Annotated in this window: 60 protein-coding genes and 1 pseudogene (2 of these 61 cut by a window edge); 36 read left to right on the top strand and 25 right to left on the bottom strand. The window is 47.9% G+C overall.

Annotated features, from left to right (window positions below; translation table 11 throughout):
- Positions 1–513, top strand: partial view of a FecCD family ABC transporter permease gene (locus KNP79_RS07345; protein ID WP_371743424.1) — the 3' portion only. 501 nt of this gene lie to the left of the window's left edge; 513 of the gene's 1,014 nt are visible here — the last part of the coding sequence; its start codon lies beyond the left edge, outside the window; it ends in the stop codon at positions 511–513.
- Complete coding sequence (locus KNP79_RS07350; RefSeq protein WP_029594756.1) at positions 510–1,541, top strand: FecCD family ABC transporter permease; 1,032 nt, start codon at positions 510–512, stop codon at positions 1,539–1,541. The genes KNP79_RS07345 and KNP79_RS07350 overlap by 4 nt, the downstream gene beginning before the upstream one ends.
- A gap of 46 nt (positions 1,542–1,587) precedes the next feature.
- On the opposite strand, the gene KNP79_RS07355 is transcribed toward KNP79_RS07350, so the two are convergent.
- Entirely contained in the window at positions 1,588–2,337 is a 750-nt protein-coding gene (locus KNP79_RS07355; protein ID WP_029594757.1) for an SDR family oxidoreductase, read from the bottom strand.
- Between the two features lie 138 nt (positions 2,338–2,475).
- Here KNP79_RS07355 and KNP79_RS07360 point away from each other — a divergent pair, with 138 nt between their 5' ends.
- On the top strand, positions 2,476–3,048 hold the full coding sequence (locus tag KNP79_RS07360) for a TetR/AcrR family transcriptional regulator (RefSeq protein WP_125318037.1): 573 nt from the start codon (positions 2,476–2,478) through the stop codon (positions 3,046–3,048).
- Here KNP79_RS07360 and KNP79_RS07365 read toward each other — a convergent pair.
- Positions 3,045–3,923, bottom strand: coding sequence for a LysR family transcriptional regulator (locus KNP79_RS07365; RefSeq protein WP_215191742.1), 879 nt, complete (start codon positions 3,921–3,923; stop codon positions 3,045–3,047). The two genes, KNP79_RS07360 and KNP79_RS07365, sit on opposite strands and share 4 nt — an antisense overlap.
- Before the next feature lie 104 nt (positions 3,924–4,027).
- Between KNP79_RS07365 and KNP79_RS07370 the strand changes: the two genes are divergently transcribed.
- From KNP79_RS07370 to KNP79_RS07385, 4 genes are all read left to right on the top strand, one after another.
- The gene (locus KNP79_RS07370; protein ID WP_131471375.1) at positions 4,028–4,759 is read left to right on the top strand and encodes an SDR family oxidoreductase; all 732 of its coding nucleotides are present in this window, start codon (positions 4,028–4,030) and stop codon (positions 4,757–4,759) included.
- A complete protein-coding gene (locus tag KNP79_RS07375) occupies positions 4,759–5,319 on the top strand; it encodes a sugar O-acetyltransferase (protein ID WP_215191852.1) in 561 nt (186 codons plus the stop codon). Before KNP79_RS07370 ends, KNP79_RS07375 begins: the two co-directional genes overlap by 1 nt.
- Entirely contained in the window at positions 5,316–5,747 is a 432-nt protein-coding gene (locus KNP79_RS07380; protein WP_215191744.1) for a cyclophilin-like fold protein, read from the top strand. Before KNP79_RS07375 ends, KNP79_RS07380 begins: the two co-directional genes overlap by 4 nt.
- A 133-nt stretch (positions 5,748–5,880) precedes the next feature.
- Positions 5,881–6,279, top strand: coding sequence for a cytidine deaminase (locus KNP79_RS07385; protein WP_021066236.1), 399 nt, complete (start codon positions 5,881–5,883; stop codon positions 6,277–6,279).
- A gap of 35 nt (positions 6,280–6,314) precedes the next feature.
- Here the strand turns inward: KNP79_RS07385 and KNP79_RS07390 are convergent, their stop codons facing one another.
- Positions 6,315–7,031 (bottom strand): polysaccharide deacetylase family protein, encoded by a 717-nt coding sequence (locus tag KNP79_RS07390; RefSeq protein ID WP_215191746.1) that lies wholly within the window; start codon positions 7,029–7,031, stop codon positions 6,315–6,317.
- Between the two features lie 129 nt (positions 7,032–7,160).
- Positions 7,161–7,919 carry an MBL fold metallo-hydrolase gene (locus tag KNP79_RS07395; RefSeq protein ID WP_029594763.1) on the bottom strand — a complete coding sequence of 253 codons (759 nt, stop codon included), beginning with the start codon at positions 7,917–7,919 and terminating at the stop codon, positions 7,161–7,163.
- Between the two features lie 118 nt (positions 7,920–8,037).
- Between KNP79_RS07395 and KNP79_RS07400 the strand changes: the two genes are divergently transcribed.
- Positions 8,038–8,445, top strand: a complete 408-nt coding sequence (locus tag KNP79_RS07400) for an Lrp/AsnC family transcriptional regulator (protein WP_029594764.1) — start codon at positions 8,038–8,040, stop codon at positions 8,443–8,445.
- 37 nt (positions 8,446–8,482) lie between these two features.
- Here KNP79_RS07400 and KNP79_RS07405 read toward each other — a convergent pair whose 3' ends face one another.
- Positions 8,483–9,202, bottom strand: coding sequence for a GntR family transcriptional regulator (locus KNP79_RS07405; protein WP_029594765.1), 720 nt, complete (start codon positions 9,200–9,202; stop codon positions 8,483–8,485).
- A 146-nt stretch (positions 9,203–9,348) separates the two neighbouring features.
- Between KNP79_RS07405 and KNP79_RS07410 the strand changes: the two genes are divergently transcribed.
- Both KNP79_RS07410 and KNP79_RS07415 read left to right on the top strand, forming a co-directional pair.
- The gene (locus tag KNP79_RS07410) at positions 9,349–10,698 is read left to right on the top strand and encodes a 6-phospho-alpha-glucosidase (protein ID WP_029594766.1); all 1,350 of its coding nucleotides are present in this window, start codon (positions 9,349–9,351) and stop codon (positions 10,696–10,698) included.
- A gap of 71 nt (positions 10,699–10,769) precedes the next feature.
- Positions 10,770–11,651 carry a PTS transporter subunit EIIC gene (locus KNP79_RS07415; RefSeq protein WP_084158362.1) on the top strand — a complete coding sequence of 294 codons (882 nt, stop codon included), beginning with the start codon at positions 10,770–10,772 and terminating at the stop codon, positions 11,649–11,651.
- Between the two features lie 117 nt (positions 11,652–11,768).
- On the opposite strand, the gene tnpB is transcribed toward KNP79_RS07415, so the two are convergent.
- Complete coding sequence (gene tnpB, locus KNP79_RS07420; protein WP_029594768.1) at positions 11,769–12,860, bottom strand: IS200/IS605 family element RNA-guided endonuclease TnpB; 1,092 nt, start codon at positions 12,858–12,860, stop codon at positions 11,769–11,771.
- A 5-nt stretch (positions 12,861–12,865) separates the two neighbouring features.
- Complete coding sequence (gene tnpA, locus KNP79_RS07425; protein WP_029594769.1) at positions 12,866–13,264, bottom strand: IS200/IS605 family transposase; 399 nt, start codon at positions 13,262–13,264, stop codon at positions 12,866–12,868.
- Positions 13,265–13,400: 136 nt separating this feature from the next.
- Between tnpA and KNP79_RS07430 the strand changes: the two genes are divergently transcribed.
- Positions 13,401–13,757, top strand: a complete 357-nt coding sequence (locus tag KNP79_RS07430) for a PTS sugar transporter subunit IIB (protein WP_029594770.1) — start codon at positions 13,401–13,403, stop codon at positions 13,755–13,757.
- 51 nt (positions 13,758–13,808) lie between these two features.
- On the opposite strand, the gene KNP79_RS07435 is transcribed toward KNP79_RS07430, so the two are convergent.
- Positions 13,809–14,078: a hypothetical protein gene (locus tag KNP79_RS07435; RefSeq protein ID WP_029594771.1), complete on the bottom strand. Its 270-nt coding sequence runs from the start codon at positions 14,076–14,078 to the stop codon at positions 13,809–13,811.
- A gap of 84 nt (positions 14,079–14,162) precedes the next feature.
- On the bottom strand, positions 14,163–15,053 hold the full coding sequence (locus KNP79_RS07440) for a helix-turn-helix transcriptional regulator (RefSeq protein ID WP_035385637.1): 891 nt from the start codon (positions 15,051–15,053) through the stop codon (positions 14,163–14,165).
- Positions 15,054–15,128: 75 nt separating this feature from the next.
- Between KNP79_RS07440 and KNP79_RS07445 the strand changes: the two genes are divergently transcribed.
- Positions 15,129–15,647, top strand: coding sequence for a dihydrofolate reductase family protein (locus tag KNP79_RS07445; RefSeq protein WP_029594774.1), 519 nt, complete (start codon positions 15,129–15,131; stop codon positions 15,645–15,647).
- Positions 15,648–15,683: 36 nt separating this feature from the next.
- Here the strand turns inward: KNP79_RS07445 and KNP79_RS07450 are convergent.
- Positions 15,684–16,025: pseudogene (locus tag KNP79_RS07450) on the bottom strand (FGGY-family carbohydrate kinase); the annotation flags it as partial.
- Between the two features lie 98 nt (positions 16,026–16,123).
- On the opposite strand from KNP79_RS07450, the gene KNP79_RS07455 reads away from it, so the two are divergent.
- The gene (locus KNP79_RS07455) at positions 16,124–17,731 is read left to right on the top strand and encodes a hypothetical protein (RefSeq protein ID WP_215191748.1); all 1,608 of its coding nucleotides are present in this window, start codon (positions 16,124–16,126) and stop codon (positions 17,729–17,731) included.
- Between the two features lie 333 nt (positions 17,732–18,064).
- On the opposite strand, the gene gntK is transcribed toward KNP79_RS07455, so the two are convergent.
- The 6 genes from gntK to KNP79_RS07485 form a co-directional block, all read right to left on the bottom strand.
- Positions 18,065–19,564, bottom strand: coding sequence for a gluconokinase (gene gntK, locus KNP79_RS07460; protein WP_371743425.1), 1,500 nt, complete (start codon positions 19,562–19,564; stop codon positions 18,065–18,067).
- 17 nt (positions 19,565–19,581) lie between these two features.
- Positions 19,582–20,925, bottom strand: a complete 1,344-nt coding sequence (locus tag KNP79_RS07465; RefSeq protein WP_214720306.1) for a GntT/GntP/DsdX family permease — start codon at positions 20,923–20,925, stop codon at positions 19,582–19,584.
- 82 nt (positions 20,926–21,007) lie between these two features.
- Positions 21,008–21,892, bottom strand: coding sequence for a phosphogluconate dehydrogenase (NAD(+)-dependent, decarboxylating) (gnd, locus tag KNP79_RS07470; RefSeq protein WP_214756167.1), 885 nt, complete (start codon positions 21,890–21,892; stop codon positions 21,008–21,010).
- A 138-nt stretch (positions 21,893–22,030) separates the two neighbouring features.
- On the bottom strand, positions 22,031–24,406 hold the full coding sequence (locus KNP79_RS07475; RefSeq protein ID WP_256443862.1) for an EAL domain-containing protein: 2,376 nt from the start codon (positions 24,404–24,406) through the stop codon (positions 22,031–22,033).
- Positions 24,407–24,691: 285 nt separating this feature from the next.
- Positions 24,692–25,285: a hypothetical protein gene (locus KNP79_RS07480; RefSeq protein WP_029594778.1), complete on the bottom strand. Its 594-nt coding sequence runs from the start codon at positions 25,283–25,285 to the stop codon at positions 24,692–24,694.
- Positions 25,272–26,045 (bottom strand): hypothetical protein, encoded by a 774-nt coding sequence (locus KNP79_RS07485; protein ID WP_215191752.1) that lies wholly within the window; start codon positions 26,043–26,045, stop codon positions 25,272–25,274. Before KNP79_RS07485 ends, KNP79_RS07480 begins: the two co-directional genes overlap by 14 nt.
- Positions 26,046–26,220: 175 nt before the next feature.
- On the opposite strand from KNP79_RS07485, the gene KNP79_RS07490 reads away from it, so the two are divergent.
- Positions 26,221–27,069, top strand: coding sequence for a MurR/RpiR family transcriptional regulator (locus KNP79_RS07490; RefSeq protein WP_214710785.1), 849 nt, complete (start codon positions 26,221–26,223; stop codon positions 27,067–27,069).
- Between the two features lie 29 nt (positions 27,070–27,098).
- On the opposite strand, the gene KNP79_RS07495 is transcribed toward KNP79_RS07490, so the two are convergent.
- Entirely contained in the window at positions 27,099–27,977 is an 879-nt protein-coding gene (locus KNP79_RS07495) for a manganese catalase (RefSeq protein WP_215191754.1), read from the bottom strand.
- A gap of 201 nt (positions 27,978–28,178) precedes the next feature.
- On the opposite strand from KNP79_RS07495, the gene KNP79_RS07500 reads away from it, so the two are divergent.
- Together KNP79_RS07500 and KNP79_RS07505 are read left to right on the top strand one after the other, a co-directional pair.
- The gene (locus KNP79_RS07500; protein WP_214764298.1) at positions 28,179–28,574 is read left to right on the top strand and encodes a hypothetical protein; all 396 of its coding nucleotides are present in this window, start codon (positions 28,179–28,181) and stop codon (positions 28,572–28,574) included.
- A gap of 92 nt (positions 28,575–28,666) precedes the next feature.
- Positions 28,667–29,983, top strand: a complete 1,317-nt coding sequence (locus KNP79_RS07505) for an NAD(P)/FAD-dependent oxidoreductase (RefSeq protein WP_215191756.1) — start codon at positions 28,667–28,669, stop codon at positions 29,981–29,983.
- 6 nt (positions 29,984–29,989) lie between these two features.
- Here the strand turns inward: KNP79_RS07505 and KNP79_RS07510 are convergent, their stop codons facing one another.
- Positions 29,990–31,189, bottom strand: a complete 1,200-nt coding sequence (locus tag KNP79_RS07510) for an MDR family MFS transporter (protein ID WP_215191758.1) — start codon at positions 31,187–31,189, stop codon at positions 29,990–29,992.
- A 214-nt stretch (positions 31,190–31,403) separates the two neighbouring features.
- A complete protein-coding gene (locus KNP79_RS07515) occupies positions 31,404–32,390 on the bottom strand; it encodes a metallophosphoesterase family protein (RefSeq protein ID WP_215191760.1) in 987 nt (328 codons plus the stop codon).
- 121 nt (positions 32,391–32,511) lie between these two features.
- Between KNP79_RS07515 and KNP79_RS07520 the strand changes: the two genes are divergently transcribed.
- The gene (locus KNP79_RS07520) at positions 32,512–33,126 is read left to right on the top strand and encodes a flavodoxin family protein (protein WP_215191762.1); all 615 of its coding nucleotides are present in this window, start codon (positions 32,512–32,514) and stop codon (positions 33,124–33,126) included.
- Positions 33,127–33,156: 30 nt separating this feature from the next.
- Here KNP79_RS07520 and KNP79_RS07525 read toward each other — a convergent pair whose 3' ends face one another.
- The 3 genes from KNP79_RS07525 to KNP79_RS07535 all read right to left on the bottom strand — a co-directional run bounded on the left by KNP79_RS07525 (position 33,157) and on the right by KNP79_RS07535 (position 35,163).
- Positions 33,157–33,690, bottom strand: coding sequence for a hypothetical protein (locus tag KNP79_RS07525; RefSeq protein WP_215191763.1), 534 nt, complete (start codon positions 33,688–33,690; stop codon positions 33,157–33,159).
- 317 nt (positions 33,691–34,007) lie between these two features.
- Entirely contained in the window at positions 34,008–34,889 is an 882-nt protein-coding gene (gene gnd / locus KNP79_RS07530) for a phosphogluconate dehydrogenase (NAD(+)-dependent, decarboxylating) (protein WP_215191765.1), read from the bottom strand.
- A 61-nt stretch (positions 34,890–34,950) separates the two neighbouring features.
- Positions 34,951–35,163, bottom strand: coding sequence for a hypothetical protein (locus KNP79_RS07535; protein ID WP_034779072.1), 213 nt, complete (start codon positions 35,161–35,163; stop codon positions 34,951–34,953).
- A 435-nt stretch (positions 35,164–35,598) separates the two neighbouring features.
- Here KNP79_RS07535 and KNP79_RS07540 point away from each other — a divergent pair, with 435 nt between their 5' ends.
- The 5 genes from KNP79_RS07540 to KNP79_RS07560 all read left to right on the top strand — a co-directional run bounded on the left by KNP79_RS07540 (position 35,599) and on the right by KNP79_RS07560 (position 40,254).
- Complete coding sequence (locus KNP79_RS07540; protein WP_215191767.1) at positions 35,599–36,552, top strand: LCP family glycopolymer transferase; 954 nt, start codon at positions 35,599–35,601, stop codon at positions 36,550–36,552.
- A 70-nt stretch (positions 36,553–36,622) separates the two neighbouring features.
- Positions 36,623–37,468: a YihY/virulence factor BrkB family protein gene (locus KNP79_RS07545; RefSeq protein ID WP_215191768.1), complete on the top strand. Its 846-nt coding sequence runs from the start codon at positions 36,623–36,625 to the stop codon at positions 37,466–37,468.
- Positions 37,469–37,571: 103 nt separating this feature from the next.
- A complete protein-coding gene (locus KNP79_RS07550) occupies positions 37,572–38,495 on the top strand; it encodes an LCP family glycopolymer transferase (RefSeq protein ID WP_215191771.1) in 924 nt (307 codons plus the stop codon).
- Between the two features lie 83 nt (positions 38,496–38,578).
- The gene (locus KNP79_RS07555; protein WP_215191773.1) at positions 38,579–39,778 is read left to right on the top strand and encodes an alpha-amylase family glycosyl hydrolase; all 1,200 of its coding nucleotides are present in this window, start codon (positions 38,579–38,581) and stop codon (positions 39,776–39,778) included.
- Positions 39,779–39,903: 125 nt separating this feature from the next.
- Positions 39,904–40,254, top strand: a complete 351-nt coding sequence (locus tag KNP79_RS07560) for a hypothetical protein (RefSeq protein ID WP_215191775.1) — start codon at positions 39,904–39,906, stop codon at positions 40,252–40,254.
- Between the two features lie 23 nt (positions 40,255–40,277).
- On the opposite strand, the gene galE is transcribed toward KNP79_RS07560, so the two are convergent.
- Both galE and KNP79_RS07570 read right to left on the bottom strand, forming a co-directional pair.
- The gene (gene galE / locus KNP79_RS07565; protein WP_215191777.1) at positions 40,278–41,294 is read right to left on the bottom strand and encodes a UDP-glucose 4-epimerase GalE; all 1,017 of its coding nucleotides are present in this window, start codon (positions 41,292–41,294) and stop codon (positions 40,278–40,280) included.
- Between the two features lie 32 nt (positions 41,295–41,326).
- The gene (locus KNP79_RS07570; RefSeq protein ID WP_215191779.1) at positions 41,327–42,559 is read right to left on the bottom strand and encodes a flagellar basal body-associated FliL family protein; all 1,233 of its coding nucleotides are present in this window, start codon (positions 42,557–42,559) and stop codon (positions 41,327–41,329) included.
- 195 nt (positions 42,560–42,754) lie between these two features.
- Here KNP79_RS07570 and KNP79_RS07575 point away from each other — a divergent pair, with 195 nt between their 5' ends.
- The 14 genes from KNP79_RS07575 (at position 42,755) to KNP79_RS07640 (ending at position 56,055) form a co-directional block, all read left to right on the top strand.
- On the top strand, positions 42,755–43,477 hold the full coding sequence (locus KNP79_RS07575; protein ID WP_215191781.1) for a YveK family protein: 723 nt from the start codon (positions 42,755–42,757) through the stop codon (positions 43,475–43,477).
- On the top strand, positions 43,470–44,186 hold the full coding sequence (locus KNP79_RS07580; RefSeq protein WP_029594802.1) for a CpsD/CapB family tyrosine-protein kinase: 717 nt from the start codon (positions 43,470–43,472) through the stop codon (positions 44,184–44,186). Before KNP79_RS07575 ends, KNP79_RS07580 begins: the two co-directional genes overlap by 8 nt.
- 14 nt (positions 44,187–44,200) lie before the next feature.
- Positions 44,201–44,968 carry a tyrosine-protein phosphatase gene (locus KNP79_RS07585; protein ID WP_215191783.1) on the top strand — a complete coding sequence of 256 codons (768 nt, stop codon included), beginning with the start codon at positions 44,201–44,203 and terminating at the stop codon, positions 44,966–44,968.
- 221 nt (positions 44,969–45,189) lie between these two features.
- The gene (galU, locus tag KNP79_RS07590; protein WP_215191785.1) at positions 45,190–46,089 is read left to right on the top strand and encodes a UTP--glucose-1-phosphate uridylyltransferase GalU; all 900 of its coding nucleotides are present in this window, start codon (positions 45,190–45,192) and stop codon (positions 46,087–46,089) included.
- The gene (locus KNP79_RS07595) at positions 46,076–46,774 is read left to right on the top strand and encodes a sugar transferase (RefSeq protein WP_251132904.1); all 699 of its coding nucleotides are present in this window, start codon (positions 46,076–46,078) and stop codon (positions 46,772–46,774) included. The genes galU and KNP79_RS07595 overlap by 14 nt, the downstream gene beginning before the upstream one ends.
- 15 nt (positions 46,775–46,789) lie before the next feature.
- Complete coding sequence (locus KNP79_RS07600; RefSeq protein WP_215191787.1) at positions 46,790–47,812, top strand: glycosyltransferase family 4 protein; 1,023 nt, start codon at positions 46,790–46,792, stop codon at positions 47,810–47,812.
- A complete protein-coding gene (locus KNP79_RS07605; protein WP_215191789.1) occupies positions 47,809–48,834 on the top strand; it encodes a glycosyltransferase family 2 protein in 1,026 nt (341 codons plus the stop codon). The genes KNP79_RS07600 and KNP79_RS07605 overlap by 4 nt, the downstream gene beginning before the upstream one ends.
- A gap of 323 nt (positions 48,835–49,157) precedes the next feature.
- Positions 49,158–50,228 carry a hypothetical protein gene (locus KNP79_RS07610; RefSeq protein WP_215191791.1) on the top strand — a complete coding sequence of 357 codons (1,071 nt, stop codon included), beginning with the start codon at positions 49,158–49,160 and terminating at the stop codon, positions 50,226–50,228.
- 17 nt (positions 50,229–50,245) lie between these two features.
- A complete protein-coding gene (locus KNP79_RS07615) occupies positions 50,246–51,388 on the top strand; it encodes a glycosyltransferase family protein (RefSeq protein WP_215191793.1) in 1,143 nt (380 codons plus the stop codon).
- 25 nt (positions 51,389–51,413) lie between these two features.
- Entirely contained in the window at positions 51,414–52,544 is a 1,131-nt protein-coding gene (locus KNP79_RS07620; protein WP_215191795.1) for a glycosyltransferase, read from the top strand.
- Complete coding sequence (locus tag KNP79_RS07625; RefSeq protein ID WP_215191797.1) at positions 52,541–53,923, top strand: lipopolysaccharide biosynthesis protein; 1,383 nt, start codon at positions 52,541–52,543, stop codon at positions 53,921–53,923. The genes KNP79_RS07620 and KNP79_RS07625 overlap by 4 nt, the downstream gene beginning before the upstream one ends.
- A complete protein-coding gene (pssD, locus tag KNP79_RS07630) occupies positions 53,916–54,389 on the top strand; it encodes a PssD/Cps14F family polysaccharide biosynthesis glycosyltransferase (protein ID WP_215191799.1) in 474 nt (157 codons plus the stop codon). The genes KNP79_RS07625 and pssD overlap by 8 nt, the downstream gene beginning before the upstream one ends.
- Entirely contained in the window at positions 54,386–54,877 is a 492-nt protein-coding gene (locus KNP79_RS07635) for a glycosyltransferase (RefSeq protein WP_215191813.1), read from the top strand. The genes pssD and KNP79_RS07635 overlap by 4 nt, the downstream gene beginning before the upstream one ends.
- 11 nt (positions 54,878–54,888) lie before the next feature.
- The gene (locus tag KNP79_RS07640) at positions 54,889–56,055 is read left to right on the top strand and encodes a nucleotide sugar dehydrogenase (RefSeq protein WP_215191815.1); all 1,167 of its coding nucleotides are present in this window, start codon (positions 54,889–54,891) and stop codon (positions 56,053–56,055) included.
- Positions 56,056–56,115: 60 nt separating this feature from the next.
- Here the strand turns inward: KNP79_RS07640 and KNP79_RS07645 are convergent, their stop codons facing one another.
- Positions 56,116–56,411 carry the end of a tyrosine-type recombinase/integrase gene (locus KNP79_RS07645; protein WP_215191817.1) on the bottom strand. The gene runs 613 nt beyond the window's last position, so only the last 296 of its 909 coding nucleotides appear in the window; its start codon lies beyond the right edge, outside the window; its stop codon occupies positions 56,116–56,118.

Here is a 56,411-nt window from a genome sequence, read left to right on the forward strand (position 1 = left end):
GTCATGGCCATCATGATTCCGCGCTCGAACGTCATGGACCAGTTCCGGTTCTGGCAGGTCGGTAGCGTCGGGGCCGGGACAATGGATTCGATTATGACGTTCCTGCCATTCTTTATCGGCGGTATCATTATCGCCATCTTGGCGGCACCGTCCCTCAACATCTTGGCGCTCGGGGAAGATCTCGCCACAGGTCTTGGTGTCCGCATCGGCACGTTGAAATTGATTGCCTCATTCGCCGGCGTCATCTTGTGCGGGGCGGCGACGGCACTGGCTGGACCAATCGGCTTTATCGGTCTCTTGGCGCCGCATCTCGTCCGCTTGGTCATCGGAGCGGATGAACGGTATATCATCCCGATGTCGGCACTCACCGGCGCGATTTTATTGACGTTCGCTGACGTGGCAGGACGTTTGCTCGGTAGTCCCGGGGAACTCGAAGTCGGGATTGTCACGGCGTTCGTTGGGGCACCAATCTTGATCGCCTTGACGATGAAAGTGAAGGTGCGTGGCGTATGACGAACCAATCGATTCAACCCATCATCCATAACAGTCGCAAGCGTCGGCAACGGACCGTCTTCGTGACGCTCGTCTTGTTCGCGCTGGCCCTTACGTTGAGCGCGACGATGCTCATGCTCGGCAACACGATTTATCCGGTCGCAGACGTCATCCGTGTCTTGTTCGGGGAACAAGTACCGGGCGCCTCGTTCGCCGTCGGCACAATTCGTCTGCCGCGCATGCTCGCCGGCGTCTTCGCCGGACTTGCGTTCGGGATCGCCGGGACGGTGTTCCAGACGATGCTCCGTAACCCGCTCGCCAACCCGAACGTCATCGGCATCACGACCGGGTCGAGTGCGGCGGCCGTGTTCGGCATCGTCGTCTTACAGGCGAGCGATACGTTCGTCTCTATCATCTCGATTATCGGCGGGCTGTTGACCGTCCTCGCCATCTACTTCTTGTCGAAAGGCGCCGCCTTCTCAATCGGCCGGCTCGTCTTAGTCGGCATCGGGATTCAAGCGATGCTGACGGCGGTCATCAATTATCTGCTGCTCATCAGCCGCCAAAACGATGTCGGGACGGCGATGCGCTGGTTGAGCGGCAGCTTAAACGGAGTGAAGATGGAGACGCTCCCGCCGCTCATGATCGCGGTCGCGCTCTGTCTGCCGGTCATCCTCCGGCTCAGTCGACAGCTCCAGATTTTAGAGCTCGGGGAGATGACGGCGACGTCGCTCGGTGTCAAGACGAACCAGACGCGCGTGCTGCTCATTGTCGCCTCGGTGCTCATGCTGGCGCTCGCGACGGCGACGACCGGACCGATCGCCTTCGTCGCGTTCTTGGCAGGACCGATTGCGAAGCGGCTCGTCGGGGACGGGCGTTCGACGATCATTCCGGCGGCACTCGTCGGGGTCATCTTGGTGCTCGCGGCCGATCTCATCGGTCAGTTCGCCTTCACGGCCCGCTACCCGGTCGGTGTCATCACCGGCATGGTCGGGGCGCCGTATTTGATTTATCTCTTGATCCGGATGAACCGGAGAGGGGAGCTATAACGAGAAATGAGCCACATCCGGCGTCGGATATGGCTCATTTTTTGGTTTAGTAGGCGGTCCAACCACCATCGATGGCGACGACTTGACCGTTGATGAAACTCGATTCGTCCGAGCCGAGGAAGAGGGCGAGTTGAGCGATCTCTTCCGGTTGTCCGATGCGTGGGTTGATGGCCATCCCGAGTTGCTGGCGACCGAACCCGGCCTGGCTCATGTTCGTCATCGTCGAGCCGATGTTCGTCGCGACCGCGCCCGGTGCGATTCCGTTACAACGGATGTTTTGATCGGCATACATGAACGCCGTGTTCTTCGTCAATCCGACGACGGCGTGTTTCGACGCCGTATAGGCCGCTCCGGCCCGAGCGCCGTACAAGCCCCCGGCCGAGATGTTGTTGACGATGACGCCGTGACCTTGCTTCGTGAACAAGTCGACGGCGATGCGCATCGATTTCATGACCGACACCGTGTTGACGGCAAAGATTTTCTCCCAACGGTCGTTCGAGATCTCACCGACCGGCTCCATCCCGTCCATGATGCCGGCGTTGTTGACGAGGATGTCGACCTGACCGAACGTCTTCACCGTCTCGTCGAACAACTGCTGCAACGCTTCTTCAGATGTGACGTCCGTCTGGATGGCGAACGCTTCGCCTGAAATCCCCTCGACGACGGCCTGTGCCCCGTCAAAATTCATATCTGAGACGACGACACGGGCTCCTTCCTTCGCATATAGTTCTGCAATGGCTTTCCCCATTCCTGATGCTGCACCTGTGACAATCGCCACTTTCCCCGATAACCGCATGACTGTCTCCTCCTTTAATTGAACATGTGTTCAATAACTATTATAATGAACGATAGAAATCGCTTACAATCATCAAAAAAGAGACGTTCTGTTGAGTAATCAACACTTTAGGCCATAACTGTTGAGAGGAATGTGCGAATCATGAAGGCGGACTTGCGCGTCATCAAAACAAAACGAGCGCTCCATGAGGCGCTCGTCGAATTATTGAAGAATCATTCGCTCGAACAAGTGACGATTTCAGCACTTTGTCGTGTGGCAAATGTCAATCGGGGCACGTTTTATTTGCACTATGCCCGGGTCGAGGACGTGTTCGAGGAGTACTTCCAAGAGATCACGGCCGACCTCGCCAAGTCGTACGAGGAGCCGTATCGTCATGTGAAGTTGCTCAATCCGCGTGAACTCGAGCCGTCGACGATCCGCATCTTTCACCACGTCCAGACGTACGTCGACTTCTATCGCATCGTCTTCTCGAAAAACGTACCGCTCGCGTACTATTACATGTTGTTCGACGAAGTGCGCAAGTTGCTCCTCCGCGACACGGCGGCGCACAAGCAAGACGAGATTGACCATGCGTTGTTCTGTTCGTATCAAGCGAACGCCATCGTCGGGATGATCATCCATTGGGCCGAACGCGACTTCGCGGCCACCCCGGACGAGATGAACGAGCAGTTGGCGCACATATTGCGCCTCGATTCCGGCCGCCGTGTTTAGGTGGCCGTTTCCCGTTCATCGAACAGCTCTAAAAATGTTGAGGCGACGTTCGACAGGCGACTCCCGCTCTTCCAAATCAAATGGACGGAAGACGTGAGCGGGGGATGGAGCGGGACGAACACCAACTCGGTCCCTTGCGTGTTGATGATCCCGTCGAGGCAGAGCGCGTGGCCGATGCCTTCCCGGACGAGGAGCGAGGCGTTATAGAGCAGGTTGTACGTCGCGACGACGTCCGTTTCAGTCAAATCGACGCCGAGCCGGGCCGACAAATGCCGGTCGACGAGCGATTGCTCTGACAAGATGAGCGGCAAGTCGAGAAGATCCCCAGTCTCGATGGCACGCTTCTGTCCGACCGGGCTGTCACGGCGCGTCAAGATGCCCCAACGGTCGACGTGGTGGAGCTCGCGCGAGGCGTACGTGGCCAGATTGATCGGCTCGATGACGACCCCGAAGTCGAGGATGCCCCGGTCCAACTTGTCGATCACATCGTCCCCGTTGCCGCTATACAGGCGTAACTTGACGTCGGGATGAAGCTGTTTCATCTGTCGGAACGTCTCGATGACCGAGGTGAGCGTCTCCGTCTCACCACCGCCGATGTACAGTTCTCCGCTGACGGGCGTCGCCGTGTTCAAATTGACCGAGATCTTATCGGCCAGACGGACCATCTCTTTGGCGTGTTCGGCCAAATAGTAGCCTCGTTCCGTCAGCGTGACGCCGCCTTGGCTCCGCTCGAACAACGGTCCGCCGAGACTGTCCTCGAGTTGATGGATTTGCCGGGACAGTGCGGGTTGCGACAGTCGTAAATGTTCGGCCGCGCGCGTGATGTTCTTTTCGCTCGCGACGGCGAGGAAGTACCGTAGTTGTTGTAGCTCCATATCATCCCTCCATGCGTTTTCGTTATGGTTCTTAATCAAATAGTAGCATTAGACATGACGCTTGTCCCTTCCTATACTGAAGTCAATCAAAGGAGGAATGGATTATGACCATCAATAAAGTTGTTATCATCATGGGGGCGTCGAGCGGGATCGGCGAAGCGACGGCCCATCTATTGGCCGAACGGGGTGCGAAACTTGTGCTCGCCGCTCGTCGTCTCGACCGGTTGGAAGCCATCCAAGCGAAGCATCCCGAGGCCGATATCGTCATCCAGCAAGCCGATGTCACGGACTACGCAGCTGTTGAGGCGGTGGTGAAGACGGCACTCGACACGTTCGGGACAATCGATGTCTTGTTCAATAACGCTGGCATCATGCCGACCGCGCCCCTCGTCGACGGGCGCCGTGACGAATGGCAGGCCATGCTCGATGTGAACGTGACCGGGGTGTTGAACGGGATTGCCGCCGTGCTTCCAATCATGGAACGTCAACAGTCGGGTCATATCATCGCGACGGATTCGGTGGCCGGCCACGTTGTCTATCCGGAGTCAGCAGTCTACTGCGGGACGAAGTTTGCGGTCCGCGCCATCATGGAAGGCTTGCGCCAAGAACAGCGGGAGAACAACGTCAAATCGACGATCATCTCACCGGGAGCCGTCCAGACCGAACTGTACAACACGATCAGTGACAAACAAGCCGCCCAGGCGCTCCATGAGGCGCAAACCGAGTGGGGATTGACGAGCGAGGACGTGGCTGAAGCGGTCGTCTACGCCATCGACACACCGGACCGGGTCTCTGTCAGCAACCTCATCATCCGTCCGACGAAACAACAGGTGTGATGATGGGTAGCGGATTGAGAGAACGCGTGTCTGGCCGAACGATCACTGCGGGAGAAGCCGTCTTTAAAGAGATTCATCATATTCAACGAGCCATCGAGCCGACACTCATGCGCCTGAATTATCAGTACTTGCCGAAAGACGAGTTCCAGCGGACGCTCTCGGAGCTGCTCGGGCAAGACGTCGCGGACTCGGTCACGGTGCTGCCACCGTTCTATACCGATTTCGGGAAACACATCACGCTCGGGACAGACATCTTCATCAACCGCGGTGTCATGTTCACCGATCTCGGCGGAATCGACATCGAGGACCATGTCTTGATCGGCCCGTTCGCCAAGTTGCTGACGGTCAACCATCCGACCGACCCGACCGAACGGCGCGGCTTGATCACGAAGCCGATTCGCGTGAAACGGAACGCCTGGATCGGGGCCGGGGCGACGATTTTGCCGGGTGTCACCATCGGCGAGAACGCCATCGTCGCGGCCAACGCGACAGTGACGAAAGACGTCCCGGACAATGTGACGGTCGCCGGGACACCGGCCCGTGTCGTTCAGACGTCATGAACGTCATCCGGCTCGGATTGGTCGCTTCCATGTTGTTTCTTGCTGGGTGTGGGGACGACACGGTGAGGAAGCCGGAGAATCAGGAAGGAGTGACGTCACAAGTGGAAACGATAACCGCTTCAGTACGTTTCGAGGACAATCCGACAGCCGAGGCGCTCCGAGCCCGTCTGCCACTCACGCTGTCGATGCAGGATTTGCATCTGAACGAGAAGTATTTCTATTTTGATGAACCGTTGCCGACGAACCCGGAACGTGTCGGCTCGATTCGGGCCGGGGATGTCATGCTGTATGGAGATGACTGTCTCGTCTTGTTTTATAAAGACGTCGAGACGAGTTATGCGTATACGCGCATCGGTCGGGTCGAGGACTTCTCCACGCTTGCACCGCTACTCGGGAGCGGGACGGTCGAGCTGACGTTTCAAAACTGATCAAACGTTGTGACCGCTTTCAAAATTTCATTGACTTCTCTGTTGTTTGAGGTGTATGCTAAAAATCCTGCCCAAAAAAGAGAGGCCGGGAACTGGCATCAGTTCATTATGAGTCAGAGAGGAACATGATCCCATGAACCAACAACAATTAGTCGAGCGTGCCCGCCAAGTGAAAGAGAACGCCTACTCGCCGTATTCAAACTTCCGCGTCGGAGCAGCGCTTCTCATGAAGGACGGTACGGTCATCGACGGCGTCAACGTCGAGAACGTCTCGTTCGGTGCGACGAACTGTGCCGAGCGTACGGCCATCTTCACAGCGGTCGCGCAAGGTTATAAAAAAGGGGATTTCGAAGCCGTCGCGGTGTCAGGTGACACGGTCGACTTCTTGCCGCCATGCAGCATCTGCCGGCAAGTGCTCGTCGAGTTCGGCGACCCAGACTTCAAAGTGTTGCTCACGAACGGCAACGCGGACGTGAAAGAAGTGACGTTGGAAGAGCTCGTCCCGCTCGCATTCACAGAGTTAGAGATGTAAACAAAAATGCTGGGTCCACAGGGACTCAGCATTTTTCATTCATTCGGTTCCCACGGATTGAAAAAGTTATACGCGGGATGCACGCCTTCTAGCGTCCGAAACTCATAGTCGCGTTCTTTCGCATAGCGGATAATCGTATCGAGCGCTTGCGGTGTCATCGAGTGATCGTGTGCCAAGATGATCGAGGCGATATTCATTTCATAGTTCGCCTCGAGCCGATTGAACACACGTTGCTCGATTGGCGCGTTGTCTTTCTTATAGATGTGATCGAGACTGCCGACGTTCCAGTCCCAAATCTCAAAACCGGCCTCGTCCATCGCTTTCCAGTGCGCAGGCGTCATCCCGGCGTCACTACCATAAATCGTGCGGGCCATGTTCGTATGGATCCCCGTCATTTCGTAGATGAGGCGTTGCACGTCCTTCATTTGACGCACGGCCGTCATCGGCGACGCATAAAACTCCTCACGCACATGTGTCATCCCATGCAAGGCGATGAGATGGCCTTCGGCGACGATGCGTCGGATGAGATGCTCATTTCCCTTGATATTTTTCCCGAGGATGAAGAAGGTCGCTTTGACCCGATGCTTTTTCAAGACGTCGAGCAACGCTCCCGTCTTCCGATTCGGCCCGTCATCGAGCGTCAAATAGATGAGACTGCGGTCGTTATAAGCTTTCGGTTTCGGGATCGCCGCCTGAGATAGGGAGCTGATTAACAAAAAGATGGACATGAGTAAAATGACGCGTTTCTTCATTCTAACAAAACTCCCTCGAGGCAAAAAACGGGTGACATGGCATCGGTATGAAGCATAGAATACCACAAACAGGAGTCAAAAATGAAGCTAAAAATGCCCCTGACGTGGAAGGTCAGGGGCATCGTATCGTTATCGTGAAATCGTCTCGCCGTCTTCTGGAACGATGAGTTGATCGGCGAAGCTGTGTGATGTCGCATAAGCACGTAAGTCAGGACGCGACAACTTCCAATGATTGACCGCTTCCATATGGACCGCGATAATCGTCGCGGCTGGAGCCGCCTCATGCACATGGCGGACGTCCTGTTCGTTCATGACGAGCGACCCGCCTTCGACGAATTGGTTGTCCCCGGCGTTGACGACGATGACTGCTGGTTGATGCGTTTGAATCGTCTTGGCGACTTCGTCATACCAAACCGTGTCCCCGGCGACATAGAGCGTCTGTTCCGAAGGATGGGTGAAGACGACACCGCACACGTAACCGGCCATTTCTAAAATCGGACCGCGACCGTGCTCTCCTGCTGTCTTCGTGAGGCTGATTCCTTCGAATGCTGTCGTGTCGCTCAACACGGTCACGTTCGTGAAGCCGTCGCCTTCGATGACAGTCAAATCGTCCTCGTTTTGCACGAAGAGCGGGATCGCTTTCGGCAGAACTTGTTTCGCGACCTCGTCGTAGTGGTCGAGATGCAAGTGGGTCAAGATGACGGCGTCGACGCCTGTCAGAATGTCGTCAATCGCGATTGGCAGGTCGGCCAATGGATTAGCGTCTTGCCGTTCCGAGTTCGGGAACGGGGGATAGGCACCCTTCTCCCCGAGGAACGGGTCGATGAGGAACGTTTTCCCGGCGTATTCGACGCGGAGTGTGGCATTACGGATCAGTTGTACGTGCATAGAAAAATCTCTCCTTTTAGCTATAATGTATGTACAGTCTACCAAGCAGCCGTCTTTTCATACATAACACGAATCAAGTGTTTGGACGGATTGGCTTGAATCGTGAAAGGAGTCACCTATGCTCGATCCAACAGATCGCCTCATCATCGAGGCGTTACAGGCGAACAGCCGGATAACGATGAAAGAGCTCGGGGCACACGTACACTTGACCGGACAGGCGACGGCGACGCGCGTCAAGAAGCTCGAAGACCTCGGCATCATTGAAGGATATACGATTCGCGTGAACGAGGACAAGCTCGGGCTACCGGTCCACGCGATGATCACCATCTTTACGTCGAGCACATTCCACGACCCGTATCTCATGTTCCTCGAGGAACACCGGCCGTACGTCCGCAATAACTACAAGGTGAGCGGGGACGGCTGTTACGTCTTGGAATGCCGATTCCCGTCGAACCAAGAGCTGAACGCCTTTTTGGACGGGCTCAGTAAGTACGTCAATTATAAGTTGTCGATTGTCATTAACTGACGAAGGACCTGTGAATCGTTTGATTCACAGGTCCTTTTTAATGTCTTCGTCCGGCGCGGATGATGAAGCGGTATTCTTCACTCTTGAAATACGTTTCTGTGAACTCAAACCGACTGCCATCCATAAGAAACGAATAGAGTTCGACTTTGAGTACGGGCGTTCGTTCACTCACTCCGAGCATCTCGGCAATCTCTTTTGTCGGGAGCACCGGGATGAACTCTTGGACGCTGTCCGCAATCTTGAACTGTTTGACTTCTTCGATATAGGCGTACTTCGATTGCGACATCACTTCGTACGTCAAGTCGGGGAACAGCTTTAGCGGCAAGTATGTGTCCTCGACGATGAGCGGTTCGCCGTCTGCGAATCGTTGGCGCCTCACGTAGAAGACGAGCTCGCCATCTTCGAGTTCGAGTGCCTCTCGCACTTTCTCACTCGGTGGCTGCAACGTGAAGGTGAGTACTTTGTTCGTCACTTCTTTCCCTTCTCGTTTCATGTCTTCCGTGAAGCTTTTTAATTCGTACATGTTGTGTTCAATCTTTTCGGACTGGACGTATGTGCCGCTGCCCTGTCGTTTCCATAAGAGACCTTCCTCTTGGAGCAATTTGACCGCCTGCCGGACAGTCACTCGACTGACGCTGAACTCTTCGACGAGTTGAGCCTCGGTCGGAATCGCCTCACCGGGCGCCCACGTGCCGGACTCGATAAACGTGCGCATTTTGTGGGCGACTTGTTGGTAGAGCGGTGATTTTGCTTTCATGACTGACCCTCCGATTTCGACCTGAATTCATACTTCTAGTATACACAAAGTAAAATGTTTTCAAAAATATTGTTGACGTTTAAAATAATATGTATTAAATTTGTATTGTAATCAATAAGATATGTATTCGAAAGGGGAACGCACACATGAAACAAGGACAACGCCTCGTCGTCGTCGGTGGCGGCAGCACGTACACAATCGGTATGATTATGAGCTTGATCGAAGAGAAGGCTCACTTCCCACTACGTTCAATCACGTTTTACGATACGGATGGTGAGCGCCAGGAGCGTGTCGCCAAAGCGACTGAAATCATCTTGCGTGAGGATTACCCAGAGCTCGAGCTGTTCGAGTATACGACGGACAAAGAATACGCCTTCCGCGACAAGGACTTCTTCTTCGTTCAAATTCGAACGGGCGGCCTGGAGATGCGCGAGAAAGATGAACAGATTCCGCTCCGTCACGGCGTGGTTGGACAAGAGACGTGTGGACCGGGTGGGATGTCGTACGGGATGCGGTCGATTGGGGACATGATTGATCTCGTCGCAGACATCCGCCAAGGCTCACCGGACGGTTGGATCTTAAATTATACGAACCCGGCCGCAATCGTCGCCGAGGCGTTGAAGCGTGCCTACCCGAATGACAAAAAGATTTTGAATATCTGTGACATGCCGGCCGCAATCATGGTGAGCTACGCGAAGATTCTCGGCAAAGAAATTTGGGATCTCGTGCCGGAATACTTCGGCCTCAACCACTTCGGTTGGTTCACAGGCATCTATGACAAAGAAGGCAACGAATTGACGGAAGACATCAAGCGCGCCATCTTAGAGGACGGGTTTATCCCAGAAGACTCAGAGATCGCAAACGACCCATCTTGGATCAAGACGTTCAAGCAAGTCGAGAAGATGCTCACCGACTTCCCGGAATACTTGCCGAATACGTACCTTCAGTATTATTTGTATCCGTCCGACATGGCGGAGAAGGAAGACGTAGAGAACACGCGGGCCCGTCAAGTCATCAACGGCCGCCAACAACGTGTCTTCTCGATGTGCGATCAAATCATCGCTGACGACTCGCTAGAGAACGTGCATCTTGAAGTCGACATCCACGGTTGCTACATGATTCGCGTCGCAGCGTCACTCGCCTACAACAATGGCGACATCTTCATCGTCATGGTGAAGAACGACGGCATCATCGCTAACTTGCCGGATGATGCGATGGTCGAAGTGCCGGCGATGCTCACGAACCGTGGACCGAAACCGTTCGCTGTCGGACACATTCCTCGCTTCTACAAAGGGATGATTGAAGGGCAGCTCGCCTACGAACAGCTCGTCGTCGACGCCTATTTCGAGAACAGCTATGAAAAGGCACTCCAGGCACTCACGCTCAACCGGACCGTCGTCGATGCGCCGGTCGCCCGTCAAATCCTTGACGATTTGATTAACGAGAACGAAAACTATTGGCCGGCCCTCAAACAACGGGAGACGGTCGCACGCTAAAGACGAAGGGGAGTCACTCCCCTTTGTTCGTTTTGAGAATTGATAACGCTTACACACGAGGAATGAATCAAATGAGTCAATGGTTCGGGGTATTTCAAAAATTCGGGAAGGCGCTCATGGTACCAGTCGCGCTCTTGCCGGCGGCCGGTATTTTACTTGGTCTCGGCGCGGCGCTAACAGGTCCGCTTGCAGAAAGTTGGACGTTTTTACAGAACGGGACGGTCGAAGCGATCAGTGCCGGGATGCTTCAAATCGGGTTGAGTATCTTCGCCAACTTGCCAATCATCTTTGCGATTGGCGTCGCGGTTGGTCTGTCCGGCGGGTCGGGAATTGCGGCACTTGCCGCACTCGTCGGCTACGTCATCATGAACACGACGATCTCGATTGCCCTTGGGATCACACCGGAAATGGCGGCTGAGAGCGGGGAGTACGGCATGTTGCTCGGTATCCCGTCACTTGAGACGGGTGTGCTCGGTGGAATCGCGGTCGGCTTGCTTGCGGTCTGGGTGTATAAAAAATTCCACACGTTCAACCCACCAGAGATGCTCGGCTTTTTCGCTGGAGATCGTTCGGTCGGTATCGTCATGGTATTCTTCTCCATCTTGCTCGGTTTCTTTATGATGCTCATTTGGCCGCCGATTCAGACCGGCCTCACAGCGATGGCGAATGTCATCGCGAGTGATGCGACGAATCCGGCTTACGTCGGGTTATACGGAATGCTCGAACGGTTATTGATTCCGACCGGATTACATCACATCTGGTACGCACCGTTCTTATGGACGTCACTTGGCGGCACGGCGACGGTTGACGGTTCGATTGTGAGCGGGGACCAATATATTTTCCTCGCCCAAATCGCCGAATGTGTTGCCAGGGACGCCGCGCTGGTGGATGAACCTCGTCGTTGGGGCCGGATTCTTCTTCGTCTATTACGGCATCTTCACGTTCGCGAGTGAACTACTCACCACTTATTCGCTTCGCAAATTGAAGTGGGAGCTTCTTGGGAAGACCGTACTTCTACTAGCCACGATTGTTTACCAAGCTCGTCGGGTGGTTCCCACCCTGAAGGTATTTCAGTCTGCCAACATCAACAGGTTGATGCTCGCATTGATGTCGCGGTCATGATGAGCGCCACACGTACACGTCCATTCGCGTACATCCACTGTTTTCTTCTCGCCTTTTTCACCGCAGGAAGAGCAGATTTGTGTCGATGCGTACCATTGGTCGGCCTTGATGAGCGTCCGTCCGTAGAACTTGCACTTGTATTCTAACTGTCGGACGAACTCGTACCAACTGACGTCTGCGATTGATTTCGCGACCTTGTGGTTCTTCATCATATTTTGCGACTTCAGCGTCTCCACGACGATGACTTGGTTCTCGTCAACGATTCGTTTCGACAGTTTGTGAAGGAAGTCTTTGCGTTGGTTTACGATTTTCTCATGTTTCTTGGCGAGGATCAGCTTGGCCTTCTCTCGATTCTTGCTTCCGGTCTTCTTACGCGACAGGGCACGCTGCGCCTTCTTGACCTTCTCTTCCGACTTACGAAGGAAGCGAGGATTGTCAATCTTCTCAGAAACCATCTCGTCATTTGTCACGATAGCAAAGTGTTCCAAACCGAGATCGATCCCGATCTTGTTCTTGGCAGGAACCCATTTTTCCTCGCCTTGATTGACAAGGATGGAGATGAAGAACTTGCCCGTCTTCGTCATCGAGACCGTCGCGGACTTGATGATCCCCTCGAAAGGACGATGTTGTTTGAACCGCACGAACCCCACCTTAGGGAGTCTCACCTTCCCGTCCTCGATCCGGACGCTCCCGTTCTGATTGTTGGTCGTGTAGGAGGCGCGGTCGCCGTGCTTCGATTTGAACTTCGGGAACCCGACAGACTTGTCGCGGAAGAAGTTGGCATACGCCTTGTTCAAGTCCATCTGGGCGTTCGCCAGGGATAGACTGTCGACCTCTTTCAAGAAAGGGAACTCGGGCTTGTACTTCGCCGGGGTCGGGAGCTTCTGCTTCGCGTCAGGGTTCAGCCTCGACTCTTCATATAACCGGATCCGTTCCTCGAGCATCTTGTTGTAGACGAAACGGACGCAACCGAACGTCTTCATGAAGTGTTCTCGTTGTGGCTTTGTCGGGTATAGTCGAAACTTGTACGCCTTCAGCAAAGTGATCACTCCTCTCCTTGTTTTTCGATGTATTGCCTGATGACGTCGATCGTCGCACCGCCGGTCGTCACGAGGCAGTAGCTTCGAGACCAGAACATTTCTTTCCATAGTCGTCTCTTGACGTGCGGAAAGTCTCGTTTGATCAGTCGGCTGCTGGCGCTCTTGTAGGCGTTCAGAAACTTCGACATCTCTGTGTTCGGGTGGGCTTTGAACAACACATGGATATGGTCGCCGTCATGATTCCATTCGGTCAGTGTGATATGGTATGACGCGCCGATCCGTTCGAACGTCTGTCTCGCGAACTCCGAGACGTCTTCGTCAATCACCTTGCGTCTATATTTGACCACCAGGACGAGGTGGTAATTCAGAAGAAAGACTGAATGTTTGTTTGTATCCATTTTCATTCATATATCAGTCCTTTTGATTGGTTACACTGATTGTATCAAGAACATACAATCTCGACAAGACGGGCGATTCATCTCCCACCTACGCTGGGCTTCGCCCCGAGACACTTAGAGGAGGGAGAATTCTCGCCTAATTTTGTTAAAAAAATGGAACTTGGCGACGCCGGGCCGAGGGGGACAAGAGACGAAACTGTTTACCCGCAAAGACTACAATGAAAAGAAATCAGGAAAGACATCAATCCAAACGACGGCACTTGCCATTCAAGAGGCGCTCGGTGGCCGTGACAACATCATCGATATCGATGCCTGTTTCACACGTCTTCGTGTCGAATTGAAAGATGTGTCCCAAATCGATGAGGACGAGTTGAAGGCACTCGGGGCAGCCGGGGTCGTGAAAGTGAAAAATAACATCCAGGCCATCTTTGGAGGACTCTCGGATTTGTACAAGAATGAGTTGCTCAAACTGCATAAAGAGATGGACCAAGCGAATTGAAAAAAGAGCTCAACCGATTTACGGTTGGGCTCTTTGTCCGAGATGAGAAGGTTAGTTCGTAACCGACGAGGCACGATAAAATTGAGCGCCTTTGATGAGTGTCGAAGCGACGAGACCGATAGCGAGCGGCAGCGTGATGACGCCAATCCCTTGCTCAATGACGATCATGTTGCCTTCCTCATAATAGCCTTTCAAGTAGAACATCCCTGAACCGATCGTCTCGTTCAGTTCGAGCGTCGAGACGTTAAGGTACACCATGATAGCGAACAATGAGATGACACTGATTGAGACGAATAATTTTGAAAACGATAGCTTGGTCATGCGAACGCTCCTTTACATGTAGCAATATGGAGTCATATTACTATATAAAGACAATTCTTACATGAGGACAAAGCATCGATTTGATTAACGATACCGGTTCCATAACCGCTCCGCCTGCTCCCGCATCATCTCCCGCAGTTCAATCGGCTCGACGACCTCGACTTCCGCTCCGGCGGCGAGTAATTGTCGGGACAAGAACGGAAGCTCGGCTTCTGGCACGTCCCACTCATTCTTCCTATCGATATCGGGTAATACGTCTTCAAGTAGACGGCGGCCGAGCGGCGTGAGCTCGAGTCGAACGGTCACCCCGATTCGTTCGTCACTTGTCTTGAGGAGCGTTGCCAAATCGTCCGCTTCGAATGTCTCATCGAGTAGACGCATCGCTTCAATCCGGTCAATCCGATATTGACGCAGTCCATAATCAGAGAGGCCATACACATACCACTTTAAATCGAGGAGCGCCATCCCGCACGGGGCGATCGTGAACGTACGTGATCCTTTCGTTGTTGCGTACGTCAGCTCGATTTTTTGTCTCTGTTCGACCGCCAGAAAAACGTCTTTCGTGAACGGGGCGGGTGGTGCGGTCTTGTTCCCGAGCCAAAGAATGTTCTTCTCGAGCCGAGCAATTTTCGTCTCAAGATCGTGCGGCAATTCGTTCACGTACCAGTCGGACAACGAGTCGCGTAACTCCCCGAACGGAACGTCCGGAATCTGTTCCATCCATTTGAGCGTCAGGTAGAGTGCGACCGCTTCTTGCTCCCGAAGTTGGAGCGGCGGGAGCAATCGGTTCGGCAACATCTCATAACCGCCACCCGTGCCGGGGACGCTCCAAATCGGATAGCCGATTTTCTCGAGCGTCAGCATGTCGCGCTGAATCGTTCGGACTGAGGCGCCTGTTTCAGCGGATAGCTCGTCTGCCGTGAACCGGCGCCCGCGATTCAACAATCGAATCAACTGTAAATGTCGTTTTTTCATATTATCCATTCCCGTCAAGTTTTGTCGTGTTTATCAAGTAAGCTGAATGTATCACGAATCAAGGAGGAATTCATCATGGCAAACGTCGTCTTATATATCGCGACAAGTTTAGATGGAAAGATTGCGCGAACGAACGACCAACTCGAGTGGTTGTTCGCGGTCGAAGGGGAAGGGGACAACGGCTACGCCGACTTCTTCCAAACGGTCGGTGCCGTCATCATGGGACGGAAGACGTACGAGGAAGTGCTCGTGCTTGAGCCGGACGGTTACCCTTACGACAACATCCCGAACTACATTTTGACACGCAGCCCGGACCGAGAAGCCGAGCACGTCACATTCACGGATGAGCCGATCGAGCAGCTCGTCGAACGATTGAAGCAAGACATTGACGGGGACATCTGGCTCGTTGGGGGAGGAGAGGTCATCAAGGCGGCGATGGAGCACGACTTGATCGACAGCTATGAGATTGCCATCGCGCCGGTCGTATTAGGCGAAGGGATTCCGCTCTTCCCGGAAGGCACGAAAGAGACGAAGTTGAAACTGACGAGCCAACGCGCGTCGGGACAGTTCGTCATGGTGACGTACGAGCGGTAAACGAAAGGCCGAGTTCACGATGAACTCGGCCTCTTCTTATACATGCTTCCGTTGGAACGCGGCAATCGCTTCATACTCTTCCGCGAGATGACGAGAGAGCCGGATATAAATCGGCAGCAGCTCCCGGTAAATCGTGGTCGCTTCATGATTTGGCGCATGCTCATGCGTCACTTGCGGCACGGCCGTGAAGTCGTCGATGTCGCCGAACGCGTACTCGCCGAGCATGACCGCACCGAGACACGAGCTCTCGTGGCTTTCCGGAACAACGACCGGCGTATCGAAAATGTCGGCCATCAACTGGTGCCACAGGCTTGACTGGGCGAACCCACCCGTCGCGTGAATCAGGTTCGGCGCGCCCTTCAATTCGTCGAGCGTCAATTTGAAATAATTACCCCTTCGTTAAAAAAACACCACCTCCCTACTAAAAAACATTATATGATGGACAATGTTGGGAATTTGTAGAAAAGAGGGTATTTATGAAGAAAATATTAGCATTTATTCTAGGGGTTTTAATGTCAATCAGTGGATTGATGCAAGTCGACGCAGCAGTGACAACACCAAATGTTAGCAAATTATCACAGGCAATCACTGACGAGTTCAAAGTGGTGGGAGACAAACTTTATGGTATTGGTGATAGAGATGGACTTGTTTTGTATGATTTAAAGACTGGAACACTGTTACGTGATTATGAAACGTATAGCTCATACTCAAAGTTGGCCGTATCTGATGACGAGTCTCATGTCGTATTGATGTGGTCATACGGTATTCGATCGTTTAATACGTTTGGTGAAGTAAAAGAGGAAATTGAAAAAATTGAATTTGGCCCGTCAATGATGGAAAGCTTTGAAGGCGGCGGAGATTTTCTTCCGAACAGTTCCGTATTGATTCTATCTGGTGATGAAAAGTTAACGGCCTACGACATGACAACAAATGAAGTAAAATGGATGCGTGGAGCCGAGTCCGGCAACGTAACGACCTCAGAGCATTACATTCTTGTTGAAAATCAAAACAGTGGTCGATTATACACGCATGAAGGCGAATTCGTCCATGAATGGACCGATGTCAATGACATCTCAATAAGTCAAAATGACAAAGTTGTCGTCGTTGGAGACAAAATGGTCAGTAGTTTCGGAGCAAATTCATATGACAAACCTATTCATTCGTTACAAGTACAAGCAACGATTGCAGATATTGAATCGAGCGGACAATTCGTCACCATCAATAACACACCCTATACGTTTGATTTAAAAAAGATTTACATGAATACAGACTTTGGAGGCAAATCAATTGATTTAACCGCGAGCGCAAAATATGTGTTAGCGACAGATTGGGACTATACATATGTGTACTTGGCAAATGGATTCATGGAACGTTCAATATCAGCTTATATTCCATCTACTCTTCAGAAATTGACAGCAGGGACTACGTATAATACGTCGCTCATGGTTAAAGTAGCATCTGGAAAAACAACTAGTGTGAAAAAAGGAGTTGTCTGGACCACGGACAAGCCTCAAATCGCTTACGTTAAAGACGGAAAAATTGTTGCAAAAAGTAAAGGAACCGTTACGTTAAAAGCCACTTACGAAGGACTAACGGCTAAACGCACGGTTACTGTGTTACCGGATCCGCGTCCATCTGATTATAGTTGGCTATTATCACAGAAAGCTCAGATGGGGAGAGGGACTTTCGTTGGAAGTCCTCATAAACTGTATGGTGATTATGCAAAGGTGAAAGGTTCAGCTGGAACGTTTGAAAGCGATTGGGGCTTTGGATATAAAGGTCGTCACCAAGGCGAGTTCATGTTCACTTCAAGTTCCAAACCTCAAAAAATTAACATTATCACCATGTCGCCGTCTCTTCAAAAACGCGATATTACGAAGTACGAGTTTCAGAAAGTGTTCGGAAAACCACGGAATTCTAATGGGGACTATTGGGAAACTTTTAAATTTACAAAAGCAGGGAAAAAATTAAGCGGATATTATATTGAAGAAGTAGCTGAATATAAAATCAACAACAAATTACCGATGTATGTATTCTATGATTCGAACTACCGTGTCCGCTACATTTCTCTTTACTCAAAATAATGCTAGTTCAATAGGTGCTAATTCGTTTTTTTTTGAACTGAAGCCTGAATGATAGACACTTGATAAAAAGTGCGCATTCAGGTTTTTTTGCGTGCAATCGAATTTATATAACGAGCCTATTTATTCAGACGGCGGAACTCATCCATGAGTAAAATCATTTTCAACGAACATCAGATTAGGCAGCTCGAGTCAAATCCGAACTTCGAGTCGGTCTAGGAGCGACTAATCCAGTACACGGGCGATTTCAAGGTACGGGCCGTCCTCGAGAATCAGGAAAGAAAGGCCACCCCTCAAATGACGAAAGACCAAGTTCGCAATGAACTTGGTCTTTTCTCATACATGCTTCCGTTGGAACGCGGCAATCGCTTCATACTCTTCCGCGAGATGACGAGAGAGCCGGATATAAATCGGCAGCAACTCCCGGTAAATCGTGGTCGCTTCATGATTCGGCGTATGTTCGTGCGTCACTTGCGGTACGGCCGTGAAGTCGTCGATGTCCCCGAACGCATACTCGCCGAGCATGACCGCACCGAGACACGAGCTCTCGTGGCTCTCCGGCACGACGACCGGCGTATCGAAAATGTCGGCCATCATCTGACGCCACAGGCTCGACTGGGCGAACCCACCCGTCGCGTGAATCCGGTTCGGCGCGCCCGTCAATTCGTCGAGCGCCAGCATGACCGTATACAAGTTGAAGATGACACCTTCTAACACCGAGCGGATGAAGTGCTCGCGCTTATGGTGGATACTCAAGCCGAAGAACGAGCCGCGTGCGTTCGAGTCCCAGAGCGGAGCCCGTTCCCCCATCAAGTACGGATGGAACAATAGACCGTCCGAGCCAGGCTTGACCGTCTCGGCGATACGCGTCAACACATCATACGCGTCCATCCCGAGCCGTTTCGCCGTCTCGACCTCGCTCGCCGCGAACTCGTCGCGGAGCCAGCGCAAGATGATGCCGCCGTTATTGACCGGCCCACCGATGACCCAATGCTTGTCGGTCAAGGCGTAACAGAAGATGCGGCCTTTCGGGTCCTCGACCGGTTCGCGGACGACTGAGCGGATGGCACCGCTCGTCCCGATCGTGACGGCGACGACGCCTTGTTCGAACGCCCCGACCCCGAGGTTGGATAACACACCGTCACTCGCCCCAATGACGAGCGGGAAGTCCCAACCGAGCGTCTCAACAACATCCGATTTAAGCGTTAAAATCTCCGTCGTCGGCACGAGCTCAGACAGTTGCTCGGGCGTGACCCCCGCGACGTCGAGCGCCTCCGCATCCCAGTCACAGTTTTTCAAATTGAACAGCCCTGTCGCCGAGGCAATCGAGTGGTCGATGACGAAGCGCCCGGTCAGGCGATAGAAGACGTACTCTTTAATGGAGACGAACTTGGCCACGTGGTTGAACACGTCCGGATGCTCGGCTTTTAACCAACGCAGCTTCGATAACGGTGCCATCGGATGGACCGGTGTGCCGGTACGCATATGGAGCGCACTCGCATCGAAGTCGCGTTTAATTTCTTGCGTATACGGGTTGGCCCGGCTGTCGGCCCACGTGATGCTGTGGGTGAGCGGGCGACCTGAAGCATCGAGCGCAATCAGGCTGTGCATCGCCGAACTGAACGAGGCGAAGCGGACCGGACCGTCGGCTTTGGCGCGGACGGCGGAAATCGCCTCGAGCACGGCCCCGTAGATGACGACCGGGTCTTGCTCGGCCGTCTCCGTGTCCGGGGTGAGAAGCGGGTACAACACGTTATGTACCGCGAGTTGTTGCTGGTTATGGAACAGGACGGCTTTCGTGCTCGTCGTCCCGATATCGACGCCAATCGTGTACACACACATCACTTCCTAACTTAAATGATAAACAAGCTGATCAAGAAGACGACCGCGAAGCCGGTCAATCCGATAATCGTTTCCATGACGGTCCACGACTTGAGCGTGTCTTTCACGTCCAACCCGAAGTAGCGGTTGACGAGCCAGAAACCTGAGTCGTTGACGTGCGAGAGTACCGTCGCACCCGAGGCGATTGAGATAACGATGAGGCCGAGCGCGGCACCGGTGATATTTTGAAGTTCGAGAAGCGGCGTGATGAGTCCTGCCGCCGTGACCATCGAGACGGTCGCCGAACCTTGGGCGACACGGACGACGGCCGCAATCAAGAAGGCGAGCACAATCGCCGGGAGTGCTGAACCGGCCATCATTTCTCCGAGCACGTCACCGACACCTGAGTCGATCAACACTTGTTTGAACACGCCACCGGCACCCGTGACAAGGATGATAATCCCGGCCGGTTCGAGTGCTTTCGTCGCAATCTCTTGCACTTCGTCACGCGTATAGCCGCGGCGTGTGCCGAGGAAGATGAACGTGAGCAGCGTCGCGAGCGTCAAGGCGACGAACGGGTGACCCATGAACGTGAAGAACGTGCGGATGCCGTTGCCTTCTTCAAGCAAGACGGCGGACAACGTGTTGGCGAGAATCAACACGAGCGGAATCGAGATGAGCGAGACAATCATCTTGAAGCTCGGCAGTTCTTTCGACGTATCAATCTCTTCGAACTCCATATAGTCCGGGATAGTGACGTGAATTTTCTTGGCGATATACTTCGCAAAGATTGGCCCGGCGAGAATTGTTGCCGGAATCCCTGCGATGACCCCGAACAAGATGACCCAGCCGAGCTCGGCACCAATCAAGTTGGCGACGGCAATCGGACCCGGCGTCGGCGGGATGAAGCTGTGCGTGACGGCGAGACCCGCGAGGAGCGGAATCCCGTAGTACAAGAGCGAGCGGCCCGTCTTTTTGGCGAGGCCATAAACGATTGGAACGAGAATGATAAAGCCGACGTCGAAGAAGACCGGGACGGCGACGATAAAGCCGGTGAGGGCAAGTGCCCATTGCGCCTTGTCTTCTCCAAACTTATTGACGAGCGTCTGGGCGAGGCGTTCCGCACCACCCGAGACTTCTAACATCTTACCGAACATAGCACCGAGACCGACGACGACGGCGACGAAGCCGAGCGTTCCGCCCATCCCGTTCTGGATCGAGGCGATGACGTCCCCGAGCGGCATACCGGCCGCGACCCCGACGAGTAGACTGACGAGGAGAAGTGAGACGAAGGCGTGAAGCTTCGTCCGCATGACTAAGAATAAGAGCAAGAAAATTCCTGCGACTGCGATTAAAATGAGTGTCGAACCCGACATATGTATTTCCCCCTTTACCGTATGTGTAACCGTTTACAAATATTTACAAAGGAAAAGGCCACCCCTGACCTTTTCCTTGCGGTTATTTCTTGACGACCGCGTGGCCCCCGAACTCGTTGCGGAGCGCGGCGACGACTTTCCCTGAGAACGTGTCGTCCTCGAGCGAGCGATAGCGCATCATGAGCGACATGGCGATGACCGGGGCCGCCGCCTGTAACTCGAGCGCCGTCTCGACCGTCCATTTTCCTTCCCCTGAGGAATGCATGACGCCGCGGATGTCGTCGAGCTTCGCGTCTTTCGAGAACGCGTTTTCCGTCAACTCCATGAGCCATGAGCGGACGACTGAACCGTGGTTCCAGACGCGGGCGACTTGCTCGTAGTCGTAATCGAACGGGCTCTTCTCCAAGATGTCGAACCCTTCGGCGATCGCCTGCATCATTCCGTACTCGATACCGTTATGAATCATCTTCAAGAAGTGGCCGCTGCCAGCCGGTCCTGTGTACAAGTAGCCATTCTCGACCGAGAGGTCCTTGAAGATCGGCTCGATCGTCGGCCAGGCGTCGGCGTCACCACCGACCATCGTGCAGGCGCCGTTGCGGGCACCTTCCGTGCCGCCGCTCGTCCCGCAGTCGAAGAAGGCGATGCCTTTGGCACTGAACTGTTCGGCGCGTACGACCGACAGCTTGTAGTTCGAGTTGCCGCCATCGATGACGATGTCACCCGGTTCGAGTTTTTCAAGCAGTTCTGCCAGTACGGCCTCAGTGATGTCACCGGCCGGCACCATCGCCCAGACGACGCGTGGCGTCTCGAGCGAGTTGACGACGTCCTCAAGCGTCGGCACGATCTCAAACTTCGATGTAGCCTCGACGTTCCCGGCGTCCGTCCCGACGACGTTGTGACCGTGGTCGCTCAAGTTGAGCGCCAAGTTGTATCCCATCTTGCCTAATCCAATCAAACCGATTTGCATATCGTCACCTCTAAATCGAATTTTTTTCCATCTCTCCACTATAATATCAAATTAAATTCGATTTACAAGTCGAATGACGGAATTTTTTTCGAATAACAAAAAAAAGCGTCCCGACCTAACGAGTAGGCGGGACGAGGGTCAGACACTTTTCTTATATGGATACAGGAACGAGTCGAGCTCTTCGGCCGGCATCGGCTTGTTGTAATAGTAGCCTTGCGCCTGGTTGCAATCCTCGGCCTTGAGGAAGGCGACTTGTGCTTTCGTCTCGACCCCTTCGGCGATGACGTTCAGACCGAGCTCGTGCGCCATCCGGATAATCGTCTTGACGAGGGCGGCGTCCTTCGAATCGGTCTCGATGTTCTTCGTGAAGTGTTGGTCGATTTTCAGCGTGTCGATCGGGAACAGCTTCAAGTAGCTGAGAGACGAGTAGCCGGTGCCGAAGTCGTCGATCGACAAGTGGACGCCGAGGGCGACGAGTTCCTCCATCGTCTCGATGGCACTTTGCGCGCTCTGGATGACGGTCTCGGTCAACTCGAGCTCGAGGTATTCCGGTGCGAGCCCGCTCGCCTCGAGCGCCTGGCTGACAATGTCCGGCAAATCTTTTTGCGCGAACTGGAGCGCCGAGATGTTGACGGCGACGCGAAACGGTTCGACGCCCGCATCCTGCCACGCCTTGTTCTGTCGGCAAGCCTCGTTCAAGACGTACTCGCCGAGACGATGAATGCTGCCGGTCTCCTCGGCGATCGGGATGAACTCGGCCGGGGAAATCATGCCGAGCTCGGGGTGTGTCCAACGCACGAGTGCCTCGACACCGATGAGCACCTCGGTCTCGAGGTGCACTTGCGGCTGATAATGAATCGAGAACTCGCCGCGGCCGATGCCTTTCCGGAGCGCCATCGCGAGCTGTGACTTGCGCGCGACAGACTCGTTCATGTCTTTCGTGAAGAACTGGAAGCCGTTCTTGCCGTCCTCTTTCGCCCGATACATGGCGATGTCGGCGTTCTTCAACAAGTCATCGGCCGTCCGCCCGTCGGACGGATAGAGGCTGATGCCAATCGATAGGCTCGTGAACACGTCCTCACTTTCGAGCAAGAACGGTTGGTTCAACGCGTTCGTAATCTGTTGGGCGCGGTGGGCGGCTAAGTTGCTGCCGGTGTTCGGCGACAGGATGACGAACTCGTCCCCGCCGAGACGGGCGAGCGTGTCGCTCTTATTGATCGTCGTCAACAGCCGGTCCGTCACTTGGCGCAAGAAGACGTCGCCTGATGAGTGGCCGAATCGATCGTTGATGACCTTGAAGTTGTCGAGGTCAATGTAAAACAACGAGAATGTCGACTCGCTGCCTTGGGAAAGCAAGGCGTCGAGCCGGTCGTTGAACAGGCGTCGGTTCGGTAGGCCGGTCAGCGTGTCCAAATAGACGAGGTCGTTAATTTGTTCTTCGATTTGCTTCCGTTCACTAATATCTCGGATGATGCTGCTAAAGAAGAGACCCGCCTCTGTCTCCCACGTCCCGAGCGACATCTCGAACGGGAACTCGGTCCCGTCTTTTCGCAAGCCGACGAGCTCGACCGTACGGCCGATGACGTTTGCTTCGCGCGTCTCGCGATAGCGTTTCATGCCTTGTTCGTGTGCGACTTTAAAGCGCTCGGGCATGATGAGCGTGATCGATTCCTCGAGCACCTCGCTTGCAGCATATCCGAATAGGCGCTCAGCCCCGTGGTTCCATTGCACGATGCGACGTTCGGCATCTGCGACGATGATGGCATCGTTCGCCGACTCGATGACGGACTGGAACTTCGTTTCGAGTTCGATGGACTGACGCTCAAGCTGCTTCTCATTGCGAAGCGAAATCAGCATCAGCACGAACAGCGTCGTGACACTGCCGCCGATCCAGAAGGCGAGGAGCGTGCTGTCCATCGAGAAGCCGGTCAACGCTTGTGGCTTCGCGAGCGGGGTGAATTCGGCCGCGCCCATGCCGATGTAGTGCATCCCCGAGACGGCGAGCCCGATCAAGAGCGAGCAGACGAGTCTCCGCCAATGGAACCGTGACACGTCCGGGAGTGAGAACAAGAGGTACAGTCCGACGAGCGAGGCAATGAACGCGACGACGGCCGATAACAGCCACATGACCGGGTCGTACGTCAATACAGCGTTCATCTGCATCGCTTCCATGCCGACGTAATGCATCGACACGATGCCGATGCTGATGAAGACGGCGCTGACGACGAGGTCGCGCGGTTGCGCCGTCTGCAGGCTGACGATATAGAAGGCGAACCCGGACGAGACGATGGCTGGAATAATCGAGGCGATGACGATACCGATATGGTAGGATACGTCGGCCTCTAAATGGAATGCCAACATCCCGATGAAATGCATCGCCCAAATGCCGAGCCCGAGACTGAGGGCACCGGCGCTCACCCAACGGAGGCGCGAGACCCGTTCGGCATACTTGAGCCGACTGCTAATATCGAGCGAGACGAAGGCCGAGAAGACGGCGACGGCGATGGATAACAAGACGAGGGGAAGACTGTATGTACTATGGAGATGGTGTTCGATGGGGACCAAACCTTTCTTTAATAATATCGGGACAAATGGACGAAAACGGACAGTCTCTCAAAAATGAGCTTTCCTAGCATAGCATATTTGTCTTGACGTGAAGGGAATATTTTCCCCGGTGGGTCAATAGTTTGGCACATTAGAAAGATAAACCTATTATCAGCAGACATTGAAATCATATAAACGAAAAACCGTCCCGCTTCATGATTGAGAGGGACGGTCAAACATATGAAAAACGGGGGGTTAAAGGGAATCGAACGTCTTGAATATTTTGTCCACGACATTATCAGCCGTGACATCCATCAAAGGGATTTGTTTACTGACGATATGTTGCACGCCCCAGTAATGACGATCGCTACTTTCTTGATTAATGGGAGTGATACGAGAATAACCATTGTCCAACTCAATGTTCATCAAATCAGCATTGCGTAATGGATAATAGAATCTCCAATGGTTTGATGGAGAGCACCCTTTCCCCCAGCCCTGCATCGTTTCATTGTCATATACAAATTTGGACAATCGAATACAAGGAAGCTGACTTTCTTTCAACTCTAATTCCTCATCATACAACTCAATCTCCATGACATATAACGGTCCGTCCCGCCATTCATTTTCGAACTCATTGTGGTCTTTGTTTTGAAAGATAAGAATGAAATCACCGATGAACCAACCAGCAAAATCATTGTCTGATTTGTAGCGTAGAAACTTATCGACGACACTGACGTAATGACTTTTCTCCGGGGCAATAGTTTTCGTGTAGTCCATTAATTTATGTATGTTCTCGTATGTGTTATAAACGACATGGAAGGCGTTTCTTACGTTCTCAGTTGAATTCATAATATAGCTCCTTGTTGATTAGGGTATCGTTTTTAAAATCGATTGTTACTTTATTGGTTGAAATGTTGAAGTTGAATAATTGGTCTGAATGGATGAATGGTGCTCCGTTGATGTCCATATTGATAAAGTCCTCAAACCCTTTTCTCGTCAACAACTCGATTAAATCTTGGATGATAATCTGTTGAAACTGATCTAATCCATTTAATTGTTTTAATTCATGCAAAAAATCTTGCCAAGAAATGAACCCTAATTCGACTCCGTTTTCAATTAACTTTCTATTGGACTCTTTGGAATCTCCAATATCATCTTTTACAGCCTTACACATTTGTCGATCCGCAATGAAGAGAAGCACCTTCTCCTTGTTAGTGCCTTTACGTGCAACAATCCGAGATTCCCTTGCGAGTTGGTGTTTACTTAATGTATACGAGCCATCGTCAGCATCATCCACTGAAGAGAGGCCGCTAATAAATTTCACCTCAATTCCGATAATGGTGTCATCAAAAGTGAGTAGAGCATCTAGCTCACCTTCTTGGTCATATGGCCAAAATTCAATCTTATTTGCCCAAAAGTCGTCAGTGACTTCTTTAATGATTGATTCGACGTTCGATGATTGAACTGAATTCGCTAATACTTTTCCAAGTCCGTCTGAAAAGGGAAGATAGCGTAGAGCACCGAAGACATTGCCTGTTAAATTGTCTTCTAAGCGTTCTGATAAGTTTGAACCGGTACGACTGACTTTTCCTTTAATCTCAGCTAACACAAATCGACCTCCTGATTCTTGAATTATGTAAGAATACATACAGTTATTCGTTAGAAATAATTTTTTCCCTTTTCAAATCAACATCAATACTTCTTTGAAAATAAAATTGAAGGTCAGTCTTTGATTGCGGAATTTTTTTCGAAACGGTATCGTAAAAAGAAAAAGGGTGAGACACATGGAATCGATGAACGGCCTGGCCCGCATCCGTGGGGCCTATACGACACTGAGCAAGAAAGAGCAACGCATCGCCGACTATATCTTGAAACAGCCCGAACGCATCATCCACCATACGATCAACCAAGTCGCTGACGACCTCGACGTCGCCGAGTCGACCGTGTTCCGTTTCTGTCAGCGCGTCGGCTTCAAAGGCTATCAGGCGCTGAAGATCGCGCTCGCCACCGACGTCGTCGCGCCGCTCCAAGACATCCATGAAGACATCTCGAACGAAGACACGCCACATGAGATCGCCGAGAAAATTTTCACCTCGAACGTAAAGACGCTCGAGGCGACACGGCAAATCTTGGACGCAGCCTCGCTCGACAAATCGGTCGCCCTGCTGCTGTCGGCGAAGCGCATCGAGTTCTTCGGGAGCGGGGGCTCGGCCGTCATCGCGCTCGACGCCTATCATAAGTTCGTCCGGAGCGGTCTGTTCGTCACGGCGAACCTCGAGTCGCACATGCAGCTCATGTCGGCATCTCAGCTGACGGAAGATGACGTCGCCGTCCTCATCTCACACTCGGGTGCCTCGAAAGATACGCTCGACGTGGCGAAAGTGTTGAACGAGCGCGGGGTGCCGACGATCGCCATCACGAACTATGCGAAGTCACCGCTGTCGAAGCTGTGTGACGTCGCCCTCTATACGGTGTCGCAAGAGACAGAATTCCGTTCTGAGGCGCTCGCCTCGCGAATCGCCGAGCTCAGTCTGATCGACGCCTTGTTCACCGTCGTCATGATGCGGCGCGGGGAAGAGGGGAGAGAATCGCTCCAGAAGATGCGTGAAGCCATCTCGCTCCGGCGCATGTGAAAAGGCTGACCCTCGGGCCAGCCTTTTTCTTATTTGCCTTTGATTTGGTCTGTCACTTTTTTGACGATTTTCTCGACACTGCCCGGATCGTCCAAATCGTGATGCAGCGTCTTGTCCGGGATGTCCATGACCGGCTTCTGGCCTTGCGGGGCCGGGTCGCTCAAATAGACGAAATCGCCGGCACCGTCCGGCGCGCTGCCCGTCGCCCATTTGCCTTGGCTCGACTCATTGCCTTCCGACAAGTCCCAGAACTCGAGGCCATGTTTCTCTGCTTCTTTCTCGTCTTTCGCTGGGAAACTTGCTGGCACGATGACGCCGTTCTTCTCTTCGAGCTCATCGATGGCCGCCATCCATTGGTACTGGTGGTAGCGGTCACGGGCGAGCATCTTGCGGAACAATTTCCGGACGCCTTCGTCTTTCGTCATATGATACAGACGGGCGACTTGGAGCCGGCCTTGCGTCTCGGCGTGTAAGTTCGAGCGCATGTCGGCGAGCAAGTTCCCGCTCGCGACGATATACGATCCGTTCCACGGCACCCCATTCGAGTTCGTCGGCAGTCCGCCGAGCTCGCTGACAATCAAATGCTGGGGGTTCATCCCGCCAAGGATGGCTGCCGTCGCCGGGTCTTTCGCCGCATCGGCCTGGTCGTCCGGTGACGCCCCGTCGAGCAGTTGCGAGATGAGGGCACAGAGCATCTCGACGTGGCCAATTTCCTCGGTCCCGATGTCCATGAGCATGTCCTTATACTTTTCTTCTCCGCGGCAGTTGAAGCCTTGGAACAAGTACTGCATCATGACGGTCATTTCCCCGAACTGACCGCCGAGCACCTCTTGGATTTGCCGGGCGAGCTGTGGGTCGGGACGATCGACTTTCACTTCGAACTGCAATTCCTTCTGATGACGAAACATGGAACTCATCCTTTTTTGAACAACTGGTGAATGAACGACAAAGATATAGTTCCACTATCAAAATAAATAAAAACCTAAAATTTTGAAAAGATTTGGCAGATACAGGTGGGGTATAAACATTGTCAGAGGATTATAAAGTGTAAAAGGGTGGAATTAGTATAAACAGATTGATTTTCGCTTACACAGAGAGGAACGACAGACATGAATAACCTTAACTTCTTGACGACCGAGCACTACGACGTGTTCAAACAGTTGGCCCAGCGCCTCATTAATCCCGGAGACGTCAAGAAAGAGTATTTCTCCGCCCTTTACGTGATCGCCGGGAATGAGCGGGTGCGGAATCTATTGTTGCCGTATATGGATCTTGAGCAAGGTAAAATCAGTACGGCCAATATTATCGACGACAACACGTTCGAGAAACAGGATTTCATTCTCGTCAAACTCGTCATCCATCTGTACAACAACAAGGAGTGGGTGCTCCCGACCGAGCTGATCACATTGCCGGAAGTGGACTACCAGCTTGCGATGCAGGCCATCACCCTTTGCCGTGACCAACAGTTCGATGAGATTGTCATCCCGAGCGACCAAGAGACCTGAGCCAGGTCTCTTTTTTTGTTTCTCGTTCTCGAATGAAGGGTAATTCATCCATGCATTCGAAACAGTTGGATTTTCTTGGAGGAGGGACACGTATGTTACAAGATTTTCCGAAATCGTTTTGGCGCGACGTCGAGGTAAAGACGCTGAAACCGCTCAACGAAGACGTCAAGACAGAGGTTGCCGTGGTCGGGGCTGGCATCGTCGGCGTACTCGCCGCATTGCAGTTGGCCGAACGAGGGAAGCAAGTCGTCTTGGTCGAAGCGGCCCGTTTCGCGACGGGCACGACTGGTTACACGACGGCCAAAGTCTCGGCCCAGCACGGCGTCGTTTATACGGAGCTCGTCAAATCGCTCGGGGAGGACAAGGCGCGGCTCTATTATGAGGCTAATATGGACGCGCTCCGTTTCCTCGAGGAGCAAGTCGACACACTGAACATCGACTGTGACCTCGAGCGCCAGCACGCCTATATGTATTCTCTCTCCTCGTCGAGCTCGGCGAAACTGCTCGAGAAAGAAGAAGAGGCGTATGAACAACTCGGGATCGACGGCGGTGACGCCACGGACGAAGTGAACGGTCTGTTGCCATACGACGTCAAGAAGGCGACCGTCATGCGCGACCAGCTCCAACTCCATCCGGTCAAATACTTACAAGGGCTGATGGACCGGTTCCTCGAGCTCGGTGGGACATTCTATGAGATGACCCGGGTGACCGGCATCGAATATGGGACGCCGAACCGACTTGATACAATCACGGGCCACACGATCGAGGCACATGACGTCGTCGTCGCGACCCACTTCCCGTTCAACGACTTCAAAGGCCTCTATTTCGCGAAGATGGAAGTCGAGCGTTCATACGTCGTCTCGGCCGAGGTCGACATGTTCCCGGAAGGCATGTTCATCAGCGTCGACAAGCCGAGCCGTTCGCTCCGGCACGTCAAACTCGACAATGGCACGAAGATGGCCATGTTCGGGGGCGAGAACCATTTGACGGGCCATAAGGAAGAGACGTTGGCCTGTTACGAGAAGCTCGGCGAGTTCGGGACACGGCATTTCGGTACCGAGACGTTCACCCATCATTGGTCGGCCCAAGATTTGATCACGCTCGACAAAGTGCCATACATCGGGCGGATGACGAACGATACGCCGCATGTGTTTGTCGCGACCGGCTTCTCGAAATGGGGGATGAGCCAAGGCATCGTGGCGGCCCGTCTCATCGTCGATTTGATTTTGAACCAGCCGAACCGCTACGAGGACCTATATGACCCGACTCGGTCGAAATGGAAGCTAGCGGACGCGGCCGGCCTCGATACGCCGACGAAGCTGTCGCTCGAGCATGTCGCTTACAAGTATCCCGACGGTCGGGTGAAGCGGGGCGAGGAATTATTCGATGGACAGGCGAAAGACGGATGACCGCGGTCATCCGTCTTGTTGCGTAAGTCGTTGGAATAATTTCGAATACAGCGCCATCCCGACGAGCGCCGACAGCAAGATGAGCGTGAACACGGCGAGCGGGGAGACGAAACCTGAGATGAGTACTGTGACTGGTGCGAGGAATTTACCGATCGTGTTTTGGAGCGTATCGGCTGCGAGGTATTGTCCGCGTGACTCGGCCGGGGCGTAGCGGCTGACGAAGCTCTGGCTGACCGGAGAGCGAATCAACTCGCCGAATGTGAACACGGTCGTGACGATGAGCAAATACCAGACGTTCGACGAGAAAGCGATGAGGAACGTCCCGAAGCCGGCGAGAAACGTCGACAACAGGAAGACGCGTCGTTCGTCCCACGCCCGGAACACGCGTGTGACGGGAATGATGAAGACGACGAACAAGAGGCCGTTATAGGCGACGAGCCAGCCGAACAGGATCGTGTTCGAGACATCGAACGTGGCCGGGGCCTGTTCGATCAAATAGACCGGTAAATACACGTCGAGCTGCATGATGGGAATCAAGGCGAATACGCCGGCAATCAAATAGAGGCGGAACAACGGATCGCGCAGAATCGTCGCATACGAACGCCCTTGAGTGCGGAATGTTTTGGCGACCGTCTTCCCGGTCGAGCCCGGCCGTGTCTCATGGGTGAGCGCCGCGAGCAGCACCCCGTATCCGAACAGGACGAAGGCACAACCGAACAGGAGCGCCTGGCGATGCTCGAAGAAGAGGACCGCCCCGAGGATTGGACCGAGCACGGCGCCGATATTGTTCGACGCCATGAACGTCGCGAACACGTCCCGTAAATGTTCGGTCGGCACGAGGTCGGCGACCATGGCCGAGCTGGCCGGTTTATAGATCGCGCCCATGAAGCCGATGCCGATATAGGTGATGTAATCGACGTAGGCGTTCGTCGACAAGGCGAAGGCGAGGAACAAGAATCCTTGCGCGAACGTCCCGACCAGCATGACGGGACGGCGTCCAATCTCGTCCGCGAGCGAACCACCGATTAAACTACCGATTAACAGGAACAGCGGCGGCACGGCCATGAGCAGACCGGCCAGCTCGACGCCGAGCGACTGGGCGAAATAGACGGTGATGAACGGAAAGTACATCCAAAACAACAGATTGAATATCCCTTCGCCGAACAAGCGGACCTTCAAGTTGAGGTCCCAGCGGTATGTTTCCATGAATGTCCTCCTTCAGTGGGCCTGTCTTCACTGTACGGATTCCAGTCGAGAAAGAATAGACTTATGTTGCGGGATTTGCTACGCTAAGAATAGAAAAAGCGAATATATACGAGCCTGTTTGCGCTGTCCCATAAAACGAACATATGTTTGTGGAATGACCCCCGATGTAATCATCGGGGGTCGTTTTTATTGGGTCGTTTTTATTGGGTCGTTTTTATTGGGTCGTCTTCGTCGCTTTGAAGCTACGGGCGAAGAATTCTTCGAATCGATTGTCATCTTCAAGCAGCAATCTTCCGGTCATCGAGAGGCGTCGTGTCGGGTAACCTTTCGATTGGCTCGGTGTGACGAAATAGTCATCGGGATAAGTGGCCAACGTGGAGCGGACAAGTTCTCGTAGCGTGGTCGGATCATCTTCGACCCATTGTTCGGAAACTCTATCGAGATTGTCGCGCGTGAGCAAGAGGCGTGAGCCGTTCCGAATGTACGGATTGAAACTGAGCCGTCGCGTCTCTGGACCTGTGAATGGTCGAAACTCGTGTGTGATCCCTGAAGGAGTGACCTCCCCGATGACATAGCCGGTCGGCCACGCCTTGCCGCATCCGTCCCACACCGAGAAGACATGACCGGGATAGACGAGGTCGGCACCGCCACGTCGAGTGACCTCATAGCGATGATGATGACCGAGAGCGTAATAGCTGAACCCGAGCCGGGCGACGACAGATGCGGGAAATCGTTGTCGATCCCCGTGACCAAGGAAGATATTCGGGTACAGGTCGTCTCGCATCGGCGTCCTTGCGACATCCTCTTTCAACCCGGTCTGGTTCGTCTCACAGCTGAGCCCATAAATCGCGGCACCGAGCGCTTCATCGAAGACATAACCGGGTCGAAGGAAACTATGCACGTGCTCAATCTTACGCCAACAGTCGTCGTAAGCGAGCCGATTGATGTCATGGTCCCCGTATACCAAATAGACGGATGCACCGAGGGCGGTCCACGTCTTCAAATACGGGACGAAATCTTCCGGGTCGCTCACTTCGATGTCACCAGCGATGAGCACCGCCTTGATGTTTTCATGTCGAATGACTTCCGCGATCTGGGCGAGCTTCTCGGCTTGGATGGCAAAACTCGTCCGTTCAGCCGTGATGGCGTTCCCGGTATGTCTCGCATGGTGTAAATCGGCAATATGAATGAAACGTGTCATTGGCAAGTCCTCCCGAAGCTGGTCTATCCTAATTTTCCCATGTGAAGGCAAGCGTGTCGACGAGATTAATCTTTCTACGGGCCGGGAACATTAAACTGTTGATTACTTAAGGAGGGATTCGATGAAAGCCTTATTCTTGAACTGTTCCTTGAAGGGCGGGGACACGACCTCGCATACGGAAGGATTGATGAAGGATATCATCCCGCACTTCGACAAGCTCGGGGTCGACTCGGAGATCGTCCGCGTCGTCGACTACAACGTCGCGTTCGGCGTGACCGAGGATGAAGGGGACGGGGATGCATGGCCCCAGATTTTTGAGAAAGTCAAAGCCGCCGACATCCTTATCATCGGGACACCGCTTTGGCTCGGCGAGAAGAGCAGCGTCGCGACGCAAGTCATCGAGCGGTTGTATGGGGGCAGCGCCTTGACGAACGACAAAGGCCAGGCCATCTACTACAACAAGGTCGGCGGTGTCGTCGTGACGGGGAATGAGGACGGGGCGAAACATGCCTGTGCCTCGATCCTGTATGGCCTGTCACATATCGGCTTCACCGTCCCCCCGAACGTCGACGCGTACTGGGTCGGCGAGGCCGGACCGGGTGACTCGTACATCGATGCCGGGCGCGACAACGCCTTCACGAAAAAGAATGGACGCGTCATGGCGTACAACTTGTACCATTTCGCGAACCTATTGAAGCAGACGCCAATCCCGGCCGAAGGCAATACAATGGAATGAGAAAGGCGGCCGAGGCCGCCTTTTTGATGCTTATTCACCGAAGAATGGACGAGTGTCGCTTGGATGCACAGGTTTTCCGTAGCGTTTGATGCGTTTCTCGATCAACGTTTTCTGCTTCATCATATAATCGATGACGTGTTCAATGAAATGCTCGTCGACTAAGCAAGGCTCGAACTGGAGGACGTGTTGATAAGTATGCGGTCCGGCGCACAAAAAGCCAGGCGGCAACCAGGCTGTTTTCAAACGACTTATGTAATCCAATACGCGAATGACAAAATAAGCCTCGTCTACTTCCTGTTGATACATCATTTGGAACGATATCTCCCCACCATCGGGGAACGTGCGTGTTAATTTGAGGATGGTCATCGGTCCATACAGCATCGTCTCTCCTTCGAATTGGAAACGATGATCTTGTTCACTGATGCGAAGCGCTTGGTCGGCGATTCGATTGAAGGTGTAATCGACATCTCGCCAATCGTTCGTCTGTTGGCGATAAAGGATTTCCCTTGTGGCTTTGTGTAGATTTTTCGAGACGTTTAACGGATATTCATGAAGTTTCAACATGTTTTTCCACTCCTTGTTCAACACAAGATATAGTGCTCCTTTCATCATAAGCTAATTTTAAAGGTTAGAATTTTACAGATTATAGTATATTTAAGAGGTTAATCGCTGTACTTTCCATTCGTAGTAACATTTTCCTTAAAATTTATAAAAGAGACATTTGTCACATTAGAAAATATCACACAAAAAAACTGAAAGATTTCAGTCGAATCGTTGACTGAGCTCTTTCTTTACAATCAGCGATTCAAACACGAAAAAGACGCTCGAAGGCGCCTTTAAAAGATTTGCTTACGATCAGAGCGAGTACTAGTTTGATCTCACTATTTTTTCTCAACCGCATGCCCACCGAACTCGTTTCGAAGGGCGGCGACGACTTTCCCGGAGAACGTGTCCTCTTCGAGCGAACGTTGCCGCATCATGAGCGACATCGCGATGACCGGAGCCGGCACGCCGTACTCGAGCGCCGTCTCGACCGTCCACTTGCCTTCCCCTGAGGCATGCATGACCCCTTTGATTTCGTCGAGCTTCGCGTCCTTATGGAACGCGCTCTCGGTCAGCTCCATTAGCCACGAGCGGACGACCGAGCCGTGGTTCCAGACGCGGGCGACTTGCTCGTGGTCGTATTCGAACGGGCTCTTCTCAAGAATCTCGAACCCTTCGGCGATTGCCTGCATCATCCCGTACTCGATGCCGTTGTGGATCATCTTCAAGAAGTGACCACTGCCACTCGGTCCGGCGTACAAGTAACCGTTGTCCGTCGACACGTCGTGGAACAACTCCTCGATTTTGCCGAACGCCTCCAAATCCCCACCGATCATCGTACAGGCGCCGTGTCGCGCCCCTTCCATGCCGCCACTCGTCCCGACGTCAAAGAAGTAGATGAGCTTGTCTTTGAACTGCTCGGCTCGCCGCATCGACTCTTTATAGTTCGAGTTCCCGCCGTCGATGACGATATCCCCCGGAGACAAGAGGGCGTGCAGGTCGTTCAAGACGTGCTCGGTCACGTCGCCCGCCGGCACCATCACCCAGATGACGCGCGGTGCCTTCAGCCCTTCGATGACTTCTTCGAGCGACTGTTTTGTCTCGAACTGGCTCGTCGACACGTTGCCCGGGTCGTAGCCGAGCACATGGTGTCCACTGTCCGTCAAGTTGAGCGCCAAGTTCAACCCCATCTTCCCAAGTCCGATCATCCCTAATTCCATATCGGTTCACCCCGTTCGTTGTATTGGTTTCCTTATAAGGGTTACCCGAAATGGATGGACTTCAAAAGAGTGGCTTCACTTCATCGATGCGGTAGGCGAGGATTGACCCGACCTTCACTTGCTTCCCGTCACTCAAGTTGACGAAGTCATTCAAAGGACTCGCGACCTTTAACGTCTTCTCGAACGTGGACGATGCCTCATGAATCGAACCTCCATACACGATAAACGAACAAAGCTCATTTTTCTCTAAAAAACACGTGACGACATAACGCATCTGCCGATTCCTCCGACCAGTTAATAGGTTTTCATTTACATTTACATTACGAATGAGTCAATTATTACAAAAAATCATCCATTTGTCCCATGAAGGTTTTTGAATATAAGGAAACAGACCTAAGAAATTACACATTCGACGTATATTCGACATAAATTCAGTAAAGTTATAACAGAAAAATGGGACCTTATACGTATGAGTGAAAAGTGAGAACGGTTTCAGCTATACCAAGGCGTGGTACTCTTACAAAGGAATATCGGCAGAAGACTAAACTATTCATGAGGGAAATCCGATACTTAAAAACGAACGAATATTTCGACATCATTCGGCAATCATTTACCTTTTTTACAAATAATTTAAAAAGTCGCAATGTTTTGCGTGCTAAACTAAAACCTGGTCTATTTCATTCAAGGGTTCGAGGAAAGGTGTTATGTCATGGAAGAGCAAAAGAAAAAGAGAGTCAAGAAACGCCGTAGAAAGAGTTCGCCCGCTAAACGCATCGCGATCATCGCGGGAATCGTAGTAGGGTTGTTCCTGCTCATCGGAGTCGGGGTAGCTACATATCTATACAATCAAGTCGATTCGACCGTCGAACGGTTGAACGAGTCGACGGGCCTCAGCCCGGAACGGATGACGACGGAAGCCATCAACGATAAGAAGCCGATCTCGGTCCTTCTTCTCGGCGTCGACCGTCGTGCCGATGAACAAGGGCGCAGCGACTCGATTATCGTCATGACGCTCAACCCGAACACAGATCAAAGCGCGATGCTCAGCATCCCGCGTGACACGAAGACGGAGATCGTCGGCAAAGAGACTTCTGATAAGATCAACCACGCTTACGCGTTCGGTGGAGCCGAAATGGCGCTCGACACGGTCGAGAACTTGCTCGACATCCCGATCGATTACGTGGCCGAAGTTGATATGAAGGGCTTCCAAGACACGGTCGACCTTCTCGGGGGCGTCAACGTGACGAACAACTTGGCCTTCACATCAGGTGAGCATACGTTCGAACCGGGTGCACTTACGCTTAACGGTTCAGAGGCGCTCGCGTATACACGCATGCGCTACGACGACCCGAGCGGGGATTTCGGTCGCCAGGAGCGCCAACGTGACGTCATCACGGCGCTCGTCAATAAAGGCAAAGACGACTTCTCCATCTCGAAGTTCAACAACATGCTCGACGTGCTCGGCAACAATGCCAAGACGAACATGACGTTCAAAGACATCCGGACGCTCTCGAGCGACTATATGGCTGCTTTCAAAAACCAGGACGTCCTTCGCCTCGAAGGAACGGGCGGGAAAGAAAGCGACGGCATCTACTACTGGAACCCGGACGCCGCTTCACTCGAAGACGTGAAGTCGTATCTCGGACAATTGATGGAACAGTGACGCTTCGCCTCATCCAACCGGATGAGGCGTTTTAATATGTGCGATAATAAGAAGAAAAGGAGTGACTCGAGTGCTCGACCGCCTGATCCGTCTCGTCATCGACGTCCGCCATCGGTTCAAGGACCATCATATTAACGACTATAGCGCGACGCTCGCGTTCTTTTGGTTTCTTGCCATCTTCCCGACGTTCGTCCTCTTGTTCGCCGTCATGGCGTGGTTCGGCATCGACGACGCCTTGTTGATCGAACAGATTGAGATTCTCATCCCGGGTTCGAGCGTGCGCGACATGCTGTCGATCGTCTATGACGTCAGCGGCAACATCAATGCCGGCCTCGTCTCCATCGGGGCCATCATCGCCGTCTGGTCGGCATCGAACGGGACGGCACGCCTCGTCAAGCTGACCGTGTTCGCGTACGGGGAGACGGAGGCCCGGAGCTATGTCGTCCGTCGTTTGATTGGTTTGCTCACGCTCATCGCCTTCAGCGTCGGTGCCGTCATCTTGATTGTGTTCCATATCTTTGGCCGCGAGTTCGTCGAGCTCATGTACACGTGGTTCCCAAGGCTCGAGGACTTCGACAGATTGGCGACTTTAGCGCGCTATACGTTGTCGACGATCATTCTCATCTTTGCGTTCTCCATGTTCTATAAGATTGCCCCGCAGCAACACGTCCGTTTCATCGAGACGCTTCCAGGTGCCATCTTCGCTGTCATCTCCTGGCAGATGCTGTCGACGGGCTATAGCGTCTACGTCGACCAATTCTCGATGTTTGGTGATACGTACGGGACAATCGGTATCGTCATCTTGCTGCAAATCTGGCTCTACTTGACGGCAGCGACGATGCTGCTTGGGGCCGAAATCAACGCGGCCTGGCCCGACCATATGCGGCGTACCCGCTATAAGACACATTTTCCATAAAAATTGAAAAGATATGGTTAGCATTTTTTGACAACGTGCTATAATACAACACGTGAAGCGGGAATTATATCCATATCTAACGATTTTGAAAGCAGGTGCACGCATGGCGAGACATAAGAAGAAATCACGCTGGAAAAAGGTGTTGGCGATCACGCTAGGCGTCTTGACGATTTTCCTCGTCGCTGGTGGTCTGTTCGTCTGGTCGATGTACCGAGACGTCAACGAGACGGTGACGAAAGTGAACGACAATCTCGAAATCAGTCCGGAACGGAAACAAATCGAGACGATCGAACAGAAGGAATCGGTGTCGGTGTTGTTACTTGGGATTGACCGCCGTGACGGTGAGCAAGGACGGAGTGACTCGATCATCGTCATGACGCTCAATCCGACGACGGACGAAGGGGCGATGCTCAGCATCCCGCGCGATACGAAGACTGAGATCGTTGGCAAAGGCATGAACGATAAGATCAACCATGCCTATGCGTTCGGTGGGGCCGAGATGGCGATGAACACGGTCGAAGGGTTACTCGATATTCCGATCGATTACGTCGTCGAGGCGGACATGGAGGCGTTCACCGAGGTGGTCGACGCGCTCGGCGGTATCACGGTGACGAACGACTTCGCCTTCTCCGCGGATGGTTATAACTATCCGATTGGACAGGTCGATTTGAACGGTGCCTCGGCGTTGTCATACGCCCGGATGCGTTATGACGACCCGAACGGGGACTTCGGTCGCCAAGAGCGGCAACGTGCCGTCGTCGCGGCCATCGTCGAGAAGGGGCGTTCCGATTTCTCGGTCGACAAAGTGACGAAGCTGTTAGACGTCGCCGGTAACCGGGCCAAGACGAACATCGAGTTCAATGAGCTCGTGACGTTGTCGACAGACTATATGAAGGCGTTCCGTAACGCCAGCACGCTCCGCATCGAAGGGTCGGGCGGTCTGGAGTCAGACGGTATTTATTACTGGAACCCGGATGCGGCCTCGCTCGCTGATGTCCAAACCGAGCTGCAGCGCTTGATGAACTAAGCCATTCCTCATGGTATGGCTTTTTTTGCGTTTGAAAATCGTGTATCGGTGGGAGTGATAAAGAGACACTGAGGAGGGATCACATGCTTTGGGAAACTGTTGAACCGATCATCAATCAATTAGAGGACGATCATACACGGGAGGACTGGCAGGAGCTGTTCACGAAGTGGGACGGTCATCATTGGCATGACGGGGAGAGTGTGAGCGAGAAGACGAGTGTGCTCATGATTGACGCGAACGTTGTCACGACGGACGGGAGCCCGGACTTGGACGCACTCCATGACCTATTGAAAGAACACGTCCAGGCGTCGATCAGCGACTTGTATCTCGTCTCGTTGTTCCCGTACCCGGCCAAGCCGACCGATACGGCCATCAATCCGCGTATCCGGCTATACGAGGACCTCGGACGCTTCAAGCACGAGTTTGAGCTTATGTATGACACCGAGCCAGACGTCTATAACGAGTTACAGTTCAATCTACTAGAGGAGACGGACGTCTTTATCGAGCGGCTCGCCCAAGGCGCGACGAAGCTGCGCGTTCACGTTCAGTCGTTCCGTGGCATGCCAGAGGAGAGCATTCAACGCGTCATCGAATTGTGGTATGCGGTGCTCCATCACTATAAACCGCACGGCCAGTTGATTCTTGCCTATGAAGGAGATGTCCAAGCACTCGGCTCATACATCAGCGTTGCCGACGCCATCTGTCACTTCGACCTTGCGTCGCACACGATGCTCGCCTTCGCGCAAGGAGATGCCAAGAAGTTGTCCGACTGGGCGAATCGAATCGAGTCGCCAACGGACGGCAAGACGTATTTCAACTTCTTGTCGATTCATGAACGCGACCCGTTCGAAAAGAACTTGATCGATCCGAGCGTCGACATGATTCTCGCGGCTCACAGCATCTTGTTCTCGCTCCAAGGCATACCGACCGTTGATTACCGGACGCTGCTCGGTGTCCAGACTCCGGTCGACCATGACGCGCTCATCCAGGAGCTGAAGACGGACCCGTATCGACTGCAAGTATTCTCTGGTATCATCAGCCAGTTGAACGTCAAACGGACGCATCCAGCGTTCTCGCCGTATGCCGAACAGCGGATCGATACGTCTGATAAGCGCATCTTCACGATTGAGCGGAAGGGTGGAGAGGAGACGCTTATGCTGTATACGAACGTCAGCAATGAACCAGTGACCGTGCGGACGAGCGGGACGAACCTGTTCACAGGTGAGCCGGTCGAGACGATTGACCTCGACGCCTACGGGTTTGTTTGGGTGAAATCTGAATAGGACTTTTGATTCAAATTAAAAGTGTGTGATTTAGGTGTATTGACTCACGATTCATTTGGTAGGAGAATGGATATAGAAGGAATTTCCATGACAAAATCCTACATACACCTAAGGAGCGAATTCCGATGAATCAATCACTATTTATGCATGTCTTAAGCCTTACGTTCCATTCATTTTCGTATTGGATGTTCGCGACGTTGTTCATTGCATTAGCGGGCTTCGTATTTTTCTACATGTGGGACCGTGAGTTTGCAATCGAGTACCGGACGATATGGCGCAAGTTCTATTATTTGACGTTCGCGGCGTTCGTCTTGTTCGGTTTAATCGTCGGTGAGTTTACATTCGACGCAGCGTGGGCACTTGCCGGCATCGCAATCGTGATTGCCGTCCTCGACTTCGGAGTGCTCGTCACACCAGGCAAGGAACCTGAAATCATTGAAGTTGACATGACAAAACCCCTTACCGAAGAACAGTGATGTTCTCGTGTAAGGGGTTTTTCTTATGCCCGGTAACCGTTCGGATTGTTCGATTGCCAGTTCCAGGCGTCGCGGCACATGGCGCGGACGTCATGTTTCGCTTCCCAGCCGAGCATCTGTTTCGACTTCGATGGATCAGCAAAGCACATGGCGATATCGCCTGGACGGCGTGGCGTTACTTGGTATGGAACAGCTTTTCCACTCTCTGCTTCGAACGCATGCACGAGGTCGAGGACGCTATAGCCGGTCCCGGTTCCTAAGTTGAACGCTTCGGCGCCAGTGTGGTCCATGACATAGTCGAGTGCCTTCAAGTGACCCTCGGCCAAGTCGACGACGTGGATGTAGTCACGGACACCGGTCCCGTCTGGTGTATCATAATCGTCACCGAAGACACTCAGTTCGTTCAAGCGGCCGACGGCAACCTGTGTGATGTATGGCATCAAGTTGTTCGGGATATCGAACGGGTCTTCACCGATTTGGCCCGACTCATGGGCGCCAATCGGATTGAAGTAACGTAGGAGCGTGATGCTCCACGAAGGATCGGCGATAGCGAGATCGCGCATGATGTCTTCAATCATCAGCTTCGTCCGACCGTATGGATTCGTCGCGCTGAGCGGGAACGACTCGTCAATCGGTGTACGTTCCGGCATGCCGTATACGGTCGCCGATGAGCTGAAGACGATTCGTTTCACGTCGAACGCGTTCATCACTTCTAAAAGGACGGTCGTGCCGACGACGTTGTTCTCATAGTAGCGGAGCGGCTCTGATACCGATTCGCCGACGGCTTTCAGCCCGGCAAAGTGGATGACGGCGTCAATCGTATGTGTCAAAAAGATTTGTTCGAGTAGTTCGCGGTCGAGGATGTCGCCGAGATAGAACGTGACCGATTTCCCCGTTAATGTTTCAACGCGCTCGAGCGCCTCACGACGGCTGTTCGACAAGTTATCGACGACGATGACGTCGTGACCTGTTTCAAGCAACTGTAAGACGGTATGAGTGCCGATATACCCGGCACCGCCTGTGACTAAAATAGTGTTCATATGAATGTCCCCTTCCAAAAATCCTCTATTGATTACTTCTCTGTCAAGCGCACCCGGATCTGTCCGTTTGTGCCTTCAAATAAGCGGAGTGAATACGTCTCACTCTCGTAAACGACTGCATCGTCTGTCTCGAGCACCGGTTCGCCGAGCGGGCTGAACGCCTCGCGCGTCGTTTGCGTGTTCGTCCAATCGATGGCGTGTACTTTGTCCTGTTGAATAACGAAGAATCCACCGTTATAGAACGCATAGGCATTCAACGCATCTGTCTCACGACCGTAAGGCGCGCCGATCGTCTCCGTAAGTGCGGCTTCATTCATGGCGAAGAAATCAGGAATCGCTTCACCGAGCCAATCGTTGTTCAAATTTGTGTTCACCCAGTCAAGCAAAGCGCTATCCGTCAAATCGCGTGTCGGCCAGTCGGTCGTGACCGAATCGATTGGGGCCCATGCTGTCGTTCCATCCAAATTCACTTCGACATGGTCGTCTAGTTCCTTCACAATCTCGTAACGGTCGCCGATATCTCCTATATAGGTGATGGTCGTGCCGTTCGGTTCCGAGACGAGGTTGACGTTCTTCGAGGCGAGCCAGACGTAGTTCGTTTCTGGCTCTTGGACGACCGGTTCCGGACCCGGCTTCGGTGTTTCCTCGACAATTTTTGCCTCTGGCTTTGGTTCCAACAAGTCCATTACATATGGATACCCGATATAGCCACCTCCTATGAGTAAAGTGAGGAGGAAAAGGACACCAATCCATTTGCCTGATTTCCGACGTGGTTTTGCTGGTTCAATCGTTCGTTGATATTTTGCTCGTTCGGCACGTGATGGAACCGGAGCTTCTGGCATATAGCGTGGTTTTGAGGTGAGTGATTTCTCTTTACCTTTTGGATCTTCGACTGCAACTGGTTGAGGAACGGGTACGACTGCTTTTACAACAACTGACGTCTCGTTGACCGTTGTCTTGTCAACAGGATTCGATTGAGGAATTGTCGCTTCTTTGTTCAACACGGCGTCATGCATCTCGAGTAAAGACACATAGTATGGAAGAAACGTGGCATCTTTTTTTCCGTCTTTGATCCAAGCGGCAAAGTCCATTGCTGATTTTTCCTCGTTTGATAGCGTTGTATTCGTCGTACCTGTCAATTCTTCAAAGGACATGCGTAACGATTTTCCGTCCCCTAAATTTTGTTTGATAGTTTCTTGCAGTTTTGTACGTATTGACGCATTCGTGTCTGCGTACAACTGGAGTAGGCGCTCACTAACGTGCACTATTGTCTCCTCCTTTTGTTAAGTTCTTCCTAACAAAGTTTATCAGATTTACATACCAAAAAAACCAAATTTTAAAAAATGGGTCATCATCTGTGAGGATTTTTGCTATAATGTTTTGGTATTGGCATTGTTAAATATTATCTGCGGAATTTTTCCAGTGGTGACTTTAAAGAACAGAGGAGAGAAAACACGAGCATGAAAGAAGAAACGATTTCCCTTGGAGAATTATTCTCCATCTTAAAACGGAGCAAATGGCTCATCGCTAGTTTAGCAATCATCGCGGCGCTTATCGCCTTTTTAGTTAGTTCGTTCTTAATCAGTCCGACATATGAAGCGTCAACTCAAGTACTAGTAGCGCCTAAACAAGGTGAGAATATGCCGTTGGATAATAGTCAAATCCAATCGTCGGTGACACTTGTTAATACCTACCGTGTTATCATTCAAAGCCCAGCTATTTTAGAACAGGTTCAAGAAAACGTAATTGGAGCACCTGATAGCATTAGTAACTTGATCACAGTCAATAGCGAACAAAATTCACAAGTTATCAACATAAAAGTCGAGCATACGAACCCGGTCCTTGCGACAGATATTGCCAATGAGATAAGCGATGTCTTTTCGAAAGAAGTTCCAGAATTGATGAGTGTCGATAACGTCAAAGTTCTTTCAAATGCATCTGTTCCTATGTTCCCAGTCAGTCCAAATATTCTTTTAAATACAGCAATCGCAACGGTTCTCGGTTTGATGATTGGTGTAGCACTTGCATTCCTTAAAGTTGTATTAGATCGTCGTATTAAAACAGAGCAGGATGTCGAAAACATTTTGGAACTTCCTGTTCTTGGGTCAATTCCTATTATTGATAAAGTTGAAATGCGTCAACATCGTCAAGCTAACGTGAAAGGTGAACAAGTCCATGTTTAAGTTCGGCAAGAAGAAAAGTAAACATATCAAGTACGATAAGACGGGCCGTGAATTAATCACAGTCCACAAACCGAAGTCGCCAATTTCTGAGCAATATCGGACAATCCGGACAAACTTAGAGTTTACAGCCGTCGACGACGACTTGCAAACGATGGTGATCACTTCTGCTTCATCGGGCGAAGGCAAATCAACGACATCGTCGAATCTAGCTGTCGTCTACGCGCAACAAGGAAAGCGAGTCCTACTTGTCGACTGCGATATGCGCCGCCCGACAGCTCACTTTACATTCCGCCTATCAAATGGGATTGGTCTCTCAACTGTGTTGGCTAAAAAGACGACTGTTGAAAAGGCGACACATTCGACTCAAATTGAAAATCTGGATTTGATTGCAGCGGGTCCGATTCCGCCAAATCCATCAGAGTTATTGTCATCAAAGATGATGGATCGAGTTTTAGAAGAACTTCGAGCAAATTATGACATCATCATTTTAGACGCTCCACCTATGATGCAAGTGGCTGACACTCGGCTCTTGGCTCGCAAGGTTGATGGTGTAGTCCTTGTAGTTGGTTGTGACAAATCAGACCGTCAAATGGTCGTGAAAGCAAAAGAACAATTGACGCTCGCCGAAGCACATATTCTCGGAGTAGTGTTGAATAAACGCGAACCACAAGGTAGCGACGATTACTATTACTATTATGCATACGAATAAAAGGAGAGCGTGCCATGATTGATATCCATTGTCACTTATTGCCGGCTGTTGATGACGGTCCGGAAACAGTCGAGCAAGCGATTGAGATGGCGAAACGCGCCGTAAGTGAAGGGGTGACCGCAATCGTGGTCACCCCCCACGCGTTTCACCCGCAGTTTGACACTAGCCAGCTCGATGTAGCGAATGCTGTCACAAAATTACAAAATGTTTTGCGACAAGAAGGAATCAACCTCGATTTATATGCCGGACAAGAGATTCGAATCTTTGGTGACCTTGCGGAATCATTAGAGCAAGGTAAAGCGTTATCGCTTGCTGGATCGCGTTATGTCCTCGTGGAGTTCCCTAGTGACTCTGTACCGGCTTATGCCGAACAGCTCTTCTTTGGCCTTCAAACGGAAGGCTATACGCCTGTCATCGCTCATCCCGAGCGAAATAAAGAATTCGCTACTAATCCAAAACGATTGATGGACTTCGTCTCGTCTGGTGCGCTCTCGCAAATTACGACGAGTAGTTTGACTGGAGAGTTCGGTCAAAATGTTAAAGAGCTAGCAATGACTTTCCTTCGTAACGGCCTCAGCCATTTAATCGCATCAGATGCCCATAGTATAGGCCGCCGAACATTTTATTGGACTGAAGTCGAAACGGTTGTTCGAGAGGAGTTTGGTCAAGCGAAGTGGGAGAGTTACGTAGTCAACGCGGAAGCAATTATGAAGGATGAATTTGTATTCATCGATCCGCCGACACTACCGACTAAAAACTGGCGAGGGAAATGGAAAAAATAATTTACTTATTATCAAAGAGTAAATATTGACAATTTATCTAAAAATATGATTCTTTTGTCGACAACTGTCGAACGATTTTAGGTTTATTTTACTCCTCTCATGTTCTTATATTAGGTCGAAAGTGATACCCTTAATTTATAATTTTGAAAGGATGTAACTTACATCCTTTTTTCTATGAATCATACATTTAATATATATTTATCCATAAAGGAGTGGTATAAATGACAACTAAACGAGTGAAAAAAGCAGTCATCCCGGCAGCAGGTCTCGGTACACGTTTTTTGCCAGCGACAAAAGCGATGCCAAAAGAAATGTTACCAATCGTCGATAAGCCAACAATTCAATACATCATCGAAGAAGCAGTTGAGTCGGGTATCGAAGATATTTTGATTGTGACAGGTAAAGGCAAGCGAGCCATTGAAGATCATTTCGATTCGGTTCCAGAGCTAGAGCAAACGTTGATTGAAAAAGGTAAATCTGAATTTTTGAAACTTGTTGAAGAAACGACTAATATCAATATCCATTTTATTCGTCAGTCGAAACCAATGGGTCTTGGTCATGCTGTCCTTCAAGCGAAGGCTTTTGTTGGGGAGGAACCATTTGTAGTCATGCTTGGAGATGATATTGTTCAGGCAGAAATCCCTTGTACAAAACAGTTGATTGAACAATACAACAAGACAGAGAGTTCAATTATCGGTGTACAACCAGTTTCTCGTGACGTTACTCACCGGTATGGAATTGTCGATCCACATGCGTCACTTGAAGGTGGGTTACATAAAGTTGAATCCTTTGTAGAAAAACCAGCACCAGGAACAGAACCTTCTAATTTAGCAATTCTAGGTCGCTATTTATTTACACCCCAAATTTTTAGTTTTTTAGAAACGCAAGTCCCTGGGGCGGGTGGGGAAATTCAACTAACTGACGCCATTACTAGGCTAAATCAGAAAGAATCCGTATATGCCTATGAATTTGAGGGCAAGCGTTATGACGTAGGTGAAAAACTAGGATTTATTAAAACAACTTTAGAATTTGCTCTAATGAGAGAAGAACTAGCTCCTTCAGTGATGGAGATTTTAGAAGAATTAGTTGCAAAAGGAATGGTAAAAAATGATCAACACTGAAATGAAAGAAAGTGCAAAAACACATCCAAGTGAATTTGTTAATATAGACATAAAAACTAAGGAATTATGGAGTGTAGAAGAGAAAACATCCTATTTATTAATAAAAAGATTATTCGATATTACTCTAGCGTTTATCGGAATATTAGTATTATTGCCAGTTTTTATTTGCGTAGCATTATTGATTAAGATAGAAGATGGCGGTAATGTGATATTTTCGCAAACTAGAATAGGTGTTAATGGTAAGAAATTCAAGATGTATAAGTTTAGATCAATGGTCCCAGAAGCAGAATCAAAACTTAATACATTACTAATAAAAAATGATGTATCAGGAGCAATGTTTAAATTAAAAGAAGATCCAAGGGTGACCAAAGTCGGGAAAGTAATAAGATCTTATAGTATCGATGAACTTCCTCAGTTATTGAATGTAATTAAAGGAGATATGTCTCTCGTAGGACCCAGACCTCCTTTGGAAAGGGAAGTGGCACTTTACACTGCCTTTCATTTAAGAAGGTTGAGTGTTGTTCCGGGATGTACAGGACTGTGGCAAGCAACTGTTAGAAACTCAGTTGGATTCGAAGAAATGGTGGAATTAGATATAAAATATATAGAACAACGTTCATTTAGTTACGATGTGATTATAATCCTAATGACATTCAAATCAATTCTTTTCAATCGAGCATATTAAATAAAGAGGTAATATATGAAAATTATGATTGTTGGTTCAGAAGAAATAGTTTCTGGTGGAATGACTTCGATAATTAGAAATCAGTTGAATTATTTAGAGGGGAAATATACTACTATAAAGATAGATACACATTTTAAAGGGAAAAAAATAATTGGATTTTTAAAATTTTTGATTTCATACATTAAAATTATTTACTTTGTATATTTTAAAAAATTCGACGCCGTTCATCTTCATACTTCATACGAGGGGAGTTTTTGGAGAAAATCTTTAATTGCAAATTCTATTCCTAAAAATAAAGTTGTATATCATATGCATGGTGGAAAATTCCCTTCCTTTTATGATTCATTAAATTTCATTTTGAAAAAATATGTTGATTGGAGTCTTGGTCGTGCAAAGAGAGTCTTAGTGTTAGGGGCATACTGGTCACAGTATTATGTAGAAGAAATCAAGCTTAATAATACGTATACAGTTAACAATTTTTTAGAAATTCCTAATATTAATCCTTACAACTCTAATGGAAAAAAAATTGTGATGCTAGCAAACTATCACAAAGATAAAGGATTTGAAGATTTAATAAGTGCATTTTTAAAAATTAGTGATTTTAATAAAAGTACTAAACTTTTTTTGGCAGGAAATAAGGTTACTCAATTTATAAATATAGATCATCCACAAATTATACTGGCAGACTGGATCGATGAAGAAGAAAAACAAAGAATACTTAGTGAGTGCTGTCTTTTAGTTCTACCATCTTATAGAGAAGCTCAGCCAGTCTGTATTATTGAAGCTATGGCATATGGAATTCCAGTCATCGCTTCACATATTGGCTCTATACCAGATATGCTAGGGGAGTTCTCAGAATATTTAATTTCTCCAGGAGATGTAGATAGAATGTCCTATTTAATAAATAAGATTTTAAATGATGAAAGTATTCGATTAGCTTTAAGTAATATTAATTATCAAAAAGCAATAACTGAATATAGCTCTGAGGTACAGATGAATAAAATAATAAATGAAGTGTATTTAGGAGATTTAAAATGATTAAATTATCGATTTGTATCCCAGTATATAATGATCACCACGATTTAAAAGCATTACTACTAAAGTTAAAACAGCAAATTAAAGAAAATAATTATGAATGTTATTCAGAAATAATTATAGTGGACGATGGATCGGAATCTGAAACAAAACAAAACTTAGAAAAAATTAAATCTGAATTAGAAATGAAAAATTTTAATTTGCTATACAATAGTCATAATATAGGTTTATTGAAAACTAGAAATAAATTGATTGAAAATAGTTTTGGTAGCCACATCGTATTTATTGACTCTGGAGATACAATTAAACAGAGTTATATCTTTGAAATAAAAAATGCTATTGAAGAAATGGTGGCAACAAATTCTTCAATAGCTATTTTTGGCATGGAAATTAAAAAACCTTACACCAATAAAATAGATGAAATTTTAAAAAATCATGAAAAGACAATAAAAAAATCAAATGAAGGACTGTTAGATTATTCAAAACAAGTACACTTTAAATCACATACTGTCACTAAAATTATCAATAAAAAGATGTATGAAGATGAAGAGTTATATTTCGATGAAAATCAAAATGGGAAATTTGAAGATGCGAGACATGTGTTTAAATGGATAGGATCTGCAACAAATATACTGTATATTCCCGAAGTACTTTACGTATACATCAAACAAAGTTCTTCATTATCGTCTATCAATAATCACGATTTAAAAAAAGAACATGATTTATTACAAGCTTTTCAAATTTTTAATAATTATATTGAAAACTTAAATTTAACATATGATTTGAAAATGAAAATTTTAAGTTTCTATAAAATCAATACGTATATTGATTTAGCTCATCTTTTTAAAAGTTCCGAGTGTGAAATTTACGAAAAACAAGTAAATGGTTTCAGAAAGAAAATACATTTAAAAGATTATTGTACTTTTTATATGGATAGCGAAATTAAGTTTAGAAGAAAAATGCAACTTGGTTATCACTGGTATAAAAGTGTTAAACACACATTGCATATGAAAAGGATTAAGTGAAAATGAATACTTTATCAAATAGATCATTACCAAATATGGGCATAGCTATATTTTTTATGATGATAGTATTAACAATTCCGATCTTCATAAAATTAGAGTATAGTTTTATTCTTACACTGTATATGCTGACAACAATGAGTTTTGTATTTTTATATACAATGAAAAAGTTGAATTATTTAAATGTGTTTTCTTTACACTTATTAATTATTGTGTTGAGTGGTTGGAATATTTACATTCCAATATTACAATACGTCCCTATATTCTACGCTTTCTTGCTCCTTTTGTTTATTGGGGTTAATAAAAGTAAAACTCAATCATTAAATATGAAACAATATCTTTATGTTCTGTCAGGATTAGTTTTATTGAGTATAATTTTTAGTTTAATACCTCAGTTCAATTCAATTTATCAAAATGAATTTCTGTTAATACTCTATAGTTTGATTAAGAGAAATAGTTTTTTAATTTTATTCTTAGCATCTATTTATTATCTTGACAACAAAAAAATTGTTAGGGCAGAAAAGTTACTTTTAAGTCTTGTAATTATAAACACCCCAATTATCTTAATTCAATATAATTTTATAACGTCTCCCGATGATTTAACGGGTTTATTTGGTAACATTTCAACTGGTGTTCTAATATATTTGTATGTAGCACTTTATGCTGCTATGAAATTTAGATCCCAAAGTTTTAGATTAAGTTCAAAGATTCTCTTTTATCTTTCTTTTGTTTTATACTCATTGCTAGCAGAAGTTAAGTTCGTAATTGCATCGATAATTGTAATAGAGATAATTCTAAGTTTAATCTCTTCAAAAAAATCACTAATGAAAAAAGGAATTAATTTAGTTATAGTTTCGTTTATAACTTATTTATCATTAATTATCTTTGAAAAGCTTTATCCCTTACAGCCAATCACAGATTTGGATTACTTAAGGTTTTATTTATTCGAACAAAGTTATGATTCAATGTATTCAGTGAATAGATTTAATTTTTTCGAACAAATAAATTACTACCTAGAACCTTCTCTCTTAAATCAATTATTCGGTTATGGTATAGGATCTCTAAACCCTTCAGATGCGTCAACATTTCAAGGAGCATTATTCAAAGAATTTGAGTTTTTAAAACTTCACTACTTTTTCTTTAGTTGGAGCTTTGTGGAATCTGGTATAGTTGGAACATTTTTATATTTAACAATACTATATTTCCCAATTTCAATAATGATATTTAAAAATGGTTTTTCTTATTTAGTTAAAAAATCTGAAGATTTCTCAATACTATTATTTTTAACTTTGTTTAACACTGTATTACTGTTTTACAACTCAAGTAATTTTGAATATACGGTGTCATTTACCTATTGGATATACTGCGGTTATATTTTTAGAAGTTTTACGAAGTGAGGAAGGTAAAAAATAAAATGAATAAAACTGACGTCTTGTTTATTTCTCCAACACAATTTGGATATGCTACAGATTTGTATAATTACGTAAAATACTTAAACTGTAAAAAAGATATAAATGTAAAAGTGATTTGCAAATATCAACATAAAAAGTTAATAGAATTACCAACAAACGTGATTAGTGCATATCAATTTAAAGGTAATAATATTATTACTAAATTTATTAATTATATTTTATTTGTATTGTATATTCTGTATTACTCTCTAACCTATAGACCTAGTAAAATATTTATCAGTTACATGATGGGTTTCAAACCAATTGTAATTTTATTAAAAAAAATAGGATTTTATGTGATAGGTGATGTTAGAAGTGTTCCTATTATCGATGATTATTATACTTACAATAAAAAAAAAGACACAATAAAAAAGAATTTAGAAATCTGTGATGAAATTACTACTATATCTAACGATGTAGCTAAAGAATTGAAGTTGCAAAAATTCAAAATTATTCCATTAGGTGGGGATTACAGAAGAGATAAAAAAAATAAGAATACGAATTACTATGATCAAGTAGAGTTGTCGATTTTATATTTAGGGACATTAGAGAATAGAAGTATTGAAAATTTTATAAGAGGGTTTGAAAAATTTCAATATGAACTAGATGATTCTGAAAGGTCGAAAGTTGTTTTTAATATTGTTGGTAAATATGAGGATGATGATAAACAACTGATATTTAATAAATTTATTGAGAGTTTAAATAAAAAGAATATACATATTAACTATCATGGGGCAAAGTACACAGATCAGCTAGATTATTTTTTTGAAAACAATCAGGTGGGAGTCTCTTTTATACCTCAACTAGATTATTATGATTTGCAACCACCGACAAAAACTTATGAATACCTCACTAACTCTCTGTACTGTATAGCAACTAATACTTCTAGTAATAGAGAGATATTGAATGGGTTATCAGAGGAGCTTTACTCAATAATTAAAAATTATCAGGATATTGTAGAGATTAAACAAATTTTGAAAAAGATATATCTTGATAGGAAGAAAATTAAGTACAATCATTTAAATAATCATAACTTAAAGATAGTACCAAAGAAATATCATTGGGAGCATGTAGTTTCTGACTGTCTAGTTCCGATTATAAAATAATATGATAAGGATGGGACATAATATAATGAAATATAATATTTTTATGGAGAGCTTAGGAAGAGGAGGGGCTGAAAAATCACTATTAACACTTATTAATAATAGTTTAAAAAATCATAAAAATGACCAAGTAACTTTATATTTATTTAATGATGTTAAATCTTCTTATACTGAAAATTTAAGTAATAGTTGCAAACTTATAACGGCCGATAATAAGTTATCAAAACTGTTTTTAAATCCTAAAATAATAAAATTTCTGCCGCGTAATTGTTTTTATTTTATTTGGTTAAAATTGTTTTATACGCCCGCTTTAAGAGGGGATGACACAATGAATATTGCTTTTATGGAGGGAATACCGACCAAATTTTTAGGTGCGTATAATGGAGAGAACAAATCTACCTGGATACATTGTGATTTTTGTACCAACCATTGGAGTAAGCAATATTATCTAAATGAAGCTGAAGAAATAAATGATTATAGTACCTTTTCTGACATCATTTTAGTATCAGAGACAATCAAAAATGGTGCAACGCAAGTATTAAAAATTCCCGAAAGCAGAATAAGGGTTCTCAATAATTTTATTGACAAAAAAGAGCTAAAATTGCTAGCAAAAGAACCAATTGATGAAAAAATACTTGATTGGATCAAAGAATACAACGTTTATTGTATTATCGGTCGATTGGTAAAAATTAAAGGGATACTTGAATTTTTAAAAACAATCGTAAAGTACAAAAATGAGTTAAACATAAAGTTTTTAATTATTGGAGAAGGTGAGCTTGAAAACGATATTTTAGAAATTGTTTCAGAACATCGTCTTCACGAGTATGTTAAGTTAATTGGTTTTACCAGCAATCCATATAAGTTTATGAAAATTTCTAACGGTTTAATTAGTGTATCAAAATCTGAAAGTTATGGACTAGTTATTGAAGAGGCAATTTTGCTTGAAGTACCTGTATATTCTTTAGAACATGAAGGTGCAAAAAAATTTGAATCATATTTACAATCACCACCTTACTCCAATAATGAAAAGGGGCGAGAAGAACTATTAAAAAAATTAAATAATAAACCATTATATAAGAATGACAAACGAGAAAAATATTATGTATCGTCATATGGAACTACTTTAGATGATATCTATGATGGGTTATATAATTCATGAACAGGAATGTTTTATTCTCGCTTATTAATCAAATAATTTTAGTTCTAGTACCATTTATTACTTTTCCTTACTTATCAAGGATACTTGGACCAGAATATTATGGGAAATTAAATTATTTAACTAATATTTCTTTAATGTTTGGTATCATCTATGCCTCCGGATCTTATGCTTTTTCTGTAAGAACTTATTCTAATGCTTTGAAAGATGAAAAAGAAGCTCGTAATGTTAAAAAGGATTTATTTGTGTTCAATTTTTTGACTGCTTGTTTAGGATTTATGGGAAGCGTTGTTTTCCTTAATCTCAGCACAGAATTTTCCCAGCAGGAAATATTTCTAGCATCTCTAACCATAATTACAGTAGCGTTATCAAGCCTGTGGATAATAGTTGGGGATGAAAATTTTAAATTCATTACCATCAGAAATTTGATTACAAAAATTGTGAGCTTAGTTGGCATAATATTATTAATTAGAGAACCTGAAAATTATTATTATTACTTCATAATAAACATCTTAATTGATTTTGCGCTATTTGTTTTAACGTTTCGCATATTGAATCTTGGAAATTTTAAAAAAATTAGCTATGAAAAAGTAATTATGTACTTTCGATATTCATCTACTACGTTACAAAATGTTTTAATTAGTTCTTTAGGAAACCAAACTAATATCATTATTTTAAATATGCTACTTACTTTTTCGGCTATAAGTTTTTTTACTGTAGCAACTAAAATTCCTTTAATGATAATTACAATAATTAATGGGTTTTTATTAGCGAATTCTCCAAGAATGTACAAGATGATTTCTGAAGAAGATTATAAAGGAATATTCAAAATAATAAAGCTCAACTTAAAATTTATTTTATTTATTTCACTACCCGTAATAATTGTAGTTCAATTTGAATCTGAAGAAATATTGGAGATTATTGCAGGCTCTGAATATATTATAGCAGCTGAATATTTAAGATATTCTATATATTTGCTTCTATTAGTTCCAGTTACTGCTGTTCTATATCAGATAGTTTATTCTGCCAAATTAGAATTGGAATCCCGGAGAATAATAATTGAGGCGCTGATAATTTCAATTGTATGCAACTATATATTTATATCCTGGTTGGGAATTATGGGGGCAATATTAACAAGCCTTGTTTTAGAGTTATATAAACTTATTAGATACCTAATTATAATTTCAAAAAAATCGCTGTTGAGACTTGGGGACTATAGTCTAAAGAATGAATTTTCTGATTTTCTGTGGATCAATTTAATTTTTACACTTATCATCTTATTCTTTAAAGATTTTTTTAATATTTGGTTTTACTATTCGATTTTATCTTTTTCTATGTTTGTTTATTATGGGAAAATGTTATGGAGGCTTAAGAATGGATAATAAGAAAATTTTATTAGTTAGCTCAACTGGCGGACATTATGCTCAATTAAAGAATTTAAACAGTGTGATTTCTAACCATTCTAATATTACTAGTTATATACTAACTGAAAAAAGAGATACAGAAAGAAATGAAAATAAATATTATTTAGTTCAGCAAGACCGAAACCAAATTCAAAGCTTTATTTATAATACTTTTAAAAACGCTTTAATTACTTTTAAATGTTTAATAGACATCAAGCCGGACGTAGTAATATCTACTGGTGCTGGTGCTACGCTTCCGGCTCTTATAATTGGGCGATTAATTGGATCGAAAATTATATTTATTGAAAGTTTCTCAAAAGTACATTCCTTAACTTTGACTGGTAAAATTGCATATCACATTGCAAATAAATTCTATGTGCAATGGGATAGTGATGAATTAATTAGAAAATATCCTAAGGCGATTTATAAGGGGAAATTATATTGATATTCGTAATTACAGGTACCCAAAATTTTCAATTTAATAGACTGATTAATTATGTTGAAAGAATATGTGTTGATAAAAATGTATTGTATGGTCATGAAGATTTTTTTATACAATATGGATCGTCTTTAAAACCTTCTGAAGATATTGTAGGTAAAGACTTTATGAAAAGTGATGAGATGAGAAAAATGATCGAAAATGCTGATGTTATTATATGTCATGCCGGAACTGCGAGTATTGTTGAATCGTTAATACTCCATAAAAAAGTTATCGTCGTGCCTAGAAAAAAAGAATTTAAGGAACACGTAGATAATCATCAGTACGAAATTACCAACCAATTTTTCAAAGAAGGATTTATTGAAGTTGCCGAAACATATGAAGAGTTAGTAGAAAAGTTGACCAACTATGAATCAAATTCGGTAAAAGTATACGAAAAGTTTTCTTCAATTAAAGAATTATCTGATGATATTATAAATTATATTAAATTATAAGGGGATTTCTAATGAAGATAACTGTAGCAGGGGCAGGTTACGTCGGTTTGTCGATTTCCGTTCTACTATCCCAAAAAAATGAAGTTGTTGTATATGATATTCTAGAGGAAAGAATAAACATAATTAATACCAAGAAATCACCAATTGTCGATAAAGGTATTGAAGATTTTTTACAAAATAAAAAATTGAATTTAGTTGCGACAACAGATAATCTGGCAGCGTTCAAAGATGCAGAATACGTTGTTATTGCAACGCCTACGGATTATGACCCGGTGCGTAACTATTTCAATACAACTACCGTTGAAAGTGTCATTGCTACTGTACTCGCAATCAATCCAGACGCTGTCATGGTCATAAAGTCTACGGTCCCAGTAGGGTATACAGACGAGGTCAAAGCAAGATTTGATACGGAAAACATCATTTTCTCGCCAGAATTCTTGCGTGAGGGCCAAGCGTTACACGATAACCTTTATCCATCACGTATCGTTGTCGGTGAACAATCCAAGCGCGCTGAAGTGTTCGCAAACTTGTTAAAAGACGCTGCCATCAAAGACGATATTCCGATGTTGTTGACTGATTCAACTGAAGCGGAAGCCATCAAGTTGTTCTCGAACACCTATTTAGCGATGCGTGTCGCGTTCTTCAACGAACTTGATACGTACGCAGAAGTGCGTGGTCTTGACTCTAAGCAAATCATTGAAGGTGTGGGACTCGATCCACGAATCGGTTCACACTACAATAACCCATCATTCGGTTACGGTGGTTACTGCTTGCCGAAAGATACGAAACAGCTTCTTGCTAATTATGAGGACGTTCCAAACAATATCATCGGGGCCATCGTTGAGGCAAACCGTACACGTAAAGATTTTGTCGCTGAGTCGATTTTGAAGCAAAATCCGAAGCGTGTCGGCGTCTATCGTTTAACGATGAAGACGGATTCGGACAACTTCCGAGCCTCATCAATCCAAGGAATCATGAAGCGTATTAAGGCAAAAGGTGTCGAAGTCGTCATCTATGAGCCGGTTCTAAAAGAAGAATCGTTCTACAATTCACCTGTCATCAATGACTTTGAGACGTTCAAAGAGACAGCCGACGTCATCGTCACAAACCGTCTACATCCAGAGCTTGAAGATGTGGCAGACAAAGTTTATACGCGCGATTTGTATAGTCGTGACTAATCATATGGCAGCACAGGGACTAGTCCTCGTGCTGCCATATTTTAATACTAATGATACTCCTTACTTATTTTGATCAATCTGTCTGTTCATCTTGTTAAGCACTTCAATCGTCTCATGTTTTTGTTCTTTGGAAATGTGCAGATATAGTTCGGTCGTCTCCGTCGAAGCGTGGCCGAGCAAGCGACTGATTTTGGTGATGTTGACACCTGCATTGTACAGCTCCGTCGCAAAGCTGTGCCGTAATACGTGGCTCGTGATGCCAAAGCCGAGCTTTTCATTCGACACTTTTTGTAGATACTCGTTCACGTAGTTCGCCCGGACTTTCGTGCCGCGCGGCATGATGAACAAGTAGGTAG

Source organism: Exiguobacterium sp. s7, from assembly GCF_018618195.1.
GTDB lineage: Bacteria > Bacillota > Bacilli > Exiguobacteriales > Exiguobacteriaceae > Exiguobacterium > Exiguobacterium mexicanum_A.

Excerpts from the sequence above, each read along its gene's own strand:
- KNP79_RS07350 (WP_029594756.1), top strand. The coding sequence starts at position 510 with ATGACGAACCAATCGATTCAACCCATCATCCATAACAGTCGCAAGCGT.
- KNP79_RS07355 (WP_029594757.1), bottom strand. The coding sequence starts at position 2,337 with ATGCGGTTATCGGGGAAAGTGGCGATTGTCACAGGTGCAGCATCAGGA.
- KNP79_RS07365 (WP_215191742.1), bottom strand. The coding sequence starts at position 3,923 with ATGGAGCTACAACAACTACGGTACTTCCTCGCCGTCGCGAGCGAAAAG.
- KNP79_RS07370 (WP_131471375.1), top strand. The coding sequence starts at position 4,028 with ATGACCATCAATAAAGTTGTTATCATCATGGGGGCGTCGAGCGGGATC.
- KNP79_RS07375 (WP_215191852.1), top strand. The coding sequence starts at position 4,759 with ATGATGGGTAGCGGATTGAGAGAACGCGTGTCTGGCCGAACGATCACT.
- KNP79_RS07380 (WP_215191744.1), top strand. The coding sequence starts at position 5,316 with ATGAACGTCATCCGGCTCGGATTGGTCGCTTCCATGTTGTTTCTTGCT.
- KNP79_RS07385 (WP_021066236.1), top strand. The coding sequence starts at position 5,881 with ATGAACCAACAACAATTAGTCGAGCGTGCCCGCCAAGTGAAAGAGAAC.
- KNP79_RS07390 (WP_215191746.1), bottom strand. The coding sequence starts at position 7,031 with ATGAAGAAACGCGTCATTTTACTCATGTCCATCTTTTTGTTAATCAGC.
- KNP79_RS07395 (WP_029594763.1), bottom strand. The coding sequence starts at position 7,919 with ATGCACGTACAACTGATCCGTAATGCCACACTCCGCGTCGAATACGCC.
- KNP79_RS07400 (WP_029594764.1), top strand. The coding sequence starts at position 8,038 with ATGCTCGATCCAACAGATCGCCTCATCATCGAGGCGTTACAGGCGAAC.
- KNP79_RS07405 (WP_029594765.1), bottom strand. The coding sequence starts at position 9,202 with ATGAAAGCAAAATCACCGCTCTACCAACAAGTCGCCCACAAAATGCGC.
- KNP79_RS07410 (WP_029594766.1), top strand. The coding sequence starts at position 9,349 with ATGAAACAAGGACAACGCCTCGTCGTCGTCGGTGGCGGCAGCACGTAC.
- KNP79_RS07415 (WP_084158362.1), top strand. The coding sequence starts at position 10,770 with ATGAGTCAATGGTTCGGGGTATTTCAAAAATTCGGGAAGGCGCTCATG.
- tnpA (WP_029594769.1), bottom strand. The coding sequence starts at position 13,264 with ATGAAAATGGATACAAACAAACATTCAGTCTTTCTTCTGAATTACCAC.
- KNP79_RS07435 (WP_029594771.1), bottom strand. The coding sequence starts at position 14,078 with ATGACCAAGCTATCGTTTTCAAAATTATTCGTCTCAATCAGTGTCATC.
- KNP79_RS07440 (WP_035385637.1), bottom strand. The coding sequence starts at position 15,053 with ATGAAAAAACGACATTTACAGTTGATTCGATTGTTGAATCGCGGGCGC.
- KNP79_RS07445 (WP_029594774.1), top strand. The coding sequence starts at position 15,129 with ATGGCAAACGTCGTCTTATATATCGCGACAAGTTTAGATGGAAAGATT.
- KNP79_RS07455 (WP_215191748.1), top strand. The coding sequence starts at position 16,124 with ATGAAGAAAATATTAGCATTTATTCTAGGGGTTTTAATGTCAATCAGT.
- KNP79_RS07465 (WP_214720306.1), bottom strand. The coding sequence starts at position 20,925 with ATGTCGGGTTCGACACTCATTTTAATCGCAGTCGCAGGAATTTTCTTG.
- gnd (WP_214756167.1), bottom strand. The coding sequence starts at position 21,892 with ATGCAAATCGGTTTGATTGGATTAGGCAAGATGGGATACAACTTGGCG.
- KNP79_RS07480 (WP_029594778.1), bottom strand. The coding sequence starts at position 25,285 with ATGAATTCAACTGAGAACGTAAGAAACGCCTTCCATGTCGTTTATAAC.
- KNP79_RS07490 (WP_214710785.1), top strand. The coding sequence starts at position 26,221 with ATGGAATCGATGAACGGCCTGGCCCGCATCCGTGGGGCCTATACGACA.
- KNP79_RS07495 (WP_215191754.1), bottom strand. The coding sequence starts at position 27,977 with ATGTTTCGTCATCAGAAGGAATTGCAGTTCGAAGTGAAAGTCGATCGT.
- KNP79_RS07500 (WP_214764298.1), top strand. The coding sequence starts at position 28,179 with ATGAATAACCTTAACTTCTTGACGACCGAGCACTACGACGTGTTCAAA.
- KNP79_RS07505 (WP_215191756.1), top strand. The coding sequence starts at position 28,667 with ATGTTACAAGATTTTCCGAAATCGTTTTGGCGCGACGTCGAGGTAAAG.
- KNP79_RS07510 (WP_215191758.1), bottom strand. The coding sequence starts at position 31,189 with ATGGAAACATACCGCTGGGACCTCAACTTGAAGGTCCGCTTGTTCGGC.
- KNP79_RS07515 (WP_215191760.1), bottom strand. The coding sequence starts at position 32,390 with ATGACACGTTTCATTCATATTGCCGATTTACACCATGCGAGACATACC.
- KNP79_RS07520 (WP_215191762.1), top strand. The coding sequence starts at position 32,512 with ATGAAAGCCTTATTCTTGAACTGTTCCTTGAAGGGCGGGGACACGACC.
- KNP79_RS07525 (WP_215191763.1), bottom strand. The coding sequence starts at position 33,690 with ATGTTGAAACTTCATGAATATCCGTTAAACGTCTCGAAAAATCTACAC.
- gnd (WP_215191765.1), bottom strand. The coding sequence starts at position 34,889 with ATGGAATTAGGGATGATCGGACTTGGGAAGATGGGGTTGAACTTGGCG.
- KNP79_RS07535 (WP_034779072.1), bottom strand. The coding sequence starts at position 35,163 with ATGCGTTATGTCGTCACGTGTTTTTTAGAGAAAAATGAGCTTTGTTCG.
- KNP79_RS07540 (WP_215191767.1), top strand. The coding sequence starts at position 35,599 with ATGGAAGAGCAAAAGAAAAAGAGAGTCAAGAAACGCCGTAGAAAGAGT.
- KNP79_RS07550 (WP_215191771.1), top strand. The coding sequence starts at position 37,572 with ATGGCGAGACATAAGAAGAAATCACGCTGGAAAAAGGTGTTGGCGATC.
- KNP79_RS07555 (WP_215191773.1), top strand. The coding sequence starts at position 38,579 with ATGCTTTGGGAAACTGTTGAACCGATCATCAATCAATTAGAGGACGAT.
- KNP79_RS07560 (WP_215191775.1), top strand. The coding sequence starts at position 39,904 with ATGAATCAATCACTATTTATGCATGTCTTAAGCCTTACGTTCCATTCA.
- galE (WP_215191777.1), bottom strand. The coding sequence starts at position 41,294 with ATGAACACTATTTTAGTCACAGGCGGTGCCGGGTATATCGGCACTCAT.
- KNP79_RS07575 (WP_215191781.1), top strand. The coding sequence starts at position 42,755 with ATGAAAGAAGAAACGATTTCCCTTGGAGAATTATTCTCCATCTTAAAA.
- KNP79_RS07580 (WP_029594802.1), top strand. The coding sequence starts at position 43,470 with ATGTTTAAGTTCGGCAAGAAGAAAAGTAAACATATCAAGTACGATAAG.
- KNP79_RS07585 (WP_215191783.1), top strand. The coding sequence starts at position 44,201 with ATGATTGATATCCATTGTCACTTATTGCCGGCTGTTGATGACGGTCCG.
- galU (WP_215191785.1), top strand. The coding sequence starts at position 45,190 with ATGACAACTAAACGAGTGAAAAAAGCAGTCATCCCGGCAGCAGGTCTC.
- KNP79_RS07595 (WP_251132904.1), top strand. The coding sequence starts at position 46,076 with ATGATCAACACTGAAATGAAAGAAAGTGCAAAAACACATCCAAGTGAA.
- KNP79_RS07600 (WP_215191787.1), top strand. The coding sequence starts at position 46,790 with ATGAAAATTATGATTGTTGGTTCAGAAGAAATAGTTTCTGGTGGAATG.
- KNP79_RS07605 (WP_215191789.1), top strand. The coding sequence starts at position 47,809 with ATGATTAAATTATCGATTTGTATCCCAGTATATAATGATCACCACGAT.
- KNP79_RS07610 (WP_215191791.1), top strand. The coding sequence starts at position 49,158 with ATGAAACAATATCTTTATGTTCTGTCAGGATTAGTTTTATTGAGTATA.
- KNP79_RS07615 (WP_215191793.1), top strand. The coding sequence starts at position 50,246 with ATGAATAAAACTGACGTCTTGTTTATTTCTCCAACACAATTTGGATAT.
- KNP79_RS07620 (WP_215191795.1), top strand. The coding sequence starts at position 51,414 with ATGAAATATAATATTTTTATGGAGAGCTTAGGAAGAGGAGGGGCTGAA.
- KNP79_RS07625 (WP_215191797.1), top strand. The coding sequence starts at position 52,541 with ATGAACAGGAATGTTTTATTCTCGCTTATTAATCAAATAATTTTAGTT.
- pssD (WP_215191799.1), top strand. The coding sequence starts at position 53,916 with ATGGATAATAAGAAAATTTTATTAGTTAGCTCAACTGGCGGACATTAT.
- KNP79_RS07640 (WP_215191815.1), top strand. The coding sequence starts at position 54,889 with ATGAAGATAACTGTAGCAGGGGCAGGTTACGTCGGTTTGTCGATTTCC.